This window comes from Bartonella sp. AP331QHHD (genome assembly GCF_042195905.1).
Taxonomy (GTDB): Bacteria; Pseudomonadota; Alphaproteobacteria; order Rhizobiales; family Rhizobiaceae; genus Bartonella.
The window spans coordinates 1-57,671 of the sequence record NZ_JBHIPG010000052.1; the positions used below are offsets into that span (position 1 = coordinate 1).

Annotated in this window: 52 protein-coding genes (1 of these 52 running past the window's edge); 21 read left to right on the forward strand and 31 right to left on the reverse strand. The window is 37.9% G+C overall.

Annotated elements, in window-relative coordinates; genetic code table 11:
- Positions 1 to 4,546, reverse strand: a 4,546-nt coding sequence (locus ACFIMS_RS05630) for a pertactin-like passenger domain-containing protein (protein WP_375696477.1), incomplete at its 3' end; no start/stop codon positions are given.
- Positions 4,547 to 5,118: 572 nt separating this feature from the next.
- Here ACFIMS_RS05630 and ACFIMS_RS05635 point away from each other — a divergent pair.
- A complete protein-coding gene (locus ACFIMS_RS05635) occupies positions 5,119 to 6,408 on the forward strand; it encodes an MFS transporter (protein WP_375611247.1) in 1,290 nt (429 codons plus the stop codon).
- Here ACFIMS_RS05635 and ACFIMS_RS05640 read toward each other — a convergent pair.
- Genes ACFIMS_RS05640 through ACFIMS_RS05650 form a run of 3 tightly spaced genes read right to left on the reverse strand, consistent with a single transcriptional unit; the run spans position 6,405 to position 7,283 of the window.
- Positions 6,405 to 6,668, reverse strand: a complete 264-nt coding sequence (locus ACFIMS_RS05640; protein ID WP_375629333.1) for a hypothetical protein — start codon at positions 6,666 to 6,668, stop codon at positions 6,405 to 6,407. The genes ACFIMS_RS05635 and ACFIMS_RS05640 overlap by 4 nt on opposite strands.
- Entirely contained in the window at positions 6,658 to 6,837 is a 180-nt protein-coding gene (locus ACFIMS_RS05645; protein ID WP_375629223.1) for a hypothetical protein, read from the reverse strand. The genes ACFIMS_RS05640 and ACFIMS_RS05645 overlap by 11 nt, the downstream gene beginning before the upstream one ends.
- Complete coding sequence (locus ACFIMS_RS05650; protein WP_375629226.1) at positions 6,837 to 7,283, reverse strand: DNA polymerase III subunit chi; 447 nt, start codon at positions 7,281 to 7,283, stop codon at positions 6,837 to 6,839. Before ACFIMS_RS05650 ends, ACFIMS_RS05645 begins: the two co-directional genes overlap by 1 nt.
- Before the next feature lie 397 nt (positions 7,284 to 7,680).
- Between ACFIMS_RS05650 and lptF the strand changes: the two genes are divergently transcribed.
- The 6 genes from lptF to rsmA all read left to right on the forward strand — a co-directional run bounded on the left by lptF (position 7,681) and on the right by rsmA (position 15,220).
- Complete coding sequence (gene lptF / locus ACFIMS_RS05655) at positions 7,681 to 8,871, forward strand: LPS export ABC transporter permease LptF (protein WP_375638101.1); 1,191 nt, start codon at positions 7,681 to 7,683, stop codon at positions 8,869 to 8,871.
- The gene (gene lptG, locus ACFIMS_RS05660; protein ID WP_375696478.1) at positions 8,868 to 9,959 is read left to right on the forward strand and encodes an LPS export ABC transporter permease LptG; all 1,092 of its coding nucleotides are present in this window, start codon (positions 8,868 to 8,870) and stop codon (positions 9,957 to 9,959) included. Before lptF ends, lptG begins: the two co-directional genes overlap by 4 nt.
- A complete protein-coding gene (locus tag ACFIMS_RS05665) occupies positions 9,960 to 12,320 on the forward strand; it encodes an LPS-assembly protein LptD (RefSeq protein ID WP_375629234.1) in 2,361 nt (786 codons plus the stop codon).
- Between the two features lie 109 nt (positions 12,321 to 12,429).
- Positions 12,430 to 13,386 (forward strand): SurA N-terminal domain-containing protein, encoded by a 957-nt coding sequence (locus ACFIMS_RS05670; RefSeq protein WP_375629237.1) that lies wholly within the window; start codon positions 12,430 to 12,432, stop codon positions 13,384 to 13,386.
- On the forward strand, positions 13,386 to 14,399 hold the full coding sequence (gene pdxA, locus ACFIMS_RS05675) for a 4-hydroxythreonine-4-phosphate dehydrogenase PdxA (RefSeq protein WP_375681181.1): 1,014 nt from the start codon (positions 13,386 to 13,388) through the stop codon (positions 14,397 to 14,399). Before ACFIMS_RS05670 ends, pdxA begins: the two co-directional genes overlap by 1 nt.
- The gene (rsmA, locus tag ACFIMS_RS05680) at positions 14,390 to 15,220 is read left to right on the forward strand and encodes a 16S rRNA (adenine(1518)-N(6)/adenine(1519)-N(6))-dimethyltransferase RsmA (protein WP_375638098.1); all 831 of its coding nucleotides are present in this window, start codon (positions 14,390 to 14,392) and stop codon (positions 15,218 to 15,220) included. Before pdxA ends, rsmA begins: the two co-directional genes overlap by 10 nt.
- 29 nt (positions 15,221 to 15,249) lie before the next feature.
- On the opposite strand, the gene gmk is transcribed toward rsmA, so the two are convergent.
- From gmk to ACFIMS_RS05715, 7 genes are all read right to left on the reverse strand, one after another.
- Positions 15,250 to 15,927: a guanylate kinase gene (gene gmk, locus ACFIMS_RS05685; protein WP_375696479.1), complete on the reverse strand. Its 678-nt coding sequence runs from the start codon at positions 15,925 to 15,927 to the stop codon at positions 15,250 to 15,252.
- 299 nt (positions 15,928 to 16,226) lie between these two features.
- Positions 16,227 to 17,336, reverse strand: a complete 1,110-nt coding sequence (gene mltG / locus ACFIMS_RS05690; protein WP_375638096.1) for an endolytic transglycosylase MltG — start codon at positions 17,334 to 17,336, stop codon at positions 16,227 to 16,229.
- A 96-nt stretch (positions 17,337 to 17,432) separates the two neighbouring features.
- On the reverse strand, positions 17,433 to 18,695 hold the full coding sequence (gene fabF / locus ACFIMS_RS05695; protein WP_375622331.1) for a beta-ketoacyl-ACP synthase II: 1,263 nt from the start codon (positions 18,693 to 18,695) through the stop codon (positions 17,433 to 17,435).
- Positions 18,696 to 18,796: 101 nt separating this feature from the next.
- Positions 18,797 to 19,033, reverse strand: a complete 237-nt coding sequence (locus tag ACFIMS_RS05700) for an acyl carrier protein (RefSeq protein WP_004860281.1) — start codon at positions 19,031 to 19,033, stop codon at positions 18,797 to 18,799.
- Positions 19,034 to 19,293: 260 nt separating this feature from the next.
- Entirely contained in the window at positions 19,294 to 20,031 is a 738-nt protein-coding gene (gene fabG, locus ACFIMS_RS05705) for a 3-oxoacyl-[acyl-carrier-protein] reductase (RefSeq protein ID WP_375638095.1), read from the reverse strand.
- A gap of 18 nt (positions 20,032 to 20,049) precedes the next feature.
- A complete protein-coding gene (fabD, locus tag ACFIMS_RS05710) occupies positions 20,050 to 20,994 on the reverse strand; it encodes an ACP S-malonyltransferase (RefSeq protein WP_375612933.1) in 945 nt (314 codons plus the stop codon).
- 77 nt (positions 20,995 to 21,071) lie between these two features.
- Positions 21,072 to 21,659 (reverse strand): undecaprenyl-diphosphatase, encoded by a 588-nt coding sequence (locus tag ACFIMS_RS05715; RefSeq protein WP_375612934.1) that lies wholly within the window; start codon positions 21,657 to 21,659, stop codon positions 21,072 to 21,074.
- Positions 21,660 to 21,994: 335 nt separating this feature from the next.
- On the opposite strand from ACFIMS_RS05715, the gene rpsF reads away from it, so the two are divergent.
- From rpsF to ACFIMS_RS05760, 9 genes are all read left to right on the forward strand, one after another.
- Positions 21,995 to 22,402 carry a 30S ribosomal protein S6 gene (gene rpsF / locus ACFIMS_RS05720; protein WP_375612935.1) on the forward strand — a complete coding sequence of 136 codons (408 nt, stop codon included), beginning with the start codon at positions 21,995 to 21,997 and terminating at the stop codon, positions 22,400 to 22,402.
- Entirely contained in the window at positions 22,402 to 22,650 is a 249-nt protein-coding gene (gene rpsR / locus ACFIMS_RS05725) for a 30S ribosomal protein S18 (RefSeq protein WP_012754957.1), read from the forward strand. The genes rpsF and rpsR overlap by 1 nt, the downstream gene beginning before the upstream one ends.
- A gap of 149 nt (positions 22,651 to 22,799) precedes the next feature.
- Complete coding sequence (locus ACFIMS_RS05730; RefSeq protein ID WP_375696480.1) at positions 22,800 to 23,780, forward strand: hypothetical protein; 981 nt, start codon at positions 22,800 to 22,802, stop codon at positions 23,778 to 23,780.
- Positions 23,781 to 23,805: 25 nt separating this feature from the next.
- Positions 23,806 to 24,402 (forward strand): 50S ribosomal protein L9, encoded by a 597-nt coding sequence (gene rplI / locus ACFIMS_RS05735; RefSeq protein WP_273791080.1) that lies wholly within the window; start codon positions 23,806 to 23,808, stop codon positions 24,400 to 24,402.
- Between the two features lie 595 nt (positions 24,403 to 24,997).
- Positions 24,998 to 26,488 (forward strand): replicative DNA helicase, encoded by a 1,491-nt coding sequence (locus ACFIMS_RS05740; RefSeq protein ID WP_375610161.1) that lies wholly within the window; start codon positions 24,998 to 25,000, stop codon positions 26,486 to 26,488.
- A gap of 6 nt (positions 26,489 to 26,494) precedes the next feature.
- The gene (radA, locus tag ACFIMS_RS05745; RefSeq protein ID WP_375612937.1) at positions 26,495 to 27,871 is read left to right on the forward strand and encodes a DNA repair protein RadA; all 1,377 of its coding nucleotides are present in this window, start codon (positions 26,495 to 26,497) and stop codon (positions 27,869 to 27,871) included.
- 142 nt (positions 27,872 to 28,013) lie between these two features.
- Positions 28,014 to 28,589 (forward strand): CvpA family protein, encoded by a 576-nt coding sequence (locus ACFIMS_RS05750; RefSeq protein WP_375629260.1) that lies wholly within the window; start codon positions 28,014 to 28,016, stop codon positions 28,587 to 28,589.
- Between the two features lie 82 nt (positions 28,590 to 28,671).
- Positions 28,672 to 30,165: an amidophosphoribosyltransferase gene (gene purF / locus ACFIMS_RS05755; RefSeq protein ID WP_375681178.1), complete on the forward strand. Its 1,494-nt coding sequence runs from the start codon at positions 28,672 to 28,674 to the stop codon at positions 30,163 to 30,165.
- Between the two features lie 2 nt (positions 30,166 to 30,167).
- Positions 30,168 to 30,917 carry an SDR family NAD(P)-dependent oxidoreductase gene (locus tag ACFIMS_RS05760; RefSeq protein ID WP_375613045.1) on the forward strand — a complete coding sequence of 250 codons (750 nt, stop codon included), beginning with the start codon at positions 30,168 to 30,170 and terminating at the stop codon, positions 30,915 to 30,917.
- 70 nt (positions 30,918 to 30,987) lie between these two features.
- Here ACFIMS_RS05760 and pssA read toward each other — a convergent pair whose 3' ends face one another.
- The 5 genes from pssA to cysS form a co-directional block, all read right to left on the reverse strand.
- Complete coding sequence (gene pssA, locus ACFIMS_RS05765) at positions 30,988 to 31,827, reverse strand: CDP-diacylglycerol--serine O-phosphatidyltransferase (RefSeq protein WP_375611225.1); 840 nt, start codon at positions 31,825 to 31,827, stop codon at positions 30,988 to 30,990.
- An 8-nt stretch (positions 31,828 to 31,835) separates the two neighbouring features.
- Positions 31,836 to 32,534 (reverse strand): phosphatidylserine decarboxylase, encoded by a 699-nt coding sequence (locus ACFIMS_RS05770; RefSeq protein WP_375612939.1) that lies wholly within the window; start codon positions 32,532 to 32,534, stop codon positions 31,836 to 31,838.
- A 117-nt stretch (positions 32,535 to 32,651) separates the two neighbouring features.
- Positions 32,652 to 34,535 carry an ABCB family ABC transporter ATP-binding protein/permease gene (locus ACFIMS_RS05775; protein WP_375620728.1) on the reverse strand — a complete coding sequence of 628 codons (1,884 nt, stop codon included), beginning with the start codon at positions 34,533 to 34,535 and terminating at the stop codon, positions 32,652 to 32,654.
- Between the two features lie 115 nt (positions 34,536 to 34,650).
- On the reverse strand, positions 34,651 to 35,322 hold the full coding sequence (locus ACFIMS_RS05780; protein WP_375611298.1) for a DUF421 domain-containing protein: 672 nt from the start codon (positions 35,320 to 35,322) through the stop codon (positions 34,651 to 34,653).
- Positions 35,323 to 35,361: 39 nt separating this feature from the next.
- A complete protein-coding gene (cysS, locus tag ACFIMS_RS05785; RefSeq protein WP_375611222.1) occupies positions 35,362 to 36,870 on the reverse strand; it encodes a cysteine--tRNA ligase in 1,509 nt (502 codons plus the stop codon).
- 499 nt (positions 36,871 to 37,369) lie between these two features.
- On the opposite strand from cysS, the gene ACFIMS_RS05790 reads away from it, so the two are divergent.
- Positions 37,370 to 37,738, forward strand: coding sequence for a TIGR02301 family protein (locus tag ACFIMS_RS05790; RefSeq protein WP_375612942.1), 369 nt, complete (start codon positions 37,370 to 37,372; stop codon positions 37,736 to 37,738).
- Positions 37,739 to 38,155: 417 nt separating this feature from the next.
- Here the strand turns inward: ACFIMS_RS05790 and ACFIMS_RS05795 are convergent, their stop codons facing one another.
- A complete protein-coding gene (locus ACFIMS_RS05795; protein ID WP_375612943.1) occupies positions 38,156 to 39,484 on the reverse strand; it encodes a dihydroorotase in 1,329 nt (442 codons plus the stop codon).
- A 64-nt stretch (positions 39,485 to 39,548) separates the two neighbouring features.
- Between ACFIMS_RS05795 and ACFIMS_RS05800 the strand changes: the two genes are divergently transcribed.
- Both ACFIMS_RS05800 and ACFIMS_RS05805 read left to right on the forward strand, forming a co-directional pair.
- A complete protein-coding gene (locus tag ACFIMS_RS05800) occupies positions 39,549 to 40,421 on the forward strand; it encodes a YgfZ/GcvT domain-containing protein (protein ID WP_375629274.1) in 873 nt (290 codons plus the stop codon).
- Complete coding sequence (locus ACFIMS_RS05805) at positions 40,414 to 41,031, forward strand: YfbR-like 5'-deoxynucleotidase (protein WP_375610152.1); 618 nt, start codon at positions 40,414 to 40,416, stop codon at positions 41,029 to 41,031. Before ACFIMS_RS05800 ends, ACFIMS_RS05805 begins: the two co-directional genes overlap by 8 nt.
- 591 nt (positions 41,032 to 41,622) lie before the next feature.
- Here ACFIMS_RS05805 and panB read toward each other — a convergent pair.
- From panB to rpoZ, 11 genes are all read right to left on the reverse strand, one after another.
- A complete protein-coding gene (gene panB, locus ACFIMS_RS05810; protein WP_375612945.1) occupies positions 41,623 to 42,438 on the reverse strand; it encodes a 3-methyl-2-oxobutanoate hydroxymethyltransferase in 816 nt (271 codons plus the stop codon).
- The gene (panC, locus tag ACFIMS_RS05815; RefSeq protein WP_375612946.1) at positions 42,435 to 43,295 is read right to left on the reverse strand and encodes a pantoate--beta-alanine ligase; all 861 of its coding nucleotides are present in this window, start codon (positions 43,293 to 43,295) and stop codon (positions 42,435 to 42,437) included. Before panC ends, panB begins: the two co-directional genes overlap by 4 nt.
- A gap of 23 nt (positions 43,296 to 43,318) precedes the next feature.
- The gene (gene recO / locus ACFIMS_RS05820; protein WP_375638092.1) at positions 43,319 to 44,065 is read right to left on the reverse strand and encodes a DNA repair protein RecO; all 747 of its coding nucleotides are present in this window, start codon (positions 44,063 to 44,065) and stop codon (positions 43,319 to 43,321) included.
- Positions 44,066 to 44,090: 25 nt separating this feature from the next.
- Positions 44,091 to 44,996: a GTPase Era gene (gene era, locus ACFIMS_RS05825; RefSeq protein WP_375612948.1), complete on the reverse strand. Its 906-nt coding sequence runs from the start codon at positions 44,994 to 44,996 to the stop codon at positions 44,091 to 44,093.
- A complete protein-coding gene (gene rnc, locus ACFIMS_RS05830; RefSeq protein ID WP_375612949.1) occupies positions 44,989 to 45,696 on the reverse strand; it encodes a ribonuclease III in 708 nt (235 codons plus the stop codon). Before rnc ends, era begins: the two co-directional genes overlap by 8 nt.
- Entirely contained in the window at positions 45,677 to 46,489 is an 813-nt protein-coding gene (gene lepB, locus ACFIMS_RS05835) for a signal peptidase I (protein WP_375611213.1), read from the reverse strand. Before lepB ends, rnc begins: the two co-directional genes overlap by 20 nt.
- Before the next feature lie 79 nt (positions 46,490 to 46,568).
- On the reverse strand, positions 46,569 to 46,970 hold the full coding sequence (acpS, locus tag ACFIMS_RS05840; RefSeq protein ID WP_375612950.1) for a holo-ACP synthase: 402 nt from the start codon (positions 46,968 to 46,970) through the stop codon (positions 46,569 to 46,571).
- A 26-nt stretch (positions 46,971 to 46,996) separates the two neighbouring features.
- Positions 46,997 to 47,605, reverse strand: coding sequence for a DUF2062 domain-containing protein (locus tag ACFIMS_RS05845; protein WP_375610146.1), 609 nt, complete (start codon positions 47,603 to 47,605; stop codon positions 46,997 to 46,999).
- Between the two features lie 93 nt (positions 47,606 to 47,698).
- Complete coding sequence (gene pyrE / locus ACFIMS_RS05850) at positions 47,699 to 48,277, reverse strand: orotate phosphoribosyltransferase (RefSeq protein WP_375629334.1); 579 nt, start codon at positions 48,275 to 48,277, stop codon at positions 47,699 to 47,701.
- A 16-nt stretch (positions 48,278 to 48,293) separates the two neighbouring features.
- On the reverse strand, positions 48,294 to 50,519 hold the full coding sequence (locus ACFIMS_RS05855; protein WP_375654947.1) for a RelA/SpoT family protein: 2,226 nt from the start codon (positions 50,517 to 50,519) through the stop codon (positions 48,294 to 48,296).
- Between the two features lie 128 nt (positions 50,520 to 50,647).
- Positions 50,648 to 51,046 carry a DNA-directed RNA polymerase subunit omega gene (gene rpoZ / locus ACFIMS_RS05860; protein WP_273791104.1) on the reverse strand — a complete coding sequence of 133 codons (399 nt, stop codon included), beginning with the start codon at positions 51,044 to 51,046 and terminating at the stop codon, positions 50,648 to 50,650.
- A 567-nt stretch (positions 51,047 to 51,613) separates the two neighbouring features.
- On the opposite strand from rpoZ, the gene ACFIMS_RS05865 reads away from it, so the two are divergent.
- A complete protein-coding gene (locus ACFIMS_RS05865) occupies positions 51,614 to 52,282 on the forward strand; it encodes a uracil-DNA glycosylase (RefSeq protein ID WP_375630891.1) in 669 nt (222 codons plus the stop codon).
- A gap of 48 nt (positions 52,283 to 52,330) precedes the next feature.
- Here ACFIMS_RS05865 and smpB read toward each other — a convergent pair whose 3' ends face one another.
- Together smpB and dapA are read right to left on the reverse strand one after the other, a co-directional pair.
- Entirely contained in the window at positions 52,331 to 52,807 is a 477-nt protein-coding gene (gene smpB, locus ACFIMS_RS05870) for an SsrA-binding protein SmpB (RefSeq protein WP_012231306.1), read from the reverse strand.
- 18 nt (positions 52,808 to 52,825) lie between these two features.
- On the reverse strand, positions 52,826 to 53,710 hold the full coding sequence (gene dapA / locus ACFIMS_RS05875; RefSeq protein ID WP_375612952.1) for a 4-hydroxy-tetrahydrodipicolinate synthase: 885 nt from the start codon (positions 53,708 to 53,710) through the stop codon (positions 52,826 to 52,828).
- A gap of 250 nt (positions 53,711 to 53,960) precedes the next feature.
- Between dapA and ACFIMS_RS05880 the strand changes: the two genes are divergently transcribed.
- Entirely contained in the window at positions 53,961 to 56,051 is a 2,091-nt protein-coding gene (locus ACFIMS_RS05880) for a lytic transglycosylase domain-containing protein (RefSeq protein ID WP_375696481.1), read from the forward strand.
- Between the two features lie 1,039 nt (positions 56,052 to 57,090).
- Here ACFIMS_RS05880 and ACFIMS_RS05885 read toward each other — a convergent pair.
- Positions 57,091 to 57,671: the 3' portion of an energy transducer TonB gene (locus ACFIMS_RS05885; RefSeq protein WP_375611295.1), read on the reverse strand. It continues 190 nt past the right edge of the window; 581 of the gene's 771 nt are visible here — the last part of the coding sequence; its start codon lies beyond the right edge, outside the window — the gene reads right to left on this strand; the stop codon is at positions 57,091 to 57,093.

Consider the following 57,671-nt stretch of genomic DNA (forward strand, 5'->3'; position numbering starts at 1 on the left):
TATGAACTGGACGCACAATCATTTGATCGGCTAAAGATTGAGAAGAGGTTGAAACAGCAGTTTGTTGTTTTTCATCAGAAAGAGGATGAAAACTTCCTGAACCTAAGACTTCAATAACGGGACTTCCAAGAGAGGAAACAGTTGGAGATACAAAAGCTGGAGATCTTTGACTCAAGTTTTGGCGGTTTTTTCTTCGACGTGGCAATTTAATAATACGCGCTTGTGGTGCTGCAATAGTTGAAAGAGAAGAAGCTGATTGATTTTGATTTAAATGCCGCATAGATCTGCTTCTACTACGTGGTAAACTGTTGAGAAATGAAACATTATCAATAAATACTGCAGATAAATACCAAACTTTTTCGCCCCCACCCTCATCAATTCTCTGTTTTAAACCATACGTATAGGTTCCGCCATCAATAGTTTTAACATTTGCACCAGAAAAGCTTCTCAGGGTAAAATGTGCTCCTCCACTTTGATCAAAAATTAAATCAAGTCCTGCTGAAGAAGGATCAACAATTTCAATACCAGAATCTACGACACTTATTGTATGAAAACCACTCCCATTCTCAATAAAGAGGTAATCACCTTTTCCTTCTGCAAGGCTAACATTAAGGTCAAAATGTAGACTCCCTGCTAGATTATCAATATAAAGCTGAGAGTAATATAAATCATCTTCAGAAGAAGTAAAAATGACTTTTCCTACACCGCTTAACTGCTGAATGCGTGTACTTTTATCGTCAAACCCACGAGCAACGGAGTATAATTGAGCGTCTTCTCCGTTTAATTCAATGTTTTCTACTATAGTTTGTTGACCATTATCTCCAGCATCAAGATGGAGCCCACCAAAATCCTGAACTTTTATTTCTCCTCCTAATATTGCACCAGGAGAAATCCATGAATTAGCATTACCTTCAATCGTTAGATTCTTTACAATTCCACCTGCATAGACTTCTTGAACACCACCAGTGCGTAAAATGACTGTATTTGCTTCACCTCCTGCTAAAACACGCTGCACACCCTCTGAAAAGATTTCAGCATTTACAGCTAAACCGCCAGCTTTTTCTGCAAAGTTATCATCATTAGGAAACCATTTAGCAAGAGTTTGTATTCCTCCACTCATCACTTTTGTTCCCACAGCCATCCCATCATCATATACATTCTGCTGTCCTGGCGTATCACCTTGACCATACAGTATCGTGTTATAAGCGCTGCTCCCCACAATTCCACCATTTACATAACCATCTCCGAAAACAAGCTGCTCCCCACCATAAATTTCAGCTCTCAATGCGGTTCCTCCTCCCTCCACTCTTTGTTTTCCATCCTCGTAAATAATCGTAAATTCTGAAATCCCTTGTTCCCCTACAATCTCAACACCACCATTTTCAATGGTTGTATTTTTACTGAAACCACCAGCTTCAACATAAAGTCTTCCTGATCCCTGAATTGTATTATTAATAGACTTCTTAAGAACACCTTGCTCTCCATCATCAGAGACATAAACTACGTTATCATCACCGAGCAAAGAGCTTTGTAGAATTCCTCCTCCTTCCCCAATGCTGTAATGAATTACATCAGAGATACTAAAATCTTTTGCCGATGTCATATTTTCTTCTTTTTCAGGAAGCTTATCTATAGGCGACTCCACATGAGGTGAAGGAATTACAGGAGCAGAAGTTATTTGTGATGTAGCCAAAGACCAAGTCTTTCCCCCATTATCATCTTTTGTCTTTAAGCCATACATGTAGGCTCCACCATCAATCGTACTCGTCTCTTCACCAGAAAAATCTGTCAGAGTAAAATGCGCATTTCCGCTTTGAACATGAATTAAATCAAGCTCCAAAACTAAATTCTGATCTTGTAGAGGAGAATTGGTAATTTCAACACCAGAATCGATAACGCTTATGGTGTGATTACCTGATCCTTTTTTGATCAGAAGATAATCACCGCGCTGTTCTGCAAAATTAGTATGCAACCTAAAATGTAAACTCCCTGAAAGATCATTGATCTCAAGTTTAGAGTAATGTGGATCAAACACGGTAGAAGTAAAAATAACACGACCATTCCCACTCAGATTCTCAATCAAAGAACTTTCACCATCTATATTAGAGGCAATCGCGTACAATTTTGTATCTCTGCCATTTAAGACAATTTTTTCTACTTCAGTACGAGATTGCTCTGCACCAGCATAAAGATAAATCCGTCCAGAATCATTAACCGTTGTCTTTCCTTCCAATGTTGCGCCACCATGTAACCACGATTGTGCTTGATCCTTAACGGTTAAATCTTTTACATAACCTCCTAAATCTATTGCCTGAAAAGCAGTCCCTTCTAAAAGAACGCCAATCGCGATTCCTCCCGCTAAAACATGTTGCTGTCCACCAGAAAAGACCTTCGTATCAAAGGCAAAACTGCTATAATGGTCTAAATCTTCTTCCACATAAAGATTTTGTACCCCTCCTTCCATGATCTTTGAGCTAAAAACCTCTCCATCATCATACACATTCTGATATCCTCGCACTCCATTCTCACCAGAAACGATAGTGTCATGAGCGCTACTCCTTACCATCTCCCCTTTGATATCAGACTTTCCTGAAACAAACTGCTCACCACCGTAAATTTTAGCCCCTTCAACTTTTCCCCCATCTTTAACCTTTTGTTTTCCCTCTCTCTTAACTGTACTATCCTGTGAAAGACCCTGTGTTCTAACAAGCTCAGTGCCGCCTCTTTGAATTGTTGTATACAAGCTAAAACCACCGTGATAAACGGAGATCTTTCCACCGTCTTTAACTGTATTACTAATCGAAGTTTCTCCAGTGCTTTCAACTTTCTCAACGTTACTATCAAAGCTAGGATCAGCAATCGTAACAATCATCCCCTTTTCAATTGTGCGTTCTGTGAGATCCTTCGATAATGAAGCTATAGCAAATGGTTGCAAGCTAAAATCAGAAAATAAAGAGGTATTTGTCTCATCAAGAGCATAATTCGCATCTAAATACCAAATTTTACCAGCCCCCTTATTGTTTCTATGTTTCAAACTATACCGATAGGTTCCGGCATCAATAGCTTTGATTTTTTCACCAAAAGTGTTTGCCAGAATAAAATGAGCATTTCCGCTGCGATCAGAAATTAATTTAAGCTTTTTGTGGGAAGGGATTGTAATTTCACGCCCAGAATCAGCCACACTTATTGTGTGATAACCTGAACCACTTTCTTTAATGACAAGATAATCACTAAGATGCTTGGCAAAGTTGACATTAAAATCAAAATGTAAAGAACCTGAAAGATCATCAATATTAAGCTTAGAGTAATGCTTATTAGTCCCTAAGTACGTAAAAATAACTCTGCCACTTCCAGTTAAATTCTGGATATTAACGTGAGGTTTTTTGCTGTTATCTTCAGGAGCAATAATGTATAGTTTGCTATCTTCTCCATTTAAATTAAGATTTTCTACTTCCGTAACAGCTTCACCATTTCCAGCATAGAGATAGAGGTTGCCAAAATCATTAACATTTGTATCCTTATCTAATATCGCACCGGCAAAAACCCATGATTGTGCTTGATGATTAATGGTTAGATTATCCACGTATCCAGAATCATATATCTTCTGAGTAGCTCTATCGTATAAAGTAACTTCGCTCGCATTCCCTCCTGCAAAGATATTCTGCATACCATTTTTAAAAAGTTCGGTACTCAGTGCAAAAGCCCCCTCATTAATTGTAAAATCTTCATCTTTTATATCGGCTGTATCAGCATCTTCTGAGAAACCGTTATGAAAATTCTCTTTACCATCAAGATTCTGGACACCACCTTTCATAATCTTTGTGTCAACAGCCATCCCCCCACTATAGACACTTTGTATTCCTAGCATTCCATCTGCAGCATGAATTTCAGTGCCATAAGCACTACTTTCCTTATCTTTACGCGACAAACCATCCCCAAGAAACCCCTTACCAAAAATAATCTGCTCACCGCCATGGATTTGAGCCCCTTCTGCATTTGCACCACTCTCAACAATTTGTTTCCCCCCTTTTTTAACAGCGGCATATTCCGAACTGCTCAAGTTTTGGACAAACTCAATCCCACCATGCTCAATTGTCGTATCCCTGCTAACACTTGCTGCATCAATGTAGAGTTTTCCCCCTTCTCTAACCGTATTATTAATGGAATAAGCTGCATCTTTATAGTTAAAGCTATTTATTTCAGAACCTTCAGAGTCACGGTTAGTAATATAGATCGTAGCACCATCGCTTATTATTGAATTTGTGAGTACTTCAAAGAATAGCTTTTCTAATCTCTTCCTTTCCTCTTCTGAAAGATCACTTCCTTCTACTGTCTGTTTATTCTCTATCTTTTTTGATCCCCCCTTTTTTTCTTTTAGTCCCCTCACTTCCGATAACAACTTTCTTGTCTCTTCTAGGTGTTCACTGATACTTACTGGTGTTAATAACTTTTCTCTTGGTGTAGCTACTCCATATGCACTCGCAATCTTGACAAAAAAACCACTGGCCATTACCGCACAAAAACTTAATTTCAATTTGCGTTGCATTATTTACACTCCATAATTTTAAATTTAAATTCTCCCATTTAGAAAAAAGTGCATAGATCAAAACAACACAACGTAATTGCTCAACCTCATGTCTTTTAAGATAGCAAAGCATTCGATGGATTAAGCTCTGACAGATCAAATATACACCATGTGTTTTAAAATGCATGCACAACTAAAAGATTTAATTTGTTTTAGATACACTTTAAAAGTGTTATAATTGCATCCATGAAAAATATTTTTAATATTTTGAGACACTAAACACTGATCTACGAATAAGATTGATCCCTTAATAGATAAAAATGGCATTAAACTTTAAAGGACACAGCAATGTGAATGAGAGCTGCGTTTATAGCCACCTATTGCCATCTTCTACAGCATTTAAAGCAGTGTCTTTATCTTATTCAATATGGATAATATATAGAGCACTTATTCATACTCATCAGCCCATAATCATTGTTCTAATATATAACGAAGTGTCATAATATTGACTCGACACTGATTTGAAATTTCTATAGTTATAGTCAGTTAACTCGTCATTTGATTTGTCATATACTGAAAGGGACATTCTATTCATGTCTATAAACTCAGAAATGAAAGCTACAAGCAACAGAAACTCCCCTCGTCGGATTTTATTTGCAAGCCTTATTGGCCCAACAATTGAATTCTTTGATTTTTATGTCTTTGGCACTGCCGCAGCTCTTATATTTCCTCATGTGTTTTTTCCAACACAAAATGATCAAATTGCCATTTTACAATCTTTCCTAATATTTGGAGCAGCCTTTTTTGCCCGCCCTTTTGGATCAGTTGTTTTTGGACATTTTGGAGATAAAATTGGAAGAAAAGCAACACTTATCGCTTCTCTTCTCACAATGGGTCTTTCAACAGTCATTATTGGTTTTCTTCCTACTTATGAAATAGCTGGGTGGTTTGCCCCTTTCCTCTTAACCTTGTGCCGTATTGGACAGGGAATTGGATTAGGAGGAGAATGGGGAGGAGCTGTTTTGCTCGCAACAGAAAATGCCCCTCCAGAAAAGCGCGGCTGGTATGCAATGTTCCCCCAATTAGGCGTTTCAATAGGTTTGTTTTTATCTATTGCTGTTTATTTGGGTCTGCTGCATTTCCTTGATCGTGAAGAACTTTTAGCCTGGGGATGGCGTATTCCTTTTATTGCTTCAGTTGTTTTTATGATTATAGGATTATGGGTCCGTCTTTCAATCAATGAAACTGTTCAATTCAAAAAAACTCTTGAAAGTAAAAAACATGTCAAAGTTCCTATCATAGATGTCTTTTTAAAATGTCCACGAATCCTATTTCTTGGAATATTTTCTGGTATGGCAACTTTTGTTTTGTTTTACTTGGTTACTACATATTTGTTAAGCTATTCAACAAACCATTTGCAATTGCCATTTCATCAAGCTCTTCAAATCGAAATTGTCGGTGCTATTTTTTGTGGGATTTTTACTGTCATCACGGGAAGACTCGCTGACCGTATTAGACGTAGAACTTTGATGATTTGGATTACAATCATCACCGGTATTTATTCTTTCGCAATTCCTTATTTCTTAAATTCTGGAGTTATAGGAGTCCTTGCAATGTCTGTTATCGGTTTGTCTCTCATGGGAATGATATACAGTCCTCTTGGTGCTGTTTTGGCTTCACCATACCCAACAGCAATTCGATATACCGGTTCTTCTATTACTTTCAATTTATCTGCTATTGTAGGAGCATCTCTCGCGCCTTATATTGCAGAATATCTGGTGCAACATTTCGATACATCTTATATCGGTTATTATTTGCTTCTTGCTTCTTTTATTTCACTGATTTGCTTCGTCGGATTTACAGATGATGAAATATCCAACTAAAATATAATAACGAAGAATAAAATAAGGACTGGCGGCAAAAATGCTGCCAGTTTCGTTTTTAAAGATAGGGGTTGAGGTATTTTCCACCACAATATTCCTGCAAACAAGGCACTCAAAAAGAAAAATAAAAAATCTGCAATATTGCTTATATAAGAAACAGCAAACATTTCTGATAAGATATGCGTTGTCCCCAACCATGAAACGCAAAAGAAGGCCAACATCACAGCCCATAAAACAAGCAAAATTCGATCAATGATCATCATTATGGCGTTTCGTTTTTTTAATTATAGTCCATATATTTAACATGCCTAAAAGAAAAATCACAATAAAAACCCAACGCCCTCCCCCTGAGCCTTCCGTAATAAAAAGTGCAGGATTTACTATTCCCAGTAATCCTATAAAAATCAGAACAATAGATACAAGACGCATTAAATCTGTTTTTCCCAGCGACGATCTTCAGTCTGTTGCCAATACGTTAAATTATGATTTTCCATTTTATATTTTTTCCACTGTGCACGAACGAGATTCAACTGCTCTTCACTTCTACCATCAAATATCACGACAAGCCGTTGATAAGCATCAATATCCGAACAAACAGCTCCCTCTATGAGAAAACGAATCTTTGAATCATTCGGATTTTCTTGTCCTGTCGTAAGAAATACAGGCTGAAAGTTTGGATATTGATCACACTCCGTTCCATGTCCAATAAATGATTCATCAGTATAAACCCATAAATGTATATCTATAGAATCGCGTTGTTCTTTACTCACACACTGTATTGTTACTTTACCAAAACGAGCCAATGCACGCTCCACAAGCGTCGGCAAAATATCCTTCAGCGTTGACTGCGTCAAATGATAGAATAAAATATCCAATCTCTTAAGCTTTCATCATTCTTTATAAAAAAGCTAACATCTTTTTAAAAAAACTTCTATATCCCTAATACAAAGGAAACGGTTCAAGATATAAACCCTCTTTTTTGATTGAGATGCATTATCTTTTTGCACGTGTCTTTAAAAGACAAAAATTTTTATCTTCAACGTTAATAAAAAAGTTTTTTAAGTTATTTTCTAGATTCTTTGTAGACTATAGTTGAAAATAAAATATAATGTACGGAAAATTTAAAGAGGACCTCATAGGCAATTTTATATTATTTATTTGGTAAAAATATCCAATTCATGAAAGGATATTTTTACAAACTTTATTACATTTTAACCGAAAGCAGTAAGAATATTTGCTATCGAATTAAAAACTGAGGATTTTCCCCAATTTATGCGTATTATTGAGTTCTACATCCTGAAACGTGTCCTTGTTTTGTTTAGTTCTGTCATGATTGCAGCAGTGGGCGTTAGTTGGACTATACAAATTCTTGCACGGATAAACTTTCTCACAACAAGTAAACAAACACTCCTCACAGTCTTACAATTTTCACTCTCATTGGTTCCTTCTGTTATTTTTGTTGTCATTCCGTTTGCATTAGTTATCGCAATTACAACCATCCTCTCAGCAATGCATCAAGACTCAGAACTTGCTGTCATCAATGCCTCTGGTTTTCCTAAAAGTACTGTTTGGAAACCTATCCTTCTTCTTGCTATTGTTGCATCCTGTATCTCCTTTTCTATAGCTAATTTTGTTGTTCCTCAAGCGCGTCTTCATATGCGACAAATGCTAGCAAGCGCTCATTTTGATCTTATTAATCTATTCATTAGTGAAGGGAGCTTCCAAAAACTCGCCAATAACCTTTACATAGAAATTGGCGAACGAAATCCAAATGGAACACTTGAACGCCTTTTCATTGCCGACCAGCGTGATCCTAAGACTGATCTTTTTTATTATGCAACAGACGCATCCATTGTGAGCAATAAAAACGGCAGTTTTCTGGTTCTCAATAACGGTGAAATAGAAAGAGTCAATCATCAAAATAACAGTGTTTCAATCGTGCAATTTAGCTCATATACTTTTAGCCTAGGAGAGTTTATCCCCAGTGATAAAACACCTACTCTTTATCCAAAAGATCGGTCTCTTTCTTATTTACAAAACCCTGACCCAAAAGATCCCTACTATCAACGAAAACCACTCCAATATAAAGCTGAATTTCACCGCAGATTAACACAATGGCTCTACCCTATTGTTTTTTCACTTATTGCATTAGCAGCCGCAGGGGATGTACGCTCCCATCGACAAGCTCGTCATTCCGCAAATCTCTCGGCAATTGCCCTCTCTTTTCTGGTGTATTGGATAGGATATTTTTTCGCAGAAAAAGCAAAAAGCGATCTTGCATACGTTCCTCTCCTTTATATTATACCTATAGGAACAAGTGCATTTGTCTTTTTTATGCTTTTAACGAATCATAAAATTGGGCTTCCCACAAAAGTTAATGAGATACTTCAAATCGCTTTTCAAAAAATAATGAACAAATTTGAACAGCGAAAATCTCAAGATTCCTCGGATAAAATATCATGATTGGGTGGACACTTGGACGATATTTTTTTATACGTTATCTTAAAATAACTTGTTATTTCTGGGGAAGCATTTTTGTTCTTGCTCTTTTAATCGATTTCACAGAGAATTCCGGTAGGCTATCTTCCCTTCCGCATTATACAGCAAAAGATGCATTTTTCCTCTCTGCTTTACGCATCCCTTTTATCATGCAACAACTTATCCCTTTCATTGCACTCTTTTCTGCAATGGCAACGCTTATCTCGCTCAACAAAAAACTTGAACTTGTGGTGACTCGTTCAATCGGTATTTCTGCATGGCAATTTCTTATGCCAGCTTGTTTTGGAGCTTTTCTTTTAGGATTATTTTCAATTCTTCTCATTAATCCACTTGCTGCATGGGGATTTTCTCAAGCAGAAAAAAAGATGACTGAATGGCGCAATCACAATGTACTAACACCTCTTCACAATACAAGTATCCACTGGTTAACACAACGTACAAATTTAGGCAGAACAACCATTGGTGCTAAATCTATCACCGATCAAGGACTTTCTCTTCTCGATGCAACCTTTGTACAATACAATGACAATGCAACCGTTAAAAATTGGATTAACGTCCCAAAAGCAACCTTGACTAATGGATTTTGGCTATTAACAAATGGAACAATCTATAAAATAGGGCATCCTCCTGAAAAATTTACCGTGTTGCAAATAAAAACCAATCTAAAACCTGAATTTTTAACGGAACGTTTAGTGAATCCCGCAACTATTCCATTTTACCAATTGCCAAAAAAAATTATGATTGCACGTTCATTTGGCTATTCTGCTCATAATTTTGATATGTATTTCCAATCTTTGATTGCATTACCGGCATTGCTTGTGGCAATGACCCTCATTGCAGCAACTGTATCTTTAAATTTTACACGTTTTGGGCAATCTAGAATGTTGATTCTTGGTGGCGTAATAGCTGGGTTTATGCTTTATGTTATTTCCGTACTTGTTCAAGCTTTCGGTAATGCTGGATATATTCCACCAATTATTGCAGCTTGGACACCCGTTGTTATTGCGTTATTCTTAGGAATCTCTTTTTTACTTCATAAAGAGGATGGCTAAGTGAAAGCATTAACACTTAAAAAAACTATTTTAACAAAATTAAGTGCTCTCGCTTTTAAAAGTGTTGTGGGGGTTATTTTAGGAGGTGCTTTATCTTATTGTGCGCACGCTCAAAGCCTTCAATCTCCTTCTCAAAGTCGCATTCAAAATCCGGAACCTCCTCTTTTGCTCTCTGCGGATGAACTCATCTACAATCGTGATGAAAACACTGTTTCTGCACACGGTAATGTCCAAATCGAATATGATGGCAATAAAGTTGTCGCTCAAAAAATTATTTACAATCAAAAAACAGGACGGCTTATAGCACAAGGGAACGTTGAAATTACTCAAAAGGATGGTAATAAAATTTATTCCAACCAAATTGATATGACCAAAGATCTTGGCGAGGGTTTTGTAAACGCCTTACGTATTGATACAGCCAACAATGTTCACTTTTCAGCCCAAAATGCTACACGCAAACACAATCACATAACAGTCTTTGAAAATGCAACCTATACAGCCTGTGAACCTTGCTCTTATAAACCAGATCGAGACGTCCTATGGAAAATTAAAGCAAGAAAGATCATATGGAATAATAGCGTCAAAAAAATTCGGTTTGAAAATAGCAGTTTTGAAGTTTTTGGTGTACCGATTATAAAATTTCCAAATTTTGAGATCTATGATCCAACTGTCAGGCGTGCTAGCGGTCTGCTTACTCCTCATTTTTTTTATACTGATTATCTCGGTATGGGGATAAAGAATTCTTATTTCTGGAATCTCGCCCCCCATTATGATTTTACCCTTTCTTCTACGGTTTATACCCAACAAGGGCTTTTAACCGAAGGGGAATGGCGTCAGCGTTTAAAAACGGGCCGTTATAACATTCGCTTTGCTCATATATATCAAATGAAACCGCATAGATTTGATAATGATACGATTGATGCCCAACATAAAAACCGTTATATGCTGGCGACAAAGGGGGATTTTCGTATTAACTCACACTGGACTTATGGATGGGATATTCTTGCACAATCGGATCGGCATTTTAGTCGTGCCTATAAACTTGAAAACTATAACAATCCTACACAACTTTCTCAGATCTATTTGAATGGTCTTGCAGGAAAAAATTATTTTGATATGCGTTTTTATCATTTTAAAGTTCAAGATTCAATACTGAATGATCCTCATTATGAACGTCACTCTCGACAAGCGTGGGTCTTACCACGCATCGATTATTTTTTCACACCAGATGAACCCATTTATAATGGAGAGCTTACCTTCCATAGTAATATGCAATCAGTTTATCGTCGCCATGCTGACTTCAGTTCACCCGACCAGAACGGAAACCCTCTCAACACAGTAAAACTTTCTGGTATGGCTGGAAATAGTTTGCGTTTAACAAACGAGCTTCAGTGGAAAAAGCGCTTCAACACGCACAACGGACTCATCTTAACCCCTCTTCTCTCTCTACGAGCTGATATCATTACAACCAATGCAAGCGAAAATCACACAGATTCTATAGAAAACAATGCCTTATCCGCAATTCATGGTTCAGCAATTCGTGGCATGGCAACAGCAGGGTTGGAACTACGTTATCCCTTCCTCATTACAGCTGATCATTCTACACATATTATAGAACCAACTGCACAAATTTTTATACGCAATAATGAACAATCTATTGGACAAATTCCTAATGAAGATGCTCAAAGCTTTGTCTTTGATGCAACCACTCTCTTTCAACGAGACAAATTTTCTGGTTATGATCGTGTAGAAGGTGGTACAAGAGCCAATATAGGTATAAGATATTCTGGAAGCCTTAATGATAATTGGTCTCTTTATGGTCTCATTGGACAATCCTTCCATCTAGCAGGAAAGAATTCTTTTGCAGAAAAGGACTTTATCAATGTCGGTACTCATTCTAGCTTAGAGGCAAAACGTTCAGACTATGTTGCAATGTTTGGTACAACCCATAAAAGTGGTTTTTCCTTAGAAACGCGTGGACGCTTTGACAAAAAAACAGGAAAAATCCGCCGTAGTGAAATCGAAGCATCACAAAAATGGCAAAATTTTTGGGCGGCTCTACAATATGCCTATATCGCAAAGCAACCAGATTATGAATATTCTCAAGAGCGCCAAGAAATTTCTTTTCAAACAGGACTTAAATTAGCAGATTATTGGTCCATTAATAGCAACGCCGGTTATGATTTAGTATCTGGTACATTTATAAAGCGAGGAATTAGCTTGAGTTATATGGATGAATGTTTCGGGTTAACATTCGGTTATCAACAGGTAACGAATCCAGGCAGGAAAGCACCCTTGCAAAACTTTAATTTCTCTCTTTCATTGCGTACGATTGCAGATATCGGAAAAAAGATAGATTAATTTATAAAGGGAATGTATCAGTCATTTAACTTATCATTGTTTTTATGAAAGAAAGCGTGTATTTTAAGTTGTTGATGAGAATTAATAAACAATGCGAAAGCCTATTTACATGAATAAATTGAAAAAGCGTTTTCTTGCTTTATTTTACATTGCATCTTTGAGCGTAAGTAGCCTGCTAATAAATGGATTTTTGATTCCGACAGTCTTTGCGCAGACTTCTATTGTTGTTACAGTTAATGGCAACCCCATCACAAATTATGATATACAACGACGCCTTGCTTTTCTCAGGCTACAACAAAAGCAAGGCAATTTGGTGGCACAGGCTAAAAAAGAGCTTATTGATGAAAAGCTAAAAAATATTGAAATAAAACGTCGTAATATTGAAGTAAGCAATGATGAAGTTGATAGAGCTTTTGAGAATTTTGCGACACAAAATAATATGACGATTGATCAGCTCAACCAGATTCTGATCCAAACTGAGATCACAGTGCAACACTTTAAAGATTACATCCGTGGACAAATAGGATGGGGGCGTCTTGTTAGCGCACGCTATCAAGCTGAAACAGGTATGATTAGCGAACAAGAAGCTGTACGCAGAATATTAAAAAATGGTGGTGTAAAACCTTCAACCAACGAATATACATTACAGCGAATTGTTTTTGTCATTCCTGCACATCGTCGTTCAGAGATCTTTGAAAGACGTCAAAGAGAAGCAAGTAATTTTCGCGCACATTTCCGTGGATGTGCCAATGCTCACAATCAAGCAAGAGGTATTTTAGACGTTACTATCCGCCACTTAGGAAAGTTTCTGGAGCCACAACTTCCTAATGCATGGGAACAAGCTATTCTTGAAACGCCTGCTGGAAAAATGACAAAATTACAAGAAACATCTGATGGAATCGAAGCAATTGCTGTCTGCAAAATAAAAAGAGTTTCTGATGATTATGTCGCTCGACTGATATTTTCTCTTCAAGATAGTAAAAAAAGAAGCCCGCAAAAACTTGAAGAATTAAGCGACAAATATTTAGAAGAACTGCGCCGAGTGGCACGCATTCAAAATTCATAATGGCTGCTCTTATTGTTAGCGGTGGTGATCCTGCCGGAATTGGTCCTGAAATAGTACTAAAAGCGTGGAATTTGCGTGTTACGCGCCAAATTCCACCTTTTGTACTTCTTGCTGATCCAGATGTTATTCGTTCGCGCGCTCGTTTTTTACAGATTGATGTTGAGGTGCAATCTGTTTTAATCAATAATCCTGCAAAAAATTTTCAAAGCGCTCTTCCTATCATACCGTTAAAAAACAAACAAAGTGATCAATTAGGTATACCTTCATCGAAAAATACAGCTGGAATTATTGAAGCAATTAAACGCTGTGTTCAATTGATTCAAAATGGCCATGCATGTGCACTTATCACTTGTCCTATTGCAAAAAAGAGTCTTTATGATGCCGGTTTTCAATTTCCAGGTCATACAGAATTTTTAGCCGATTTAGCCCATAAAGCTTTTCATAAATGTTATCATCCAGTTATGATGTTAGCAGGACCTCGATTAAAAACAGTACCAATAACTGTTCATATTCCATTTAAAAATGTTCCTTCACAGCTTACCCGTGATTTAATTATTCAAACGGTACTTATTACTGAATATGACTTAAAAACAAGGTTTAAAATAACATCACCCCGACTAGCTGTTGCTGGTCTTAATCCTCATGCTGGAGAAGGAGGTGCGATGGGAAAAGAAGATATTGAAGTTATCACTCCTGTTATTGAATATCTTAAAAAGAAAGGACTCAATATTGCAGGCCCGCTGCCTGCCGACACAATGTTCCATGAATGCGCAAGAAAAGCATATGACGTTGCCATTTGTATGTATCATGATCAAGCCCTTATCCCTGTTAAGACATTAGACTTTGATAGCACTGTTAATGTCACGTTAGGTCTACCTTTTATTCGCACGTCTCCAGATCACGGAACTGCTTTTGACATTGCTGATAAAGGGATAGCCTCTCCCGAAAGCTTTATTGCTGCTCTTAAACTTGCAAATCAACTTGCAAAAAATAGTTTAAACCCATGCCAATAGATAATCTCCCTCCTCTGCGTGAGGTCATTGATATATATGGATTACAAGCGCATAAATCTTTGGGGCAGAATTTTCTTTTTGATCTTAATTTAACATCTAAAATTGCTCATCAAGCAGGCAATATAGAAGGAAAACCTGTTCTTGAAATTGGTCCAGGTCCTGGAGGTCTCACACGTGCCTTGCTAGCAAAGGGTGCCATTGTAACAGCAATAGAACGCGATGAGCGCTGCATACCGGCTCTCTTAGAAATAGAAAAACACTATCCTAAAAAATTAAAAGTTATTTGTAATGATGCACTGAAGCAAGATTTCTCAAAACTCTTTGAAACAAGCCCTGTAAAACCGCGCATTATTGCAAATCTTCCCTATAATATTGGGACACAACTCTTATTAAATTGGCTTTTGACTGAACCATGGCCTCCTTTTTATGAATCAATGACATTGATGTTTCAACGTGAAGTTGCCAAACGGATTACAGCTAAACCTCAATCTACTCATTATGGACGTCTTAGTGTCTTAACTGGCTGGCGTACAACTGCTAAAATTGCTTTTGATGTCCCCCCTCAAGCCTTCATACCAATACCTAAAGTAACGTCTTCCGTTGTTCATATTATTCCGCGAACACAACCTCTTGCCTGCTCTGCACAAAAACTAAGCCTCGTCACAAAAACCGCCTTTGGGCAAAGACGAAAAATGCTTCGTCAAAATCTCAAAACACTTGGAGGTGAAGAGCTATTAGAAAAAGCTGGAATTGATGGAATGCGCCGTGCTGAAACGCTCTCGGTTTCTGAATTTGTAACTTTAGCGCATCTAGTGCTCTAAAACATGCACTTTGTGTTATAAAACCTTTTTTAATCACAATATTTATCGATTTTTTCAGCAATAAGCCCATCAACAAAAGAACCAAGATAAGAACAACGCTCACGTTTTACGGTTTCAGCTAAATAAATTGATTTAATAAAAGATAAAGACTGATCTAAATCTTCGTTAATCACAACATAATCATAAGAAAGCCAATGCTTTAACTCCGTTCGTGCATTTTCCAATCGCAAATTGATAATATCTTGACTATCTTCTGCTCGACGATGTAAACGCGAAACAAGCTCTTTCATTGATGGTGGAAGAATAAAAACAGATACAGTGTCTCCTAGCATCTTTTTTTGCAGCTGCTCGGTACCTTGATAATCAATATCAAATAACATATCTTGGCCAGCATTCAATGCGCTTTCAACAGTTTCACGTAAAGTGCCATAATAATTTCCGTGAACTTCTGCCCACTCAATAAATTCATCCCTATCACGCTTATATTCAAACTCTTCTTTTGAAATAAAGTAATAATGCAGCCCATCTACTTCACTAGGACGCCTTTTCCTTGTAGTCATACTTACGGAAAGCTCTAATTGTCCCTCTTTTAGAAGTAATCGAGAAATTGTTGATTTACCAGCACCTGAAGGTGAAGAGAGAATAAATAAAAAACCGCGGCGTTGATTCATTTTTATAGTACTCAATTTACTTTCAAAGACTGTCATTACATCACTCTACTTTGTTCATAAATGTTTCTCCAAAGTTTGAATTATACATTATCTCAACCTTTCCCCTAATCAATGTGTTTTCTTAGCAATTCTCAATGTTATTCTGCTCTTTTTTGAGATAAGGTATTAGCAGTGTATTCACTTCTTTCTTAAATATTTTTATCCATACGCTAATCCCACTTGTGACAGACAAGGAAATAATTTTTTATCATTCTCATAAAAAGTTTAAATAGAAAAATTTTACTATATTTGAGATTTTCATTTACGATGCAAAAAGAGGTGTTATCACTATAAATTCAATGTTTTGCCTTTAATTCTCGCCACTTGCGAACATTCATATTATGTTCTTCTAAAGTTCGAGAAAAAACATGCCCTCCTGAACCATCAGCAACAAAATAAAGTGCATCACTGCTTGGTGGATGTGCCACCGCTTTTAAAGAATCTCGACCTGGATTTGCAATAGCCGTTGGGGGCAAACCATTAATTTTATAAGTATTATATGGTGTTTCCTTCTCAAGATCTGAACGATAAATTGCACGACCGGATGGTTTTCCTTTTCCTCCGAAGAGACCATAAATTACTGTTGGATCCGATTGAAGACGCATATGCTTTGTAAGGCGGTTATAAAATACCGCAGCAACCATTGGTCTTTCTGCTGCAATTCCCGTTTCTTTCTCAACAATTGAGGCTAATATAACAAATTCATCAATTGATTTAATAGGTAAATTAGGTGAACGCGTAGCCCATATAGCATGAATTAATTTTGTCTGTCCTTCACGCAACCTGTTTACAATCTCTTTACGCGTTGTTCCCCGAATAAAACGAACAGTATCCGTCATTAAATAACCTTCTGGAGGCAAAATTTTTGGAAGGTCTCCAATCAAAATTTCATTCGCAGCTAATCGATCGAAAACTTGCTGAACCGTTAAACCTTCAGGTACTGTAAATGTATACTCTATAGATTTTCCTTTCACAAGAATATCCATAATATCCTGCATCGAAGCATGAGCTGGAATTAAATATTCACCAGCCTTCAGATGCGTTGTTTTTTGGTGATAACCAACCCCATAAACAAAAATATCTGATGATCGAATGAAACCACGTTTTTCTAGCAATGAAGCAATTTCACGAATTCCGGTACCAGGATGGATAAGAACAATTTGTTCTTCCTCAATTTTACCCTTTTCTTCAAAAATACTTTTTCCAATATAAAGAGGAATACTTATGGCAAAAAGAATAATCACAATCAGCATAAGAAAAAAATGACCGAGAATGACAAACGGATTACGGACGATAGATGATTTCTTTCGTTTTTTATGTATTAACATGTCATAACTATCTGCTAAATGATTCGAAGAGGAATCACTTACGTCCTTTAATGATTTTCCATTTTTCACATCGGACATAACCCCTCAATAGCGATTAAGGATAATATTATAATTTCTTATTCACCTTATAATAAAGTAGAAAACTCAAAAGCAAAAATTAAATAAAAATACTTATTATCCCCTAAAACGTCGCATCACCAACGATGCATTTGTCCCACCAAATCCAAAAGAATTAGAAAGAATCGTATCAATCTTTCGTTCACGCGGTTTGTGTGGTACAAGATCGATTTTCGTTTCAATCGATGGATTGTCAAGATTAAGTGTCGCTGGGGCTATATTATCCCGTATAGCTAAAATAGAAAAAATAGCCTCAGCAGCACCGGCTGCACCAAGTAAATGCCCGATAGATGATTTCGTTGATGACATAGAAACTTGTGGTGCATAACTCCCTAAAACACGCTCAACAGCCGCTAGCTCTATGGAATCAGCCATCGTAGATGTACCATGAGCATTAATATAATCAAGTTCACTTACATTCACTTGTGCACGCTTAAGAGCAGCTATCATACTACGCTGAGCCCCTTCACCACTTTCTGAAGGCGCTGTAATGTGGTAAGCGTCACCAGATAAACCATAGCCAATAACCTCAGCATAAATACGCGCCCCTCGTTTTTTGGCATGTTCCAGCTCTTCTAAAACAACAACAGCTGCTCCTTCCCCCATCACAAAACCATCACGATCAGTATCATAAGGACGTGACGCCCGTTCAGGATCATCATTGCGACAAGTGGAAAGAGCTCTACAAGCTGCAAAACCTGCAAGAGATATCCGATTTATTGGAGATTCGGTTCCCCCTGCCACCATGACATCTGCATCACCAAACATAATCAAACGTGCCGCATCACCAATCGCATGCGCCCCTGTTGAACAAGCCGTTACAACAGAATGATTAGGCCCCCGTAAACCATATTGAATAGACACATAACCAGAAGCAAGATTAATCAAACGACCTGGAATAAAAAAAGGAGAAACACGACGTGGACCCTTATCACGAAGCGTATAACCAGCTTCAACAATACCCTCAACTCCCCCAATTCCCGAGCCAATTAACACGCCTGTACAAATCTGATCTTCATCACTCTTAGGAAACCATTCGGCATCTGCAAGCGCTTGGTTAGCAGCTGCCATTGCATAAACAATAAATGCATCAACTTTACGTTGCTCTTTAGGTTCCATATACAAATCAGCATTATAAGTCCCCTCTGTTCCATCCCCTAAGGGGATACGCGCAGCAATCTGGCATGGCAAATCTGACACATCAAACTCAGTGATACGTCGGACACCACTTCTTCCTTCAAGAAGTCGTTTCCAACTATATTCAGTATTACCAGCTAATGGAGATACCAACCCTAAACCAGTAACAACAACACGTCTCATAACTTCTAACCTTGAACTAAACTTCACCTCTCAAAGCTCTCTTTTCAAAAGAGCTCCGAAGAATATAGGCAAAAGCAATTTATGCCTTTGCCCTTTAGTAATCACGCAGAAGCTTTATCAATGAACTTGACTGCATCGCCAACTGTAAAAATCGTTTCAGCAGCTTCATCTGGAATTTCTACCCCAAACTCTTCTTCAAAAGCCATAACGAGTTCAACCGTATCAAGGCTATCAGCCCCTAGATCATCGATAAAGCTTGCATTTTCTACAACTTTATCAGCATTAACCCCAAGATGTTCCACGATAATTTTCTTAACGCGCTCTACTGTATCACTCATGTTGAAATCCTCGAATTTATATTTCCTATAATTTGGTTAACTATATCGGTTCATCTAATCAAGCAATAGATGCATTACTTTAAAAGATTTTAGTAATGATTTAAAACATCCTGTGGATATCCCCTACAAAATGAACCAATCTGACATTCCGACATCAATTGATCAACGACCATATTAAAGAAATAGATGCATCTATCCATTTCAATCGTTACTATCTAAAATAATACAACTCATAAATCAATGTGGAATAAAATAAATACTCAAATCATTGCCATTCCACCATTGATATGGAGTGTTTGACCTGTCGTATAGGCTGCTTCATCGCTTGCTAAATAAACAGCAGTAGCGGCTATTTCTTGCCCACTTCCCATACGTTTCATCGGAATCGCAGCCATAATGGCTTCTTTTTGCTTTTCATTAAGCTTGTCTGTCATTGCGGATTTAATAAATCCTGGAGCAATACAATTGACAGTGATGTTTCGCGAAGCAATTTCTTGTGCCAATGCTTTAGAAAAACCTATCAAGCCTGCTTTTGCAGCACAATAATTCGTTTGTCCAGGGTTTCCCACAACACCAACAACAGATGTAATGTTAATAACCCTTCCATAACGGCGGCGCATCATAGAATGTATTAATTCACGCGTCAAAAGAGAAGCAGCTGTTAGGTTAACTTCTAAAACATCATCCCAGTCTTTATCTTGCATACGCACAAAAAGACCATCCCTAGTGATTCCCGCATTGTTAACCAAAATATCGACGCCATCCATTTTTCTCTCTGCAACTTCAGCCAATTGTTTCACCGATTGGCGTTCAGAAAGATTAGCGGGAAATACAAAAACATTCTGCCCTAATTCTGCCGCCACTTCTCTGAGCTTTTCTTCACGTGTTCCATGAAGTCCAACAATAGCTCCTTGTGCATGAAAGCAGCGTGCAATTGCCTCACCAATTTCTCCCGAAGCCCCCGTTACAAGAGCTTTACGCCCTGTTAATCTAAACATTTTTTAACTCCTTATAGATTAAACGCCAAGCATGCCTAGCGCTGATTCTATTTCATCAACTGTTCCAATTGTTACCCCCTTTATATCTTTGTTAATACGACGCGTTAAACCTGTTAATACTTTTCCAGAACCAACTTCAAAAAGCGTATCAACCCCATTCGCAGCGATCCATTCTATTGTTTCACGCCATCGCACCCTCCCAGTCACTTGTTGGACAAGAAGAGTAGTAATACGCTCTGGATTGCTCTCAGGTGCAACAGAAACATTGGCAATCAAAGGAACAATAGGGGACATTTTGTTAACAGTCAAAAGTGCTTTCTTCATGGCATCAGCAGCAGGTTGCATTAAAGATGAATGAAAAGGTGCAGAAACAGGAAGAAGAAGTGCACGTTTTGCACCTTTTGTTGATGCAATCTCTACCGCTGCCTCAACTGCTTTTGCTTTACCGGAAATAACAATTTGCCCACCACCATTATCATTAGCAATCTGACATAGTCCTTCTCCAGAAACAGTTTCACAAATTTCTTCCACAATGTGCTCTTCTAAACCAATTAATGCAGCCATAGAACCTTCACCAACCGCGACAGCAGCCTGCATAGCATTGCCACGAATACGCAAAAGTCTTGCCGTATCTGTGAGAGTAAATGTACCAGCAGCACAAAGAGCCGAATATTCGCCTAAAGAATGACCAGCAACAAACCTTACCTTTTCTTCTATACGAAGCCCTAATTGTTTCATCACACGAATGACAGCCATAGATACAGCCATTAATGCCGGTTGTGCATTTGCTGTTAACGTTAAAACATCTGCTGGTCCTTCAAAAATGATCTTTGATAATTTCTCACCCAAAGCATCATCAACTTCCTCGAAAACCATCCGTGCGACAATAAATTGCTCTGCAAGCGCTTTCCCCATACCAACAAGTTGACTCCCCTGCCCTGGAAAAATAAAAGCTGCACCCATTTATCAACTCCTAAAACTGTACAATTAAATTATTTTCTTTTGACCTTATTCATCCGCACAAATCAATATAAAGCCCTTTATTTAAAACGAATACCACACCTAAAATTATATTTTAAGGGCGGAATTTGATATAAAAACTTAGGAAAATAGGGTGCTATAAACTGAATAACACCCAAACTTATGAGACTTCCTAAAAGTGCACCTGCTAAAATATCAAAGGGATAATGTACACCCACAAAGATGCGCGCCCAACAGATCAAACACAAAAATACGGTGGCAAATTTAAAAGTAACTTTGTATCGGTAAAAATAAAAGTTAGCTGCATAAGATGCAATGGTCAAGGCATGATTACTAGGAAAAGAAGCTGTTGCACGATGTTGAATAAGCGGTGTCGTCAGCCCTACCACGAATGGGCGAGGATGAAAATAAAAAAGAGAAATGAGATAACCTATGAAAAGAGATGCACAAATACTCATGCAAATGCTTAGCACAACACACCGTTCCCTCTCCCCACCACAAAACCACAACGCACAAAGATGGAGAGGAATAATATAAATTAAAAACTTTGCACAAAAAATACTAAACAAAACTACAATCGACCAAGCTTGATGATTGCCGACAAACATTTCAAAGAGTGTAACATCAATCTGGTTTAAAAAGTCCATTTTTCCCTCCTTTGCCTTTATATTACAGTATTATCTTTTTGTAGAAGAAGGAAATATATCAAGATTTAACAAATCAATTTTTTTGTGTGCATAAACTTGCTATTTTAAAAGATAACCTGTAGATATGAAATATTCGTTGCCGGCACTTTAGCTGGAGGTTGAACGGAGGGCTGTAAAATATCAGTAGGAAATACAATGTTTCCGGCCTCCCGTATCTCCGCTCTGAGATGTCTCGAATTGTAAACGCGTCCTTTCTTCTTTGGATTTCCAAAAAAGACAAGTCGCAGAGGCTTTGCGCTAAAACCGGTGAAATTTAATTGAAGAAAGGCAAAACAATGGCTCTTTATGAACATATGTTCCTTGCCCGACAAGACATTGCACCGCAGCAAGTTGATGAACTTTTGAGTCTCTACAAAGGTGTCATTGAAGCGCATGGTGGAAAAGTTGGGCGTATAGAAAATTGGGGACTTCGTCCTCTTGCTTACCGTATTCGTAAAAACCGTAAAGCTTATTATGTCTTAGTCAATATTGATGCACCAGCTTCAGCAATTGCTGAAGTGGAGCGTCAGATGCGCATCAATGAGGATATTTTGCGTTATATGACCATTCGCGTAGAAAAACACGAAAAAGAAAAATCTGCTATGCTCTCACACCTTGATCGCAATAGTCACATTGGACATGATGAAGAGCGTCCTCGTTTTCCACGTCGTCAACGTGAAAATACTATAGAAGGGGTAGAATAATGACTGATACTAATCAAAACTCTGCACGTCGCCCCTTTCATCGTCGTCGTAAAACATGTCCTTTTTCAGGGACCAATGCTCCCAAAATTGATTATAAAGACATCAAGTTGTTACAACGTTATATTTCCGAACGTGGGAAAATTGTTCCTTCACGGATTACTGCTGTTAGTCAGAAAAAACAGCGTGAATTAGCTAATGCTATCAAACGTGCTCGCTTTTTAGGCTTACTTCCGTACGTTATAAAGTAAGCAATCAATACGCTATGCAACTGGAGAGTTTCTCCAGTTGCATTTCTTATATGGTTAAAAAATAGCTTGTTGTATCCTATGTTAAGCTATTAAATGTCAAAGTTGGGGTATTGACACACCTCTAACTGCAGAAAGCAGGACAGCAATAAATGAAAAAAAATCGTACTTATGAGATATTAACCGGTATTTTGGCAGGATTATTTGCTGTTGTGATAGGACTGGCAATCATCAGTGTTGCAAATATCGCGCCCTTTTTTTCTCTTCTTCTTGGCTGCTTTCTTTCATTGCCAATTTTTATTGTTGCGTTCGGTCAAGGAACATTAGCCAGTCTCATCGCCCTCATAAGTGCCACTGTTGTTCTTATCATAACCACTAATACCTATATTGCTCTTGGCTTTATGTTCTTATTTTTCCTTCCTGCTGTCTATGCTTCTTGGCTTCTTGGGCTTGCACGACCAGCGCAAAAAGAAAACGAACTGATATGGTATCCATTATCATCGGTTATTTTTCATTTAACTAATTTTATCGCTCTTATAGCAACTTTCATTGGGCTCTATGTTCAAACACGTCCTTCCACACCCATCGTTGCAAAAAAAATCACCGAAAACATAGCACAAACTCTGCAACAAACACAGTCAATAAAAGAAGCCGATATACGCGCTTTTAGTGAGCTTTTAATGACGCATACAGCAACTTTTACTGCTTTTTCTTTGACTATTTATAGTTTGGTTTTTCTCATTGGTAACCTTTACTTTTCCATGATAGCAGCACAACATATGAAATGGCTGAAAAGACCCCGTGATGATTGGAGCGAAACTCTCCGCCTTCCCATTTCTGGAATTGTTATTTTCATTATTGTTTGCATAGCATCGATGGTTGAGCTGAGCGCTTCTCTTAACTTGAGTACCCGTGTCTTTAGTACTGCATACATTGTCATCATATTAATTAGCGGTCTAGCATATCTTCACAATATTACAAAAGGGGTAAACGGTCGGATTATTATACTTTCTCTTGTTTATATTGCTATTTTTACAGTCGTTTTTACTCCACCTATTGTTTTCATGATGCTTTTGATGGGAATTTGGGCTGCTATTCAATACAATTTTCAATCACGCCAAAAACTCCACTAAATTTATTTGTTCGAAAGGAAAAACTATGGATATTATTTTACTTGAGCGCATTCCTCGTCTTGGTCAGATGGGTGATATTGTCTCAGTTAAAGATGGTTATGCGCGTAATTTTCTCTTGCCTCAAGGTAAAGCTTTACGCGCAAATGAAGCTAATAAAAAACATTTTGAGGTACAACGTGCACAACTTGAAGCACGTAATCTTGAACGCAAAAGCGAAGCGCAAAAAATTGCTGAAAAACTTGATGGACAATCATTCATTGTTGTTCGTTCTGCTGGTGAAACAGGACAACTTTATGGTTCTGTGTCAACACGTGATATTGCTGAAATCATAACAGATGAAGGCTTTTCTATTGGAAGAAATCAAATCGAACTTAATCATCCAATAAAAATGATCGGTCTTCACACTATCACTCTTAGCTTACATCCAGAGGTTCAAATTTCTGTGATTATTAATGTTGCGCGTTCTACCAGTGAAGCACAACGCCAAGCAGAAGGTGAAACCCTCACTTCGGCTAAAGAAATATATAATATTCAAGAAGAATTATTAGAAGAAAGTCAGGAAGAATTATTGGCAGAAGAAATTAATGACAACGATATAAACAGTTCTCATCAAGAAGCTTAATTGCTATTTTTGCTTTCTGTTTTATATTTTTTATTCCATTTTAAATATCGCTCATAAAATACTCACACTTTAAAAGTGAGTATTTTATGGCTATCGTACATAAAGAACCTAATTTTTATGAAAGAATTAGAAATATATTATTTAAAGGCATTACATGCCGAGAATGATAATATCACTAAGAGTGAAATGTCTTTTTTTTTTCAGCATATAAAGCAAAAATAATTTAAAGTTCTACCCTTAAGGCTAAAGTTTGTATGAGCGTTAAGTTGATTATATCCTCACATGATCTGAAATAATTTCAGTTATAAAAAAATAATTCTACTTACACAGATATTGGAATTTTAAGGTTAAGTAACTTAAAAATACTTAAATTTAGAGTAGCAAAACTTCCACTTTAAAATCACATATTATAAAATAAAATAGATAGACGTTATATAAATAATACACAAATGATAAATGAGGAACGAAAAGAGAGTTTTTAAAAATTATATAATTTTAACTTAAAATGAAGATTTGTAGCTCTATTCTTTTAATTATACGATTTTCAATTTATCGCCTAAAGTAGCTAGACTTAGAATTTTAGTGGAAAAATATTATGGAAGAAACTAACGTTGTTAATGTCAGCTCTTCAAAGAAAGAGGATTCTCCTTCTTTTCGGCAACTTCCGCATAATATTGAAGCTGAACAGGCATTGCTTGGTGCCATCTTTATCAACAATGATTCTCTTGACCGCGTTTCAGATTTTCTAAAACCAGAACATTTTTTTGAACCATTGCATCAAAAAATTTATCATGTTTTATCTCACCTTATTAAAATAGGAAAACGTGTAGATCCAGTTACAATCAAGCCCTATATCCAAATGGAAGAAAAAATTGGAGATATTACTGTATACCAATATGTTGTTCGCTTAGCCACAGAGGCAGTCACTATTATTAACGCTGAAGATTATGGACGCGTCATTTACGATCTCTTTATCCGACGGTCTTTGATTAACCTTGGAACTCAAGTTGTCAATACAGCCTTTGATGCTCCTGTAGAACTCACACCTACCCAACAAATTGAAACTGTTGAAAATCAGTTATTTGAGCTAGCAGAAAAAGGGAAATATGGAGGTGGATTTGAAAATTTTAATGAGGCTATTAAAAAAGCTATCGATATGGCAAGTGCTGCGAAAAAGCGCTCTTCACAATTATCAGGGATAGCCACCCATATTAAAACACTTGATGAAAAAATGGGAGGATTACAAGCATCTGACTTAATTATCCTTGCGGGCCGCCCTGGTATGGGTAAAACCTCACTGGCTACCAATATTGCCTTTAATATTGCTAATGCTTATAATCGTAATGCCAATATCCAAGAAAATGAAGGCGGCATTGTGGGATTCTTCTCACTTGAGATGTCATCCGAACAGCTTGCAACCCGTATTATTTCTGAACAAACAGAAGTCTCTTCTTCTGATATTCGGCGTGGCAATATTTCAGATGAACAATTTTCAAAAATTATTCGTGCGGTGAACCAACTACAAAAGGCACCACTTTATATTGATCAAACTGGGGGAATATCAATTACGCAATTAGCTGCTCGTGCGCGGCGTCTCAAGCGGCAACATGGTTTAGATATCTTGTTTATTGACTATATCCAACTCATGACAAGCAGTTCAAAGCGTTCATCAGAAAATCGTGTTCAAGAGATCACAGAAATTACCACAGGATTAAAAGCATTAGCAAAAGAATTGAATATTCCTATTATCGCTCTCTCTCAACTTTCTCGTCAAGTAGAAAATAGAACAGATAAACGTCCACAGCTCTCAGATTTACGTGAATCTGGTTCAATTGAGCAAGATGCCGATATCGTTCTGTTTGTCTATCGCGAAGAATACTATCTCAAAAATGAAGAACCAAAACTAGGTAGCTTGGAACATACGAAATGGCAAGAAATAATGGATAAAGCTTTTGGAAAAGCTGACGTTATTATTGCAAAACAGCGCCATGGGCCGACAGGAATCGTGCCCCTTGCCTTTCAATCTGATTTCACACGCTTTAGTGATCTGGCCGATAGCAATTACCTTCCAGAGCAAATTGGTTAAATCGACATGGCGCGTAATCGTATTCAATTTATCTGTCAAAATTGCGGAACCATCCATTCCCGTTGGGCAGGAAAATGTAGCGCTTGTGGGGAATGGAATTCCCTTATCGAAGAAACTATAAATAGCGGCATAGGAAGTGGTCCTAAGCAGAATGCTCGTAAAGGACGCATTGTCACACTCACATCTCTTTCTGGAAATATCGAAGATGCTCCACGTATTCATTCTGGTATTGCTGAACTTGATCGTGTTACCGGTGGGGGCTTTGTCCGTGGATCAGCACTCCTTGTTGGAGGTGATCCGGGTATTGGTAAATCAACATTGCTGACACAAACAGCCGCTGCTTTATCACGTAAAGGATATAATGTCATCTATGTTTCAGGTGAAGAGGCTATTGCGCAAATTTGTCTGCGCGCACAAAGGCTTGAAGCTAACAATACAGAAGTGAAACTTGCTGCTGAAACCAATGTTGAAGATATTCTGGCAACCTTAAGCGAACATAAAAACCTTGATATGGTGATTATCGATTCGATTCAAACCCTATGGTCAGATACAGCAGATTCAGCACCTGGCACTGTCACACAAGTACGTATCGGTGCTCAGGCAATGATCCGCTTTGCCAAGAAAACAGGAGCCGCCGTTGTTCTTGTTGGGCATGTTACAAAAGATGGACAAATTGCTGGTCCTCGAGTCGTTGAACATATGGTTGATGGCGTTCTCTATTTTGAGGGTGAAGGAGGACATCATTATCGCATTCTTAGAACTGTAAAAAATCGCTTCGGACCAACAGATGAAATTGGTGTCTTTGAAATGTCTGATAAAGGATTACGCGAAGTGATAAATCCATCTGAATTATTTTTAGGGGAACGTAATGAAAAAGCACCAGGCGCTGCTGTTTTTGCAGGAATGGAAGGGACACGCCCGATACTCGTAGAAATTCAAGCGCTTGTTGCTCCTTCTTCCCTTGGGACACCAAGACGTGCGGTTGTCGGATGGGATGGAAATCGCCTTTCTATGATTCTTGCCGTTTTAGAAGCTCATTGTGGCATTCGTTTTGGACAGCATGATGTCTATCTGAACGTGGCAGGTGGATATCGCATATCAGAACCTGCTGCTGATTTAGCTGTAGCCGCTGCTTTGGTATCTTCTCTTGCCAATATCGCATTGCCAACGGATTATGTATATTTTGGTGAAGTCAGTCTTTCAGGAGCTACCCGCGCTGTTGCACATTCAGCACAGCGCATCAATGAAGCAAAAAAACTCGGCTTTCAAGGAGCCTTTCACCCCACAACAACAACCGAAATGATGAAGTCGCTCAACTTTCAACAAAAAACTTTCTCCGACCTTCCCGAACTCGTTGCTACTCTTACCGTAAGTAAAAAATGATCTGCACCACAGATATGATAATATAGAAAAAACTCTATAAAATACAAAAGATCCTTGCTATAAGAACAAAAAATGGCATAACAAAAAATATATTTGCACACAGACTTAAAAGAACACAACTTTATGTATAAGGAACAAACAAATGATCATAACAATCCTTGATGGAATTGTCGTAGTAATCATCCTGTTGTCCGCTTTTCTTGCTATGCTTCGAGGATTTTCACGTGAAGTGTTATCGTTGATTTCTTGGGCAGTTGCAGCTGTTACGACACTGTTTTTATTCAAACCTGTCTTACCTTTCTTTGAACAATATCTCTCTAATAAAATGATTGCATTGATCACAACATTGGTCACAATTTTTATTATTGTTCTCATTATTACTTCAATTATTACAATGAAGATCTCTGATTTTATTATTGATAGTCGAATTGGTATCCTTGACCGTGCTATTGGTTTTATTTTTGGAGCACTTCGTGGTTTACTTATCATGGTCATCGGTATGTTACTGCTTAATGCACTGATTAAACCCGAGCTTCAAGCGAATTGGTTAAAAAATGCAAAAACAAGGCCTATTTTAGATTCATTGGGACAAAAAGTTTGGGAAATACTCCCCAAAGATATTGGATCTGTTCTCGAAAAGACGGAAAATTTGTTTAAAGACAGCAATAAACATACGTATGAGCAACACTCTCATGAAAAGATAATTTTCAAAAAATAGAGAATAGTTTTTCATGAGGAAAGAGAACTAAATGATGTAAAATGTGATATTAATGATTCCTCCATATCACAACTGAAAGAATATGATGATAAAAAGCGATGTTTTCTGTCAAGAATTTTCATTAGATGATGATACCCTTCATGAAGAATGTGGAGTTTTTGGTATTCTTGGGCATGAAGATGCCGCAACATTAACAGCTCTTGGACTCCACGCACTTCAGCATCGTGGGCAAGAAGCAGCTGGGATTGTTTCTTACAATAATAAAATATTTCATCAAGAAAAGCATTTAGGTCTTGTTGGCGATCACTATACAAACCCTGCAACACTTGCCCGCTTACCAGGAAATCGTGCTATTGGACATACCCGTTATTCAACAACTGGAGAAGTGGCATTACGCAATGTTCAACCCCTTTTTGCTGAATTGAAAGTTGGAGGTATTGCTATTGCGCATAATGGTAATCTTACCAATGGTCTCACATTACGCCGTGAACTCATCGCTTCTGGTGCTATCTGTCAATCAACGTCAGATTCAGAAGTTTTTCTCCATCTTATCGCCCGCTCACGTTATGAATCGTCCTCTGATCGTTTTGTTGATGCGATTCGGCAAGTAGAAGGTGGGTATGCTATGTTAGCGCTCACACGTACAAAGCTTATTGCGGCACGCGATCCAACAGGAATTAGACCTCTCGTGATGGGGGAACTTGATGGTAAGCCTATCTTTTGTTCTGAAACTTGTGCTCTTGATATTATTGGAGCAAAATATGTCCGTGATGTTAAAAATGGAGAAATCATCATATGTGAAATACAAAAAAATGGGGAAATTACGAAAAAAATTATAAAACCAGAAAATGAGACACCAGAAAAGCTTTGTTTATTTGAATATGTTTATTTTGCCCGCCCGGACTCAATCGTTGGAGGGCGTAGTGTTTATACAACACGTAAAAATATGGGAATCCGTTTAGCACAGGAAGCCCCTTGTGAGGGTGATGTTGTGGTTCCTGTTCCTGATGGAGGAACGCCTGCTGCAATTGGCTATGCACAAGAAATTGGAATTCCCTTCGAGCTTGGTATTATTCGTAATCACTATGTTGGCCGCACTTTTATCGAACCAACACAACAAATTCGCGCTTTTGGCGTCAAGTTAAAACATTCGGCAAACCGTCCTGTGATTGAAGGAAAACGTGTTATTCTGGTTGATGACTCTATTGTGCGTGGAACAACATCCCTTAAAATTGTACGAATGCTTCGCGATGCAGGAGCAAAAGAAGTTCATATGCGCATTTCTAGCCCTATGATTTTTTATCCTGACTTTTATGGTATTGATACACCTAAAGCTGAAAACCTTTTAGCAAATCAATATCCAGATTTAAAATCTATGTGTGATTTTATTGGAGCGGATTCATTAGAATTTCTTTCAACTGATGGATTATATCTTGCTGTAGCAGGGGAAAAACGGAATAACGCCGATCCACAATTTACTGACCATTATTTTACTGGATATTATCCTACGCATCTGGTTGATCAAGAAAATCTCTCCAAAATTCATCAATCATCTGTTCTTAAAACAAGAGATTAATGATGACAAAACGTGACTTTAGTCTCCATGGGCGTGTTGCACTTGTTACTGGCGCATCAAGAGGGATTGGCTATTATTTGGCACTCGAGCTTGCTGCACGCGGTGCTCATATTATTGCTCTTGCACGAACAGTCAGTGGACTTACTGAATTAGATAATCAAATCCGAGAAAAAGGAGCTCATGCAACCCTTGTTCCCCTTGACTTGCATCATATGGAAAACATCGATACCCTTGCTATCTCAATTGCCAAACGCTGGAAAAAACTTGATATTATCGTTGCAAACGCAGGAATTCTTGGAACACTCTCACCAATAGCGCATATAGAAAACACGGTATTTGAAGATGTTTTTCAAATAAATCTTTTCAGCCAATGGCGCTTAATGAAAGCCGTTGAGCCTTTATTACGTGAATCTGATGCTGGACGAGCCATCCTGTTATCCTCAAGCGTTGCGCATGCTGCGCGCCCTTTCTGGGGAGCTTATGCAGCCTCTAAAGCGGCTTTAGAGGTGATTGCCCGCTGTTGGGCAGAAGAACTCAAACAAACCCCTATTAAGATTAATTGTGTCAACCCTGGTGCCACACGCACTGCCATGCGCGCTGAAGCTATGCCCGGTGAAGATCCACAAACTCTTCCTTTACCACAAGAGGTTGCAAAAAAGATAGTCCATTTGTTATCACCTGATTTAAAGGAAACTGGAAAACTCTTTAATGTCCATAAAAATCGGTTTGTAGATTATCATGTACCTGATTGATCATCATATGAGAAGTAAATCGTTTGACTCTCTCTTTTTCCTGTGCTTTTCGACAGAAGAATGAAGCACTTTATAATTCTTGGATAGCTTTAGCATCAGCCTTTTTCTCTTCTAAAGTAGCACGTTTATTATAAGCGATAAAACTACAAGGGAGAAAAATCATATAGCTAACAGCTGTAATCAATAAAGTTTCCCATGTGTAAGTCGCAAGAAAACCGACATAAATAACAATGACCAACATGCAAGGTATAACGATATCGCGCCTTAAATTTTGATCAATTGTTTTTGCATTCCATACCGGTAAACGACTAATCAAAAGAAAAGCAATAATTACAGTATAAAGACTAAAAAATAATGCCCACCCCCAATTGGGGACCAAACCAAGAGTGCCTAAATAGGTAGGCAATAAAAGTAATAATGCTCCTGCTGGTGCTGGAACACCAACAAAATAACTTCTCTGCCACTTAGGTATATTGGGGTTATCTAACATCACATTAAAACGTGCTAATCGCAAACAACAAGCAACACAATAAACAAGGGCAGCAACCCACCCAATATGATTCGCTTGATTCAAGATAAAAGAATAAACAATGAGTGCAGGGGTAACACCAAAATTTATAACATCAGCAAGAGAATCCATCTGTGCCCCAAAAGATGAACTACCATCTATTAAACGGGCAATGCGACCATCAGCACCATCTAAAACTGCGGCCAAAAGCACCATTAAAATAGCAGCTTCATAGCGATGTTCAAAAGCCAAACGAATGCTGCTCATCCCTGCACAAATTGCTAAAATAGTAATGATATTGGGAATGACATACCGCATTGATGTAGGTGAACGCCGCCGATTTGCAACATCATCATGCTGCCCCTCAGGATTGAATGAAGAAAATGGCGAAAAATTTTTCATTGTGAGTCCTAATCGTATCTGAAGTCCGTTGTGGCACTCTTATCATCAAAAGAACCCAAAACTGTTTCTCCAGCAATTGCTGTCTGTCCAACTGCAACACGCAATTTCATTTCAGTTGGTATATAAACATCAAGGCGAGAACCAAAACGAATCAATCCAAATCGCTCACCAGTCATAACGGCATCGTTTTCTTTTGACCAGCAAACAATCCGGCGCGCAACCATTCCCGCTATTTGTACGACACCAATTTTACCATGTTTGCTATCAATTACCACCCCATTACGCTCATTAAACTGACTAGCTTTATCAAAGTCAGCATTGGTAAATCGACCTGGATGATAAACGATAGACTCTACTGTACCACTGATAGGAATACGATTAATATGGCATGAAAAAACATCCATAAAAATGGAAATACGGATCATTTCATCTTTCCCTAATCCTAATTCTTCAGGTGGAACACATGATTCCACAAATGAAATACGCCCATCTGCAGGCGACATAACCCAATTTGAATTCAAAGGGATCACACGATCTGGATCACGGAAAAAGTATACACACCACACCGTGAGAACGAGACCAAACCAAAACAACGGACTCCATATCCAACCAAGAATGAGCGAAATAACAAAAAACGCTACAATAAAAGGATAACCTTCTTTATGAACCGTTACAAAGCTATTATGGAAAGATTGCAGAATACTCATATAATTTCCTATTCATCGTAAACTTAAACAAGCAACAAAGCTTTTTGTTCCTCTTGTGTCTTTTTATGTATTTAATCAATCACTCCATATAAAGATATAGATTACATTTTGCTCTATTTATTTTTTACGATTAACAACACTCGTCTCATCTTCTTCACGCATTTTACGTAATTTTTCTTCTGCTTGCGATGCTTCAAGCTGCTTATTCCACATTGAAGCATAGAGACCTTTCTTGCGTAAAAGCTCTGTATGCGTCCCATTTTCAATAATACGACCACTTTTAAGAACTAAAATTTCATCCGCATTGATAACAGTAGAAAGACGGTGCGCAATAATCAATGTTGTACGTCCACGGCTTACAATATCCAATGCTTGTTGAATTTCCTGTTCCGTCGCCGTATCAAGAGCCGCCGTTGCTTCATCTAGAATAAGAAGTGGAGGAGCTTTTAAAAGTGTCCGTGCAATAGCCACGCGTTGTTTTTCACCACCTGATAATTTGAGACCTCGCTCTCCTACCATAGACTGAAAACCTTCCGGTAAAATTTCAATAAATTTTGATATTTGTGCCATTTCAGCAGCTTTGCGCATCTCTTCATCTGTAGCACTTGGACGCCCATAGCAAATATTATAGGCAATTGTATCATTAAATAACACCGTATCTTGTGGGACCATGCCAATCGCTTCACGCAAACTCTTTTGTGTTACGTCACGAATATCCTGCCCATCAATTGTGATAGAGCCTGCATCAACATCATAAAACCGAAAAAGCAACCGAGAAATAGTAGATTTACCGGCACCCGATGGACCGACAATAGCGACTGTTTTTCCTCCAGGAACTTCAAAATCAATATCTCTGAGAATCTGACGTCTCGAATCATAGGAAAACTTTACCTGATGAAAACAAATGGTCCCATCGCTTATCTCTAACGGTTTAGCATCCGATTTATCAACGATCTCTTTCTGAACATCTAAAAGATCAAACATTGCTTCAATATCCGTTAAACCTTGTCGAATATCACGATACATTGAACCAATAAAATTTAGTGGAATGGAAAGTTGCATTAAAAGCGCATTAATAAAAACAAAATCTCCTAAAGTTTGTGTCTTATAAAAAACTTCATAAGCTGACATCAGCATCATGATCGTCATTCCAATACCAAAGATAAGAGTCTGACCAAAATTAAGCCAGCTTAAAGATGTCCAAATCTTTGTTGCGGCTTTTTCATAACCTACCATAGAAGCATCAAATCGATCGGCTTCTAGAGTTTCATTACCAAAATATTTGACCGTTTCAAAATTCAAAAGAGAATCAACAGCGCGAGTATTCGCCTCAGTATCCGCTGTATTCATTTTTTGTCGAATGCGAATACGCCAATCACTCGCCTTAATGGTAAACAAAATATATAATCCAACCGTTACAACAACAATGAGAAGATAATGCCACCCATAACTTATATAAAATACCAGTGCCGTTAATATAAATTCTAAAACTGTTGGTACTGTACTAAGAATTGAAAATCTTACGATCGCTTCGATTCCTTTTGTTCCACGCTCAATCACACGAGAAAGCCCACCTGTTCGGCGTTCCAAATGAAATCGCAAAGATAACTCATGCATATGTACAAAGGTTTTATAAGCTAATTGACGAACAGCGTATTGACCAACAGTGGCAAACAGGGAATCGCGTAATTGATTTAATCCAGCCTGCATAATACGCGCGACATTGTATGCCAAAACAAGCATGATGGGAATAATCCAACTGGATGGGAACCATTCAGGTAGCTGAAAGCTTGAATCAAGCACATTCGTAGAATATTTAAATAAATACGGTACAGATATGAGAACGAGCTTAGCCAAAACAAGATAAAATATTGCCCATAGCACACGCATTTTTAGATCACGCCGCCCTACCGGCCACATATAGGGCCATAAATTGTAAAGTGTGTGCAGAGTCTTCCCTGTATCTGATGATACAGTTTTTGTCATTTCATTGCGTTTCATAAAGTCCTTACTTCTCTATCATCCGCACAAACAGGCAAAATACCCTCTGTGGTTATTTATAGATTCATCTCTTCATTATGGCTTCCAATAAGCTATACCTACCTGTTTTTTGAAGTTAGACTGTTTTTGAAAAAGGAACAAGAAATAATCCACTATACAATTTATTATTTTGATCTGTATTTTCATACCACTCTGCTGCAAATAAATTTTCAACTTTTACATGTTTTTTTTTCAATTCTGCCTGAAGCCATTTTTTTGTTTTACCAATCTCTTTCAGCCCCTTATCAAGAATTTCACCATTTTGTATTAAAATGATAGACTTCTTTCCTTCTTCCTTTTTAATAACGGAACAATCGCCATTGGTTTCTAAACGAACGAAAGCAGCTTCATGTAAACTACAGCCTTTAATGCGCAACATTGTAATCAGATCATTCACACTGATACCTAATTTTTTAATCTTATCCACTTGAAATACTCCATCTAAAACCAATGCAATATGTCGTCCTGCAATAAGACGACGAAAAAAAACTGAATAGCGCATCAGAAAATTAAGAGATGTGACTAAAGTCTGCCAAATAAATAAGACAATCAACAATTGAATACTGCTAACATCCGGACTATAAATAACGCCTCCAATAATACTTCCCATGACAAAATTACTTACCAAATCAACTGGCGTCATTTGACTAAGACTACCACGACCTGTGGTTCTTAAAATCAAGAGGAAAGCGATAAGTCCTACAACTAGTTTTAGTGCAACATACCCATAATGATATAAAAATTCCATCATATTCTCCTTTTTTATGGAGCTGCTGGAATAGAGACATTAGTGTCGCTTTATTTCCCACACAGTTATGCGCTCACCACTCTGCGGATCCTTACTGTCTTTTAAAAGAACCCCCTTGGCTGCAAGCTCATCACGAATTGTATCCGCAGCTTCCCACTCTTTATTATGGATAAGTCTTAGTCTTTCGGCAATGCGCTGATCAATAAATTTTGTATCAAGGAAAGTTTTTCTCGTAAATAATGGGCAATCTATTTCTTTAATCCATTCTTGTCTTAACAGTCCTAATAAATTCATCCCATTCAGAAGAGCCAAAGCATTTCCTTCTTTATAAAATTTTCGCAAAAGAGTCAGTGCTTTTGGAGTATTAAGATCATCACTAAGTGCATCTATCAAAGTATCATCAATTGCTTCATTGTTTTTCATCTCACTCTTTTTGCTGCGAAGCCATTCATACCAACGATACAGTTCGCTGCTCGATTGTATTAAACGCTGTGCTGTCCAATTTAATGGTTCACGATAATGCGTTTGCAACATCGAAAAACGCGCAGACAAACCAGCCCAATTTTGCTTCATTTCATCGGTTAAAATACCATTAAACTCCCCCAAATTATTCTCTAAAACAGAACGAATAGTTATGAAATTGCCAAAGCTTTTCGACATCTTTTTGCCTTCAACTTGTAAAAAACCATTATGCATCCAAAAATTAGCCATTCGCTCCGTCCCAAAAGCTGAACAACTTTGTGCAATCTCATTTTCATGATGAGGAAAAATTAAATCAATTCCACCACCATGGATATCAAAAACATTGGCGGTCGGATCATCACAGGTTAAACCACCGCCATAGGGCGCTAATAACTTTGCCATTGACATTGCAGAACATTCAATATGCCAACCTGGACGACCTAAAACAGGAATTCCGCCCGGTGATTTCCAACCTGGTTCTCCTTCCACAGAAGGCTTCCACAAAACAAAATCCATCTCTTCCCTTTTATAAGCAGCAACATCGATACGCGCCCCCGCCCTCATTTCATCTAAAGAACGATTTGCAAATGCCCCATAATGGGGAGGATTTTTTATGCTACTTACAGAAAATAATATATGATTTTCCGCTTCATAAGCGTGCCCCTTTTCAAGCAACCTTTCAATTAAAGAGCGCATCTCCTCTAAATGCTCAGTGGCGCGTGGCTGACTGGTTGGCAACAGACAACCAAGTGCTATGGTATCTTGCTGAAACTGAGAATATGTACGTTCTGTTAAGTGACGAATAGCCTCATTCAATGATACGTTTGGATATTCGCTAGCTGCTCGTGCATTAATTTTATCATCGACATCTGTAATATTACGTGCATATAGAACATGCTCATTGCCATAAACATGACGCAATAAGCGAAATAAAATATCAAAAACAATAACAGGACGTGCATTTCCTATATGCGCATAATCATAAATTGTCGGTCCACAAACATAAAGGCGTACTCTTGTCGCATCTATTGGTGTAAATTTTTCTTTTTTACGTGTTAGCGTATTATAAAATCGCAACTCTTTCATTTATTGACTCCATGGACGATATTATGCACCGATCCTTTTAGATGTATCTTATCTCAAATCATTGTATTACGCGGTTTAAGCTAAAAACTTGTATCTTATAGTAAATTCTTCTTACCATTTTCCCATTGTATTTACGGCTGTATCCATCGTTTATCATAAAAACAATCTATTTTATTTGATTGGACAAAAGCGTTCTATCATTAGAGATGCTTTCTCTCCTTAAAGAAAATGAGCTTAGAAAAAAATCTATAGGCAATACAATATAAATCTATGTGAAAAATAGATAGTTTGCAGAAAGAAAATCTTAAATTTTTAACCACACAAAGCTTCGTCAGTATTTTCAATATTCCACAATGGGTTCCTTACTGCCTCTTACGCCCTATATTTTATAATCAATAATTGAGAATAATGTAGCAATTAACTTTATTTTTTTACACCGTTCTCATGACAAAATTATTTTATCTTTACAGAGTTTTATTCAAAGAAAGCAATAAAAATAATGCGGTATAGATTGATGAACATCATTATTTTAATATTTCTTGTCATTTCAATGCCAACCTTTGCACAACAATCTCCACCTTATGAAAAAAAATTACTCCGACTAGCAGAAATTTTGGGATCATTGCATTCTCTCCAAAATCTTTGCGAGCCTCCAACAAACCAATGGTATGACTATATGAATGCACTGATTGAAGCAGAACGCCCCATTCCACAAAGACGTGCTTATTTTTATGAAGCGTTTAATGAAGCGTATCGTGCTTTCTCAGAAAATTATCATCATTGTACACAAGCAGCCATTGAAGCCAACCAAAGATACATTGAGGAAGGAAGAATTTTATCTGAAAACCTCCTCATGCATTATAAATAATTAATCTATACAAAAAGTAGCTCTCTCAATCTTAGCGATATCAATGATACTCCTTTCACAAATGCGGGGAGCAATAAACCAGCTCTGAAAATAGAGAGACGTTTAAAGAATAATGTCTTGATACGCTTTTATTCATATGCGCCTTTTTCCCCATACAAAACTGTTCTTTGGCTTCCTCCCCACACTTTAACGGACAAAGATTTTTAACTAAATTTGCTCTGTAAATAATCTAGGTTCTTGTTGAACAAGGTTTCTCTTGGCTTCTAGCACATGTAATTTGCTGCATAGTTTCTACAAACAAGCCTAAGAATATTCACCACTCATTAAAAAAACACTTATGTACCAAAGAGGCTGACATACCCTATATCACCACTCTAAAGGATGGTATTTTACGGCATACTTATAATTTTAATCTGTTTACACCAAAGTTTCCATAAATTTAACAGGCTCTCCTTGTGAAGGTGTGACAATTTCACCTTCCCACATAACGCGCATACCACGGATAATAGTCCCAACAGGCCAACCTTTAACTTTTTGACCATCATAAGGTGTCCAACCGGCGCGAGAACCAATTAAGCTATTCGTAATAATTTCCTCTCGCTTAAGATCAACAATGGTTAAATCAGCATCAAACCCAACAGCAATGCGCCCTTTACAACTTATACCAAAAATACGACTAGGGCCATGTGAAGTAAGATCAACAAAACGTTCAAGAGATATTTTTCCTGCATTCACATGTGTCAACATAATTGCTGCTGTTGTTTGCACGCCTGTCATACCTGAAGGTGAAGAGGGATAAGGTTGAAGTTTTTCTTCAAGAGTATGAGGCGCATGATCTGAACCTAAGACATCAATAATTCCTTGTTGAACACCGTACCAAAGAGCGTCACGGTGGCGCGGCTCACGAATAGGCGGATTCATCTGAATTAATGTACCAAACTTCTTATAATCATCAGCCGTGAGCGTCAAATGATGTTGTGTCACTTCAATTGTTGCAACATCCTTATGTTTTTTTAGAAAATCAATTTCTTCTTCTGTCGAAAGATGTAACACATGAATCCGAGCCTTCGTCTCATGAGCAATTTTTACCAAACGCTGCGTACATTTTAATGCCGCAACTTCATCACGCCAAATCGGATGTGACGATGCATCCCCTTCAATACGCAATATTTTACGCTCTTTGAGCCTCGCCTCATCTTCAGAATGAAAAGCCGCACGACGGCGTGTATTCTTCAAAATAAGGCGTACACTTTCATCATCATCAACCAAAAGATCACCGGTAGAGGACCCCATAAAGACTTTAATTCCAGCCGCACCAGGAAGTCTTTCTAATTCAGATAGTTCATGAGCATTTTCACGCGTTCCTCCAACCCAAAATGCAAAATCACAATGCATTCGATGAAATGCGCGTTGAACCTTATCGCTTAATGTTTCTTCTGATGTTGTCAATGGATTGGTATTAGGCATTTCAAAAACTGCCGTAACACCCCCTAACACAGCAGAATACGAGCCACTTTCCAAATCCTCCTTATATTCATTTCCTGGCTCACGAAAATGCACTTGGCTATCAATAATTCCTGGTAAAATATGAAGCCCCGTACAATCAATGACCTCACTAGCCGATGCACATGTAAGGTCGCCTATTTCAGCAATACGACCATTTGTAATACCAATATCACGCTTGCTTCTTCCATCATGATTCACAAGTGTTGCACCTTTAAAAATTGTATCAAATGTTTTAAACATAACCACGCTCCTTACATATTGCTCACTTATCGATTATGTAACTTTGAGCAGAAAGGCAAGAACCATGATTGAAAAACAAAATGCCATTTGCTTAAAAAACCGCGGACTTATTCAAATTACAGGCGAAGAAGCAACAGATTTTCTACAATCCCTGATCACGACAGATGTAAAAAAAATCAGTCCACAGGAACTTTTCCCTGGAGCCCTTTTATCCCCACAAGGAAAGGTTCTTGCTGATTTTCTTATCGGAAAAAAAGAAGATGGTTACCTGATTGATATCAGGATGCCTTTAGCTGATACGCTCCATAAGCGTCTGTTGCTCTATAAGCTGCGCAAAAAAGTAGAAATTACACAACCATTCCAAGAGCTTGTTACAGTTTCTTTGAATAATGAATCAGATGCTTTAAATTTTGATTCAAGTTTTGTTGATAAACGCTTCCCACAAAAAGAAAAAATAATACGAATCTATGGCAAAAAACCTTTTTTAACTTCAGAATATCATGACACATGGAATCAATTGCGTATCCGTTATGCAATTGCGGAAAGTGATCAAGACTATGAAATTGGCAAAGTCTTTCCTCATGATATTAATTACGATCAAATCAATGGACTTGCATTCAATAAAGGATGTTATATTGGACAAGAAATTGTTTCACGAATGCACCACCGCCGTGCAGCACGTCGCCGTATTTTTATTGTAAAAGGCCAGTGTAAATTAACCCCTCAATCTAGCATTGAAGCAGGAACAAAAGTGCTTGGCTACTTGGGAACATGTGTAGAAAATGAGGCTCTTGCTTTAATGCGTATTGACCACGTCAAAGATGCTATGGATCATAACATCCCCTTTACTGTAAAAAACATTCCTGTCACTATAAGCATTGCTGAAAATATGAATTTTACCTTTCCTGAAAATACTATAGAAAACACTCATGGCTAAAGCTGAATTATTAAAAAATGGAGAAGCCCGCGCTTGGCAAAGAATGCTCTCTGGAAGGCGACTTGATCTTCTCAACCCTTCTCCTTTTGATGTTGAAATTGAAGATATTGCCCATGGACTTGCTCGCGTAGCACGTTGGAACGGTCAAACACGAGGAGAGCATGCCTATTCTGTTGCACAACATTCACTTTTGGTTGAACAAATATTTCAAAAACTTTTTCCACAATCGGGAAGCAACGAATGTCTTTATGCCCTTCTTCATGATGCTCCAGAATATGTCATCGGCGATATGATTTCCCCTTTTAAAGCTGTTATAGGAAAACAATATGAACGCGTTGAAAAGCGCATCCAAGATGCTATCCACATGCGCTTTTCTCTTCCCGTTGATCTTTCTCAAAAACTTTTAAAAAAAATTAAACAAGCCGACCGTATCGCTGCCTATTATGAAGCGATTACGCTTGCTGGATTTAATACAGAAGAAGCCCTTCACTATTTTGGCTCTCCCAATAATATTTTACCCGATGATCTGAATTTATCCCCCTATTCTACCCAACACATTGAAAACGCATTTTTAACGCGCTTTAATGACTTGGATGTCCAAAGATTATAGCCCCTTCGCATTGTTGATTCCTTGTCATTACAGAATCATCACACTGACTTATAATAATAATTCATTGTTTTTTCATTTTGAATGAGAGCTCCTAATATCGTAAGCTTCACTCATTTCAAATCTGTTTATATTGAATCAATCAAAATCATTCTCTTGCACACCACAAGCGGGTCTGGCGTGTGGGTAAAATTTTTTAAAGAAAGAGTTAAAATGCTTCTTATGAACCATCTCAAGTGCTAAGCGCTGTCGCAGCATTGAAAATTGGCAAAGTGTGTGATGATGCCGGCTTGCTCTCTTATGAAGCGTAAAGACGGGAGTACTCTATAAATTTTATACACTTCATAAGGGACTTACCACTATACTATTCACGAACGCCGTCGCGAAATAGGTTGGGTACCTTAAGAAAGCTTTCTTTAAAAAAGCATGTGAATTAGCGACCCAATGGCGTTCTGTTTTGCATGAGAGGCGTGACTTCATTAAAGAAATGGAAAAAATCACAGTTCAAATTGCATACAAAATATATTAAAAATGCACATTCATTATCAAAATAACAAATGTTCTCTTGTCAAACCTTTCATCTTAAACTGAAGTTTATTTTAGTTTATAAACTTCATTATCCGCTGGGAAAGCACGAGATGTGACATCCTCTGCATAATTCTTTATTGCAGTTTCCATGGCTTGTTCAAGGTCTCCATAACGGCGTACAAATTTTGGCACATGAGAACCATAGCCCAACATATCTTCCATAACCAATACTTGCCCATCACATTGATTGGACGCCCCTATACCGATCGTAGGGATAGAAAGCTTATCTGTCAGTTTCACCGCTAAAGGTTCAACCATTGCTTCTAAAACAACAGCAAAAGCACCTGCCTCTTCAATCGCTGCTCCATCTGCTTCAATTCTTTGCCAATCATTCTCCTTGCGTCCTTGTGTTTTAAAACCACCAAAACGATTCATTGCTTGGGGTGTAAGACCGATATGCCCCATCACTGGAATGCCACGTTTACACAAAAAATCTACTGTTTCGGCTATATAAACGCCCCCTTCAAGCTTAACTGCACCACACCCCGTTTGTGCAAGAATGCGCGATGCATTTAAAAAAGCTTGCTCTGGACTTTCCTCATAAGAACCAAAAGGCATATCAATAACAACAAGAGCTTTTTGAGATCCACGCACCACGGCTTTCCCGTGTGAAATCATCATATCTAAATTAACAGGAAGCGTTGTCTCAAACCCATACACAACCATCCCAACGCTATCACCAACCAAAAGGATATCGCAATATGGATCAGCAATCCGCGCAGTATAAGCTTGATAAGCTGTTAAAGAAACAATTGGCTGTTGTCCCTTTCGTGCACGTATTTCGGAAGATGTTATACGCTTTACGGTTTTATGTACACTCATTTTCCACCCTTCTCTTGCAATATATATTGATCAATCAGCCTTATCTCACCAAAGCGGACAGTAAGAAGTAAAACTGCTGGTTTATTCAATGTTCCTTTAACCACGCATAAAGTTTCCATATCCCGTAAATCTATCGCTTCAATGATTGCACGCGTTTCTTGTTGTAAAATATCACGAACAGTTTTGCATAATTTATCAACCGACCGTTCACCTTCATGATAAAGCTTTTCAGCAGCTTTTCCACTTTCAGGAATAATTTTGGCAGCTTTACGATCTTCTAATGTTAAAAGCTGATTGCGTGAAGAACACGCTACACCATCTGACTCCCGTAGAATAGGAACTCCAACGATTTCAATAGGAAAAGCCAAATCTTCAACCATACGCCGAATAATTAAAATTTGTTGAAAATCTTTTTCCCCAAAAAAAGCCTTATCTGGTTGGACAATGTTAAAAAGTTTAGCAACAACGCTTGTTACACCACAAAAATGCCCCGGACGTAATTTTCCCATCAAAATACGTGATAATTTTTTCACTTGTACAATTGTATCATTCCCCAGTGGCCACATTTCATCGACAGAAGGAGCAAAAACACATTCAACACCTGCTTCTTTTAACAAAGCACAATCGCCCTTCAAATCTCTTGGATATTGAGAAAAATCTTCATGAGGTCCAAATTGCTTTGGATTGACAAAAATAGAAACCACTACGCGATCACACATTGCTCTTGCATACTGTACTAATGCAAGATGGCCATCATGCAATGCCCCCATTGTTGGAACAAAACCAATCGAAAAACCTAAACGTCGTTCCTCTGAAGTATATTGGCGGACTTCAGCAATTGTCTTTAAAATTCTCATTTTCCCATTCAATTATCATCAGATCAACCAATTAATGCCTGTACACCAAATTGACGCTCAAACAATTGTATCAAATTCATGCGCACTGACGGCTGCTTTATATCTCGTGGCTCCCAGACATGACGCATAAGAAAAAAACCCGTCAGTATAAAACCATTTATTATGTCACTAAAATCAGCAGGACGAGTCGTTCTGTGTACAAGAAACTGTGGTAGAATGAGAAGCTTTTTTTTCCAAGGTTCCCCTGCTTCTTCACAGACAGCCCGTCCAGATTTTGGTGATACGTAATGAAGCCTTTCCTGACGACCTGTTGCAGCACAACAAGATAAATCAAGACCAAAACCAAGTTCTTCAAGAAGCCGCATTTCAAAACGTACAAGCAATTCTGCATTTACAAATGGTTCATCAAAATTCTGCATAAAAAGGTGTAAAATATCATATAAAATGGGGTGCGGATCACGTTCGGGAAGAAGCCGCAAATGAAAAGCTATCAATTGCAAAGCATAAAGTGCTTCTGGTAGACAGATTAATCGTGCCGCATGTAAATCAAGAGCTTCAAGCCGAAAAAGTCCCAAATGTTCGTCTAAACGAGCCCACCATTCAGCCTCCACAAAATTTCCAGGTTGAAGAAGAGCTGCCATGCGACGCGAGCGCCCCCCTTTTACCACTCCCATATAACGACCATGTTCACGTGTCATAATCTCAAGAATAACACTTGTTTCACCATATTGGCGTGTACCAAGTATAACGGCTTGTTCTTTCCACTTCATTTTACTTTAATTATTTTTAAAAATCTTATTTTAAAAAATCCAATCCCATTTCACGATAACGTTCTGGATCGGTATCCCAATTATCTCGCACTTTCACAAAGAGAAAAAGATGCACCTTTTGATCCATAATTTCCATGAGTTCTTTACGTGCTGCTTGACCAATCGCTTTAATTGTATCGCCTTTTGCTCCTAAGACAATTTTTTTCTGACTCTCACGCTCGACATAAATAACTTGATTAATTTTAACGGAACCATCTGAACGCTCTTCCCAGTTTTCTGTTTCAACCGTTGAGGAATAAGGAAGTTCATCATGAAGACGAAGAAAAAGTTTTTCACGCGTAATTTCAGCAGCAAGATGACGCATAGGCATATCAGAAATTTGATCTTCCGGATAATACCATGGCCCTTCCTGCATCATGTTACTCAACGCATGAAGTAAATCCTTGCAACCAGAACCGTTTAGAGCAGAAATCATAAATGTTTGCGCAAACTTTACACGTTCATTTATTTTAGTGGTTAACGCTAGAAGAGATGATTTAACAACTGTATCAACCTTATTAAGAACAAGAACTTTTTCTTGTTTCATATTGTTTACAATATCTAACATCATATCAACTTCATCCGAAAGACCACTTTGAGCGTCAATTAAAACGAGTAGAACATCAGCGCTCTTAGCCCCTCCCCAAGCAGCAGAGACCATGGCTCGTTCTAAGCGCTTATGGGGACGAAAAACACCCGGTGTATCAACCAACACAATTTGCACATCATCATGAATGACAATACCGCGGATTAAAGTTCGTGTTGTTTGTACCTTATGTGTTACAATTGAAACCTTTGTTCCAACCAATTGATTAACCAATGTCGATTTACCGGCATTAGGCATCCCAATAAGCACAACAAACCCAGAACGCTTTTTCATAACGTCACTCATGATCATTTTTTCCTACTGTTTTCCATACACCCTCTCGTCGCAAAATTTTTTCAGCTGCCATTCTTTCAGCATATCTTTTGGAGCTTCCCTGCCCAATCTCTGAAGCAAACCCAGAAATACTGACCTCTACCATAAAAACAGGATCGTGATCTGGACCTGAACGTTTTATAACCTGATAATGTGGTTGTGCATTGCCTTGGATATGCGCCCATTCCTGTAATTCTGTCTTGGCATCACGTCGACCAGCATCCATTTTCTTTGCCCGACTTTGCCAATATTTTTGAATAAAAGGGCGAACGCTTTCCAATCCTCCATCGAGATATATTACGGCAATCAAAGCTTCCACGACATCTGCATGCATGTTGATAAGTCGACGCCCCTCAAAATTTTTCATCTCAAAACCAACACGGATCATATCAGGAAGTCTCATTTCACGCGCAATATCAGCACATGTCTGTGCATTGACCAGATGATTTAAACGGACTGATAATTCACCTTCACTTGCCTGAGGAAAAAGTTGATACAGCATCTCTGCAATCAAAAGCCCTAAAACCCGATCCCCTAGAAACTCTAGTCGTTCATAATTCCCCTGTTCCGAATCTTGTACACTCGAGTGTGTTAATGCCTTCTTTAACCTCTCTTCATCTTTAAAACGATGCCCCGTCAGCTTGAAAAGCTGATCAATCATGAGACGTTTCATCGTTGTTTCCTTGCTTGATAAGCGGCAAATCATGAACCGTATTTATGAAAGAAAACAAACGTTTCCAACGCACATCAAATGGCCAGCGCCAAATCTGCCAAGCACTTGAACCATTACTGATAGAAAAGAAAATCACGCTCGCGCGACCAATAAGATTTTCTTCTGGAACATAGCCTACATCTAAACGACTATCATCTGAATTGTCGCGGTTATCTCCCATCATAAAGTAATGTCCTTGAGGAACTTCAAAGACTTCTGTATCATCAACTTTCGGGATGAAAGCTAAATCAAGTGTATCATAACTAACACCGTTAGGCATTGTCTCGCGATAAACCTCAACAGGATAGTTAACCTCTGTTATATCAGAATTATCAATCTCCCCCATAAAGTGACGTGAAACAGCCTCATCATTAATATAAAGGACACTTTGACGGACTTGTATACGATCACCTGGTAGCCCAACAACGCGTTTTATATAATCAATCTTCGGATTACTTGGTAAGCGAAAAACGACCACATCTCCACGTTGAGGTTGAGATGCCCAAATCCGTCCAGAAAAAAGAGGAGGAGAAAAGGGGATGGAAAAACGAGAATACCCATATGCATACTTAGAAACAAACAGATAATCTCCCACCAACAAAGTAGGACGCATTGAACCGGAAGGAATACTAAACGGCTGGAAAAAAAGTGTCCGAATAAACGCTGCTAAAAGCAAAGCCTGTATTAAAACAGAAATAAATTCACGAAGCCCACCTTTTTTTTCTTTTTTATGCACTTTATCTTTTTGGATCATCACCAACTGCCTTCTCATCACAGATATAATTTTTTTCATCATAATATTCAAATAACAAAAGCACAATCTCTCACGCCATCTATCCACGTGGAAGTGCTTCGATAATAATAAATGCCTGTGCCCAAGGAAAATCATCTGTTATGCTAAGATGAATAACTGCATCATGATGAGGAGGTAATAACTTTTGAAGTTGCACTTGCGCACGATTTGTTAATTGCATTATTGGTTTACCAGATGGCAAATTAACTACCCCCATGTCTTTCCAATTGATACCACAAGCGATTCCCGTTCCTAAGGCTTTAGCACATGCTTCTTTAGCAGCAAATCTTTTTGCATAGGACGAGGAGCTTTTTTTGAGATTTTCAGATCTATTTCTTTCAATATCCGTAAAAATACGTTGGATAAAACGCTCACCATAACGAACCAACATTTTCTCAATACGTCGTATATCAACCAGATCATTTCCAAGACCAATAATCATAAGATATTACCCGATCTTTCTTAAATTTATTTCTGTTTTAATACAGGCGATGAGCGCTTCTTTAAACGCCTTTTTTTTATAATCTTTTGATATCGCTTTTGTTTAAAACGAACCGTTGCTCTGTAAACACCTATATAAGATAAACCACCAAAAACAATACCTAAAAGAGTTCCCCCTAAAATCATAGGACTCATAATTGTGTCCCATGCGCCTTTAAAGAGGAGAGAGAGATTTGACAATGTCAAACCATTAAATAGAGCACGAATTTGCGAAAGAGAAATCTCTTTGACATCGCTAAAAAGTGATAAACAAAAATACCCTACTTTATAATCAGCCATGACAATCAATAAAAATGTGAGTGGATTAGAAAAAATTGTCCCAATGATTGCGGCAGCAAAGTTTGCACGCAAAAGCCAAGAAAAAAATATTGCCAAAATAATATGCAGCCCAAAGAAAGGGGAACAAGCTAAAAAAACGCCAACAGCAACCCCTAATGCTACTTCATGCGGTGTTGCTGATATACGCAAAATACGTTTATGTATGTAGCAAAATGAGCGAGAAAATGAACGACGTGGCCATAACCAAAGTCGAATACGCGTTACAAAATCTATTGGTTCTCGACGACGAAAAAGCATATGACTCTCAATATACATCTTTTGATGATGAAATAATCTATATCATCCAAATTAATCTTTTTAAGCTTTTGCACAAAAAAAATAGAACGACAATTAAATATTTCGACTGCCTGGTTTAATCGCGGGAAGAACAGAAAGCTCTGCAGGAAGTGCATCACTAGCATAAGAGGTTATCTCGTATTCAGCAAGCGCAATCAATGGAACTCCAACATTGACCTTACCACCAGAACGATCAAGGATACATGCACTGGCCAACACCTCTGCTCCTGCTGCAACAAGCGCTTCAACAGTCTCACGAATGGAAAGACCCGTTGTTACAATATCTTCAACAATAACAACCCGTGCACCCTTCTTGATTTCAAAACGACGCAATTCAAAGATGCCATTTATACGCTCTACCCAAAGAGAAGGAACACCAAGGTGACGTGAAGTTTCATAGGAAGGAATAAGACCGCCAATTGCGGGACCAACAACATAGTCAATTTTTCCCTCGATAGATTTTTTGATTTTTTCAGCCAATCCACGACATAACTTTTCCGTCAAGTCAGCATGCATGAATACTTTCGCTTTTTGCATATAAGTCGCACTATGGCGCCCCGATGTTAAAATAAAATGCCCTTCTAGAATAGCATCTGCTTGTTTAAAAATATCAATGACATCTTGTGTATTCATTGCAAAATCTTTCTTTTTATCCATGAACCCGCCGTACTGTACTTACTGAACCTGCCTTTTTTAACTGAGAAAAAATACGATTCAAATGTTTTAAATCCCACACTTCCAAATCAATCATAATTTCTGTAAAATCTGGTGCTGTACGGATAAAAGATAAATTTTGGATATTGGCATCGTTAGCAGAAATTATTTGTGTAATTTCAGCCAAAGAACCAGGACTATTTACAACTAAAATATTCATCCGTGCAGGAAAACGTTCATTCATTTGGGCATCAATATCCCAGCGGACATCAATCCATCGTTCTGGCTGATCATCATACGCCATCAAAGCTGAAGACTGTATTGGATAAATAACAATCCCAGCTCCTGGCTGCATAATACCAACAATCCGATCTCCAGGTACTGCTCCTTCCGGTGAAAAACGTACGGGTATATCTCCACGGGTTCCTCTAATAGGCAAGGCTTTAGATTGATGATTCTCGACCATTGCATTCTTTTCATTTTCTGGAACTTTAAAAATCATACCTTGAGCATTTTCAATATTAAACCAACCTTCTTCCCCAGGCTTAAAAGATGACTTTTGTACCACACGGTGATCTTGATAATCAGGATAAACCGCTTTAATCACATCAGCGGAAAACAGCTCTCCACGCCCAACAGCAGCCAATACATCCTCTACATCTTTACGTGCTAAACGTGGCAAAACTTTCTTCAAAAGGTCTTTTGAAAATTGCTTTCCCATATATTCAAATGAACGCTCGAGAATACGATATCCTAAACCCGAATATTGTTTACGTACCGCTGCACGACTTGCTCGTCGAATAGCTGAACGTGCTTTACCCGTGACAACAAGAAATTCCCATGCTGCTGGCGGAATTTGAGCGTGTGAGCGAATAATATCAACCTCATCACCATTTTTTAATTTGGTCATTAAAGGCATAATACGACCATTGATTTTTACACCAACACAAGAATCACCGATATCTGTATGGACGGCATAAGCAAAATCAATAGGCGTAGCTCCTTTAGGAAAAGCAATTAATCGACCTTTCGGCGTAAAACAAAAAACTTGGTCTTGAAAAAGCTCAAGTTTTGTATGTTCTAAAAACTCTTCTGGATTATCTCCATCAGACAAAGATTGTATCGTTTGACGCAACCATGCATAGGCATTCGTTTCACTTGATAACTTCACAGTCGAATAATTGGAACCGTGCTCTTTATATATGGAATGAGCAGCAACCCCATATTCAGCAACTTCATCCATAGCAGCCGTTCTAATTTGCAACTCAACACGTTGTCTTGAAGGACCAACAATTGTTGTATGAATAGAACGATAATCATTTTGCTTTGGTATAGAGATATAATCTTTAAAACGACCAGGAACCATTGGCCATGTCGTATGAATGACACCAAGAGCACGATAACAATCATTCACGGACTCAACAATCACACGAAATCCAAAAATATCCGATAATTGTTCAAAAGATAATGCTTTACTTTCCATTTTGCGAAAAACTGAATAAGATTTTTTCTGACGGCTTTTAACATCTGCTTTAATGCCATGCTCGAAAAAAAGTTTTGTCAATTCATTTTCAATTGTGGAAAGCAAATCACGGTTGTGTTTCAATAATTCAGAAAGTCGATTGGTAATCGTACGATAACCTTCTGGATTTAAATAAAAGAAAGAGAGATCCTCTAATTCCTCACGCATATCCTGCATACCCATACGACCTGCAAGTGGCGCATAGATATCCATCGTCTCCTCAGCAATTCGCCGACGTTTATCATCACGCATAACACCAAGGGTACGCATATTATGAAGACGATCAGCAAGTTTGACTAAAAGAACACGAACATCATCAGAAATAGCAATAAGAAGTTTACGAAGATTTTCTGCTTGTACGGCTTTCTTTGATACAAGATCAAGCTTATTAAGCTTTGTAAGCCCTTCAACCAACTTCCCAATTTCAGAACCAAAAAGCTGATCAATTTCTGCTCGTGTAGCGCTTGTATCTTCAATTGTATCATGCAAAAGAGCAACAGCAATCGTTGCCTCGTCCAACCGCATATCTGTCAAAATAGCAGCAACTTCTAAAGGATGAGAAAAATAAAGATCACCTGACGCACGCTTTTGATGTGCATGCTTTTTCATTGCATAATCATAGGCCCTGTTTAAAAGAGCCTCATCTACGTCAGACTTGTAACGTTGAACACGTCCAACAAGCTCACACTGACGCATCATACGAGCATATCCTTTATCTTTTCACACCTCTAATCTTTATTGAACATGTCCTATCAATAAAAGACAAGAAAAATAATTGCTCCTTATATGACAAGGTATCTTTACTCCTGTAACATAAATTGCTGCAATTAATAATCGTCACTTTTTTCTGGAACAACCAAACCTTCAATACCCGCTAAAAGCTCTTCTTCTGACATATGATCAAATGAAGTACCTTCTTCTTGCGACGACGTATTAAAAACACTTTCAGCTTCACCTGAATGGGTAATAAATTCACTTGCCATTTCTGGCTCATCTACTTCCACATGCTTTTGCAACGAATGAATAAGGTCTTCCTTTAAATCAGCAGGCGACAATGTTTCTTCTGCTATTTCACGCAAAGCAACAACTGGATTTTTATCATTATCACGATCAACCGTAATCTGCGCTCCTTGTGAAATCTGACGCGCCCGATGACCTGCTAAAAGTACCAATTCAAAGCGGTTGTCAACTTTATCAATACAATCTTCTACCGTTACGCGGGCCATTTATGCCTCTTTCTCAAATAAAAAAATTTAATAGCGGATAGAGGAGTATATACAATAATCAAAATAAAACACAAGAAAAACAACACAAACTTTTATATTTTTTGATTAAAGAACTTATTTAAAAAAATTCTTGGAAAATTTATAAAAATGTATAACCTATTCATGCTTGTTATCAAAATTTCTTTTAAAAGCATTCCAATAGATTGACTTCAAACAAAGGGAGGTCTTTCTTGACAAAATACTTGTCTGGAGTCCTTATCCTTTTAAAAGGAATACCTGCTGTTTAAACCCTTTGCAATAACAGCAGCCTTATACATACTTTTTATGATAATATCTTTATCTAAAGAGAAAACTTTTTCTTTGAACATCATGTGTATCGCACTCTTATTCATCGAATAAATTACTGAAAGATGATCTCTCTTTACACAATAATGAGCAATAAGTTTATATTAAACTTTCTTCTAAAAAAGTTTATTTATATTCATTATAGATTGTTTATCAAAACATAACCCGTCATATACGCTATAAAGACTCAAAAAAATAGAAAAACGATTGATGCCTAACACCATGAATAGCCAATTAACATCACTTTGCCCAGAACCACCCCAAAATTGCAATTTATGTCCTAGGCTTCATCAATTTATCGCTGGCTGGCGTGTAAAAGAACCAAGTTGGTATAACGCACCGGTGCGCCCATTCTTTCCTTATAAAGGGCCAGATACAACACGCCTTCTTATTGTTGGGCTTGCTCCTGGATTACGCGGAGCAAATCGAACTGGACGTCCATTTACTGGTGATTATGCTGGGCACTTACTTTATTCAACTTTAAAAAAGTTTGGTTTTGCCCAAGGAACCTTTGAAGAAAGAGCAGACGATACTCTTGAACTTATTGATGCAGCAATTGTTAACTCTGTTCGTTGTGTTCCACCAGAAAATAAACCCACCGGTGCAGAAATTAACACGTGCCGCTATTTCTTTTCACCTCTTTTAACAAATCTTCCCAAACTTAAAGCCGTTATTACCTTAGGCACCATTGCGCACCATTCAACGATACGTGCCCTTAATGCAAAAGTTTTATCTCACCCTTTTGGACACGGTGAAATCAATAACATCGGCAGATTACGCATCTTTTCGAGCTATCACTGTTCTCGTTATAATACAAATACTGGGCGCTTGACAGACGCCATGTTTCACCAAATCTTTCAAGCAGCAAAAACATACTTAGATCAATGCTAAAACTGTTTTAAAAAGTGCTATAAATAAAGAATATCGAAATTGCATCCATCATCCATATCTTTTTAAAAGTCTTGCTTTTTCACGTCCCCAATCACGTTTTTTTTCCGTTTCGCGCTTATCATGAAGCTTTTTCCCCCGCGCTAGAGCGATCTCCAACTTAACGCGCCCTCGTTCATTAAAATAAAGTTTGAGAGGAACAAGTGTCATTCCTTCACGAGACGTTGCATTAAAAAAACGTGCCATCTCACGTTTTGAAAGTAATAATTTGCGCAAACGTCGTGGTTCATGATTAAAACGATTAGCCTGCGTATATTCAGGAATATAGCTGTTTACTAACCATAATTCCCCATTCTCAAAACTCGCATAGCTTTCAGCAATATTGGCATGATTAGAACGTAAGGACTTCACTTCCGCTCCCTGAAGGACAAGACCAGCCTCGAGATTATTAAGGATTTCAAAATTAAAACGTGCTTTACGATTGTCAGCAATTATTTTCCGTACGGGCGCGTTCTTTTTTTTATTCATGGCTTTGTCAATATCATTTTATGCTTTTAAAAGACCAGCATGACTGAGGGCTGCATCAATAATCTTCTTTGTTCTTTCTGTTAATGGAACAATAGGAGAACGCACAGTATCACCACAAAATCCTAATTTTGCAGCAGCATATTTAATACCTGCTGGACTAGGTTCAATAAACACAGCACGATTAAGAGGCATCAAGCGATCATTTAATTCTCGTGCTGTTTTATAATCACCACGAAAACAAGCGGCTTGAAGTTCAGCACAAAGCTTTGGAGCAACATTAGAAGAAACTGAAATACACCCCATACCTCCATGTGCATTAAAACCTAACGCCGTACAATCATCACCGGAAAGCTGCACAAAATCTTTTCCACACTTTTCACCTTGTTCACTAACGCGCTCAATTCTGCTCGTTGCATCCTTAACACCAATGATATTGTTAAAATCTTGATAAAGGTCTTTCATCGTTTCTACAGCCATATCGATAATAGAACGACCAGGAATATTATAAATTATAATCGGAATAGAAACAGCTTTGGCAATGGAAGAAAAATGCTTGTATAAACCAGATTGATTTGGTCTATTATAATAGGGAGTGACAACCAAAACTGCATCTGCACCAGCTTTTTGCGCGTATTGTGCAAGCTCTACAGCCTCGCTTGTGCTATTTGATCCCGCTCCAGCAACAACAGGAACACGCTTTGCAACCTGCTCAACACACAATTCTATAATCCGCTTATGTTCTTCATGACTTAACGTTGCTGATTCACCTGTTGTCCCAACAGGGCTTACTCCGTTAATCCCTTGTGTGATCTGCCATTCAACAAAATCACAAAACGCCTTCTCATCAATCGCGCCCTTGTTATCAAACGGTGTGATAAGCGCAGTTATAGCTCCCTTGAGCATGATAAACTCCCTATAATGTTTGCTTTTATTTTTTTATAATCGCCTTTTATAAATTTTAAATAGAACATAATCTTGCTCTATCATTGAAGCAAGATGAATTTCAAAAAAAGCCCCCATAAAATGAAAATGTCCCTCCTTAAATGTTGAACATTTCTTTAAAATAAGCCGTCTATATTAACGCGTTTTTCATGCTTGTATTCTATAAATCCTTAAGTTTTTACAAAAAGCAAGGTCTCAAGGTCTTTTCTCTATGCGTGTATTTTCCACCTCTCTTTTCGTATCAACCTTTACTACACTTATACTGGCAATAAGAATTTTATTTTCAAGTGCATACGCGCAAACACCCCTTTTGCAAGGGAAAGTACCAATCCCTTTGGTTCGCCCTACTCCCTTTACCGCAAAAGAAGCTCAAGAATCTCTTCAACAGATACACACTACATCACACAATACTGCTACACTTCAGCAACTGAAAACTGGGCTAGATGCACTAGCAAACAACAATATTGCAAAAACAATAAATCTTCGTAATTCAATGGAAAAACATAGCCTTGATCGTCATATTTTGACATGGGCGCTGGGGGTGTCAAACCAAGCTAATATACCCAGTTCTGAAATATTTAATGCAATCAACATGCTAAAAGGATGGCCCGGTATAGAAACGATGCAACGCAATGCTGAACGTGCTTTTCTTAACGAAACCAACGTCACACGCGCAATCATCCAAAAATTTTCTCATCACCCGCCCCAAACAGCACAAGGGGTGGCTCTCTTCGCTAAAGCACTTATCGCAACGGGACAAACCACTCGTGCTCAACACGTTATTGCGCCATGGTGGCATAAAACACAGCTTAATGCAAAAGAAGAAGTATTTGTTCTTAAAAATGCAAACGCTGCATTAAAACCTATTGATCATTTGAGACGCATGCAGTTTATGCTCTATGCACATCGTTTTGATTCAGCAGCACGCGTTGCAAAATTAGCCCATGCTCAATCTCTTTTTAATGCTTTTGTGGCCGTTGAAAAAAATGATCCTAGAGCTACACAAAAATTAAAAGCTGTAGAGAGATCATGGCAAAAAGATCCTCTTTTTCAGTTTGCTCGAATACGCCATCTTCGACGAACAGAGCAATATGATGCAGCAGCAGCACTCATGATGAAAACATCAAAAGATGCATTCCGCCTTATGAACCCTCATTCATTGTGGAAAGAACAACGCGCCCTTTCTCGTGAAATGCTCGATTTAAACAAACCAAAAATTGCTTATCAACTTGTTGCAATGCACACTGGTATAACATCTGCATTAGCCGTCGATGCTGAGTTTCATGCAGGGTGGTATGCACTACGGTTTCTTCATAACCCTAAATTGGCAATGCAGCATTTTTCACGTATTCCTCAACTCTCTTCTTTACCTTTTTATGCATCACGTGGATATTACTGGATGGGACGAACAGCAGAAACGCTAGAAGAACATCAAAATGCCCAGCAATACTTTCATCGCGCAGCTCATTTTGGTGCAACTTACTATGGTCAATTAGCCGCTGCACGACTCAACCAAAAAAAGCTTAAAGTTTTCTTTCCCAAACCAACAACCGCTGAGCGACAACATTTTAGTGCACGAAAAGCGATCAAAGCAATTCAACGTCTTGAAGCAGCCGGCTATGCTGATTTTGCTAAAATTTTTTATAGAGAGCTCGGAAAAAAAATAGAAAGCCCCGGTGAATTAGCTCTTCTGGCTGTTATGGCAGAAAAAAATGGAGACTATTATACCAGCCTCAAAATTGGAAAAATGGCTGTTTTTCAGGGGAAAAATGTCGGTGCACTCTCTCATCCTCTGGGAGCTATACCAGCTTCTGCTAATATTTCTGTAGAAGAAAAATCGCTTATCTATGCCATTGCACGCCAAGAAAGCGAATTTAATCCAACAGCCATATCAAAAGCAGGTGCACAAGGTATACTCCAATTGCTTCCTACAACAGCAAAAGCACTGGCAAAAAAATACTCAATCGCATGGTCTCCTAAAAAATTTAGCAGTGATGCTCATTATAATGCAACATTAGGTGCTCATTTTCTCAATGAACAATTAGAACGTTTTAATGGATCCTATATACTAACTCTTATTGGCTATAATGCGGGTCCCCGTCGAGTCAATGAATGGATAAAACGTTATGGCGATCCTCGAGGTCAATCTCTCGATAACGTCATTGATTGGATTGAACGTATTCCTTATACAGAAACACGTAATTACGTGATGCGTGTCATGGAAAATTATGGTGTCTACAAAGCAAGACTCACTGGGAAAATAGATATAACAACCGACTTGCTTTCTGGTCGACGGAAATAATATGCCTTAACTTCCCAAATAGCATTTGAAATGCGTTCACAAGAAGTGTTTTTATTCCTTTTTAAATAGTACCCACATACCAACCTTCTTAGGATATATAAAAAGTAATTTTAATTAATTCAGTATTAATAAATTCGAAATGAGAAAACCCTCCGCTATTTTGGTCTTTTATTCCAAATACAAAATGATGAATTATCATTATAAATAAACATGTCGTACAAATAGTTCATTTCTTCTCAACATAAACGACAATATCATAGAGATTACAAATATAAGAAAAGAGTGAAACAAATAGCTCATCCTTTTACTACTGCTTATTAGACAATATTCAAATCTTGTGAAACAGCATTTTTTAAAACTATTTTTTCTGCTTATAACATTTCTATACCAAATAAGAGCACGTTATTATATATATATATATCGTTTGGATTATTTCTGATAACAGAAAGACAGACACATTGAGTTAGAAAGCCTTTAAAGACAAACAATTTTCTTCTGCATCTTCCCTTTTCATTCGGTTTTACGACTTTTAAATATGTCAATATCTTTTAATAATGAAGATGAAACTTTGCTTTTTGTTTTTCTCATTTTTACATATAAGCTTTACATATAAGCTCACATCCTTCACACAAAACAGAGTATCCCCAAATAGTATGTTTTTCTTATTTATATTATTGTTTTATTTTAATGTTTCTAAGTCCATTTCACAACGGTGTATCTGAAAAGTACTTACGAAAATCCTCTCACGAATGGTATAAAAATCGATTAGACCTTTAATTAATAAAAGCTATAGCTCTATCATCCCTTAACTCCCAATGTTGCAAAAGCCCTTTCATTTAGAGCACTCATAAGAAGTATATTCACTGCTTTTTAGAAGTTTTTTATCCATGCTCCTCCTCAACTTGTATCATAAGTAAGCGGATGGTTTTGATTGATTCAACATCAAAAAAATTCGAATAAATTATATTTGAACTTTCATTAAAATTATAAACAATCATTATAAATCAATATATTATAAGAAAGCGCCCCGCATAAAAAATCAGCTAAATATTAGGGATACTCTAATTGTTTTATTCACTTTTGATGGTGGTGGTGGTGGAAAAGAACCAACGCGTCGAAGGGCTGCCATCGCTAATCGATCAAGTTCCGGGTCACCAGCAGAGACTACTACACGACTAGAAAAAATACTCCCCTGCTCATGCACCATAAATTCTAACTTCACCGTTCCTTTTGTACGATTGGTGCGCTGTCCCACAATATAATTTTTTTGCCTTTCTAATTGTGACTGTACCTTTGCTAACCACTCCATTAACAACATATCTTCAAGCCCTGCTGTACCGCCGCCCTTGTTGATGGAAGAAGAACGTACCGCCTTTGCATTGGAGCGCTTTACTACAGCCTTTGGCATCGGTATTGTTTTTTTGATAAACGCTTTATGCTCCACTTTTTGAGGTAGGGGTTCTTCCAAAGGCTTTAAGTCATCTTGTTCTACTATATGCTGAGGTTCTTCCGATTGAACTTCATCCACGGATTCCAATCCTTCTGACTCCTGCTCTAGGAGATCAGACTGTAATACTTCTTGCTCTGTATTAATATCCGACTCTCTATGAATATCTGGCA

Coding starts and splice junctions, on each gene's coding strand:
- lepB (WP_375611213.1), bottom strand. CDS start 46,489: ATGATCCAAAAAGATAAAGTGCATAAAAAAGAAAAAAAAGGTGGGCTT.
- rpsF (WP_375612935.1), top strand. CDS start 21,995: ATGGCTCTTTATGAACATATGTTCCTTGCCCGACAAGACATTGCACCG.
- fabG (WP_375638095.1), bottom strand. CDS start 20,031: ATGTTTAGATTAACAGGGCGTAAAGCTCTTGTAACGGGGGCTTCGGGA.
- radA (WP_375612937.1), top strand. CDS start 26,495: ATGGCGCGTAATCGTATTCAATTTATCTGTCAAAATTGCGGAACCATC.
- ACFIMS_RS05775 (WP_375620728.1), bottom strand. CDS start 34,535: ATGAAACGCAATGAAATGACAAAAACTGTATCATCAGATACAGGGAAG.
- ACFIMS_RS05790 (WP_375612942.1), top strand. CDS start 37,370: ATGCGGTATAGATTGATGAACATCATTATTTTAATATTTCTTGTCATT.
- ACFIMS_RS05640 (WP_375629333.1), bottom strand. CDS start 6,668: ATGATCATTGATCGAATTTTGCTTGTTTTATGGGCTGTGATGTTGGCC.
- ACFIMS_RS05750 (WP_375629260.1), top strand. CDS start 28,014: ATGATCATAACAATCCTTGATGGAATTGTCGTAGTAATCATCCTGTTG.
- ACFIMS_RS05635 (WP_375611247.1), top strand. CDS start 5,119: ATGTCTATAAACTCAGAAATGAAAGCTACAAGCAACAGAAACTCCCCT.
- ACFIMS_RS05880 (WP_375696481.1), top strand. CDS start 53,961: ATGCGTGTATTTTCCACCTCTCTTTTCGTATCAACCTTTACTACACTT.
- ACFIMS_RS05795 (WP_375612943.1), bottom strand. CDS start 39,484: ATGTTTAAAACATTTGATACAATTTTTAAAGGTGCAACACTTGTGAAT.
- lptG (WP_375696478.1), top strand. CDS start 8,868: ATGATTGGGTGGACACTTGGACGATATTTTTTTATACGTTATCTTAAA.
- panB (WP_375612945.1), bottom strand. CDS start 42,438: ATGAGTGTACATAAAACCGTAAAGCGTATAACATCTTCCGAAATACGT.
- ACFIMS_RS05865 (WP_375630891.1), top strand. CDS start 51,614: ATGAATAGCCAATTAACATCACTTTGCCCAGAACCACCCCAAAATTGC.
- ACFIMS_RS05780 (WP_375611298.1), bottom strand. CDS start 35,322: ATGGAATTTTTATATCATTATGGGTATGTTGCACTAAAACTAGTTGTA.
- ACFIMS_RS05770 (WP_375612939.1), bottom strand. CDS start 32,534: ATGAGTATTCTGCAATCTTTCCATAATAGCTTTGTAACGGTTCATAAA.
- ACFIMS_RS05805 (WP_375610152.1), top strand. CDS start 40,414: ATGGCTAAAGCTGAATTATTAAAAAATGGAGAAGCCCGCGCTTGGCAA.
- ACFIMS_RS05670 (WP_375629237.1), top strand. CDS start 12,430: ATGAATAAATTGAAAAAGCGTTTTCTTGCTTTATTTTACATTGCATCT.
- panC (WP_375612946.1), bottom strand. CDS start 43,295: ATGAGAATTTTAAAGACAATTGCTGAAGTCCGCCAATATACTTCAGAG.
- pssA (WP_375611225.1), bottom strand. CDS start 31,827: ATGAAAAATTTTTCGCCATTTTCTTCATTCAATCCTGAGGGGCAGCAT.
- fabF (WP_375622331.1), bottom strand. CDS start 18,695: ATGAGACGTGTTGTTGTTACTGGTTTAGGGTTGGTATCTCCATTAGCT.
- dapA (WP_375612952.1), bottom strand. CDS start 53,710: ATGCTCAAGGGAGCTATAACTGCGCTTATCACACCGTTTGATAACAAG.
- gmk (WP_375696479.1), bottom strand. CDS start 15,927: ATGACAGTCTTTGAAAGTAAATTGAGTACTATAAAAATGAATCAACGC.
- mltG (WP_375638096.1), bottom strand. CDS start 17,336: ATGTCCGATGTGAAAAATGGAAAATCATTAAAGGACGTAAGTGATTCC.
- lptF (WP_375638101.1), top strand. CDS start 7,681: ATGCGTATTATTGAGTTCTACATCCTGAAACGTGTCCTTGTTTTGTTT.
- ACFIMS_RS05715 (WP_375612934.1), bottom strand. CDS start 21,659: ATGGACTTTTTAAACCAGATTGATGTTACACTCTTTGAAATGTTTGTC.
- cysS (WP_375611222.1), bottom strand. CDS start 36,870: ATGAAAGAGTTGCGATTTTATAATACGCTAACACGTAAAAAAGAAAAA.
- rplI (WP_273791080.1), top strand. CDS start 23,806: ATGGATATTATTTTACTTGAGCGCATTCCTCGTCTTGGTCAGATGGGT.
- ACFIMS_RS05855 (WP_375654947.1), bottom strand. CDS start 50,519: ATGATGCGTCAGTGTGAGCTTGTTGGACGTGTTCAACGTTACAAGTCT.
- smpB (WP_012231306.1), bottom strand. CDS start 52,807: ATGAATAAAAAAAAGAACGCGCCCGTACGGAAAATAATTGCTGACAAT.
- pdxA (WP_375681181.1), top strand. CDS start 13,386: ATGGCTGCTCTTATTGTTAGCGGTGGTGATCCTGCCGGAATTGGTCCT.
- acpS (WP_375612950.1), bottom strand. CDS start 46,970: ATGATTATTGGTCTTGGAAATGATCTGGTTGATATACGACGTATTGAG.
- era (WP_375612948.1), bottom strand. CDS start 44,996: ATGAGTGACGTTATGAAAAAGCGTTCTGGGTTTGTTGTGCTTATTGGG.
- fabD (WP_375612933.1), bottom strand. CDS start 20,994: ATGGGTGCAGCTTTTATTTTTCCAGGGCAGGGGAGTCAACTTGTTGGT.
- recO (WP_375638092.1), bottom strand. CDS start 44,065: ATGAAGTGGAAAGAACAAGCCGTTATACTTGGTACACGCCAATATGGT.
- rsmA (WP_375638098.1), top strand. CDS start 14,390: ATGCCAATAGATAATCTCCCTCCTCTGCGTGAGGTCATTGATATATAT.
- rpoZ (WP_273791104.1), bottom strand. CDS start 51,046: ATGGCCCGCGTAACGGTAGAAGATTGTATTGATAAAGTTGACAACCGC.
- purF (WP_375681178.1), top strand. CDS start 28,672: ATGATGATAAAAAGCGATGTTTTCTGTCAAGAATTTTCATTAGATGAT.
- ACFIMS_RS05800 (WP_375629274.1), top strand. CDS start 39,549: ATGATTGAAAAACAAAATGCCATTTGCTTAAAAAACCGCGGACTTATT.
- ACFIMS_RS05760 (WP_375613045.1), top strand. CDS start 30,168: ATGACAAAACGTGACTTTAGTCTCCATGGGCGTGTTGCACTTGTTACT.
- pyrE (WP_375629334.1), bottom strand. CDS start 48,277: ATGAATACACAAGATGTCATTGATATTTTTAAACAAGCAGATGCTATT.
- ACFIMS_RS05740 (WP_375610161.1), top strand. CDS start 24,998: ATGGAAGAAACTAACGTTGTTAATGTCAGCTCTTCAAAGAAAGAGGAT.
- ACFIMS_RS05700 (WP_004860281.1), bottom strand. CDS start 19,033: ATGAGTGATACAGTAGAGCGCGTTAAGAAAATTATCGTGGAACATCTT.
- ACFIMS_RS05845 (WP_375610146.1), bottom strand. CDS start 47,605: ATGCTTTTTCGTCGTCGAGAACCAATAGATTTTGTAACGCGTATTCGA.
- ACFIMS_RS05730 (WP_375696480.1), top strand. CDS start 22,800: ATGAAAAAAAATCGTACTTATGAGATATTAACCGGTATTTTGGCAGGA.
- rnc (WP_375612949.1), bottom strand. CDS start 45,696: ATGAAACGTCTCATGATTGATCAGCTTTTCAAGCTGACGGGGCATCGT.
- rpsR (WP_012754957.1), top strand. CDS start 22,402: ATGACTGATACTAATCAAAACTCTGCACGTCGCCCCTTTCATCGTCGT.
- ACFIMS_RS05645 (WP_375629223.1), bottom strand. CDS start 6,837: ATGCGTCTTGTATCTATTGTTCTGATTTTTATAGGATTACTGGGAATA.